Below are 57,671 nucleotides of genomic sequence, written 5' to 3'. Positions count from 1 at the left end.
TTCATCACAGACGGCATGCCAATCGCTGTGGCTGGTGCCGCAGCTGCCGCAGCGCCAGCGGGGATCGGCCGGGGCCGACATGGCCTGGTTCAGATAGGCCTGAACCTCCGGCCCCTCCCCCTTTTCCGCCCGCGCCACATCGGCCAGCCGGCGATAGGCGCGGGTGGTGGGGGCCAGTTCGCGGACCTTGTCCAGATGCGACCGGGCGACACCCCACAGCTTGGCATTGATCGCCGCCTCGGCCAGAGCGAAATGCGCGTCGGCCTGACCGGGTTTCAGCGCCACCAGCGCCTCATAGCGCTTGACCAGGGTCAGCGGGTTCTGGTCCGCCGACGCCTCGCCCCAAACCTTGGCCAGATCGGGGTGCGGCGATTGCCGCCATGCCTGTTCCAGAACCTTCACGGCCTTGGAATGTTTGCCCGCCTTGGCCAGCAGCCGGGCCAGCAGCGTTGCCGCCGGCACGCGGGCCGGGTCCAGGTCGAACGCCGCCTGGGCCGATTGCAGGGCCTGATCGGGGCGGCCTGTCGCCATGGCCTTGCGCGCCTCTTCAATCAGAAGGGCGGCGCGGCGGTGGCCGGCATCCTCCTTGGGCAGGGCCTTGACCTTCTGCGCCTTGACCAGGGCGGCATCCGCCTCCAGCCAATTGCCACCGCCAGCCTCCAACTCCGCCAGCGCCTTGGCCGGCCAGTCGGCCTTGGGCCGCAGTTCCAGGGCGCGGCGGGCATGGTCAAGGGCCGCCGGACGGTCGCCCAACTCCATGGCTTGGGTCAGCAAGGCACGCCGCGCCGCCAGCTCCGTCGCCGGCTTGCCCAGCATGGCCTTATAGGCGGTGGAGGCCGCCACGGCATCCCCGCGCAGCTCCGCCGCCCGCGCGGACAGCGGCAGGGTCAGCGACGGTTCACGCAGCAGTTTTTCCGCCGCCTTGGCGGATTTGGTGGCGATGTCGGCATCGCCCGCCGATGCCGCGACCCAGCCCTGGGCCAGGGCGCGGAACCCGCCTTCGCGCCGCTTTGTATTGCGGCTGCGGCCAAAGGCGCCGGGACCATTGCGCAGGATGCGCCACAGACGCCCGATGGTGGCGGCGATCCAGGCGGCCAGCAGCACCAGGATGGCGCCGATGCCCACCGGCATCTCGATCACATGCTCCAGCCATTCGATGGTGACCCGGCCCGGACGCTGCGCCAGCCAGACGGCAGCGGCCACCAGAATGCCGATCTTCAGGAAGAATATCAGGGATTTACGCATCAGCGGGCCTCCCCGTCCCTGGCCCCGTTAATGGCCCCGGTCCCGGCATCCGCCTTGCCCGGACCCGCCATGCGGGCCAGCGACATGTCGGCCAGGGTGGCCGCGGCGGCTTCCGCCGCCATCCGCGCCTCGGCCAGTTTCAGCCAGTCGGCGGCGGGGCCGGCGGCATGGGCCGGCAGCTTCTCCATCTCCTCCACCGCGCGCGGCAGGTCATTGGCCAGCATCGCCGCCTCGGCCCGCGCCAGCACGGCATCGGCATTATCGCCCGCCACCTCGCCCGAGGCGCGGCGGAAGGTGATGATGCTGGTCAGGCGGCCTAGGACACGGTCGGTCCAATCCGCCCCCTCCCGGTCGCGGTCGGCGCGCAGGACGGCGGGCGCCAGCAGGCGGAACTTCTCCCGCAGCTCGATATCCCCCGCCAGTCCGTTTTCCGCCGATGCCGACAGGGGCGCCAGCAGATCCAGAAGCGCGGTATCATTGGCGGCCAGCGCCTGCGCCGACCGCAATTCCCGCGCATAGGGGCGGCCACCACTCAACGCTGCCTGCAACTGCCCCACGGCAATAATCAGCGCCTCACCCACGGCGCCCATCTGCCGGCGGGTTTCCAGCATGGTCAGGCGCGGGATCACCTCCGCCGACACTTCCTCCAGCGTCTGTACGCGGTGGGTCAGGGGGCCGATGTCGACAGTCTCTGTCTTGCGGTCTTCCAGGGCGGCGATCCGGTCGGCCAGCGCCTCGGTGGCGGAGATATCAACCCCACCCTGCGGCCCCTGTTCGGCTGGCACCTGCACCGTTTCGCGGGCAACAATGGTCGTGTCACCCGACAGGCGGCGTTCCAGCGCATCCTGACGCTTCGACAGGGTATCCAGCGACGCGCGCAGGGCCTGCTGCTCCGTCTCCACCGCATTCAGACGCTGGGCCAGCGGCGACAGGTCGGCAATGGCCGGCGGCGGTGCGGTCCAATCGCGCCAGAAGCCATAGCCCGACAGACCCGCCGCACCCAGCGCCAGCAGCAAGGCCGTCCCGCCCAGCAGGCCACCGCCGCCGCTGCGCTTGGCCGCCACCGGCGCCGGGTTCAGTTTCGGCGTGGCGGGCTTTGCCTCCGGCTTCTGGGCATTGGACGCGATCTCGCGTTCCAGATCGGCCAGGCTGGGGCCTTTGCCCGTCTTGTCACTGTCGCTCATTCCTCAACTCCCCTTCACCGCCGGCAGCAGGGCCAGCAGGCTGGCCGCATCGGGCTGCACCGCCACACGGGTCTGGCTGAAACCGAACCCCTGGGCGGCGCGCGCAACCGCAGCCGAAATGCACAGGGCCGTCAGACCGCCCGTGGGCACCGACAACCCGGCCTTTTGTGCCAACCTAACAAACACGCTGGCCGTACGCGGCGAAAAAAGCGCCACATAGGCCACCTGTCCCTCACGCAGGGCCGACACCGCCGCATCGGGCAGATCATCCACCGGCACAGCGCGATAGGCGGTAATCCTTGTGACAACAACGTCAGCGGGCAAAAGTTCCCCGGCCACATCCTCACCCGACAGGTGCAGGACCCGTGGCCCCCGGCCCGACAGCAGCCGCGACAGGGAGATGACATCCCCGCCGGCGGCATAAACCTCCCGAAAGCCCAGTTCCCTTGCCAGCGCCGCCGTGCGTTCCCCGACGGCATAGAGCGGCAAGGCACGCTCCACGCTACGCGCGGCCAGTTCGCGCAGGCCATTGGCAGAGGTGACAGCAACGGCGTCAAAGCCCGTCAGGTCAAGGGGTGGTCCCGGCACAGGCTGGATGGTCAGAAGCGGGGCCAGCACAGGCCGGTAACCCAGCGCCTTCAACGCCGCTTCCGTCTCCGCCGCTCCCGGTTCCGGCCTTGTGACCAGGACGCCCGTCACACCACCAGCCCGTCAGGGTTGATCCCGGCAAAGAAGGCGGCGGGCAGCTTGGATTTCAGCTCCTGCCCCGCATCGATACCCATGGCCAGGGCATCGGCCTTGTTCCCGGCGCGGCCCGTCATGAACCATTGCTGCCCATCTGGCCGGATGACCAGGGCCTTCAGCGACATGGCATCGCCATTGATCAAGGCCAGGGCCGCGATGGGCGTACGGCAGGACCCATCCAGGGTCGCCAGCACGCCGCGTTCCGCCGTGACCCGCAATTCGGTTTCCGCACAGTTCAGCGCGCGGACATAGGCGTTGGTGCGATCATCACCTATGCGCGTCTCGATCCCGATGGCGCCCTGCGCCACCGCCGGCAGCATCTGTTCTTCCGAAAGCACACCCGTCGCCTTGTCCACCAGACCCAGACGGTTCAACCCCGCCATGGCCAGAAGGGTGGCATCGACCAGCCCTTCCTCCAGCTTGCGCAGACGCGTCTGCACATTGCCGCGCAGCGCCGCGATGCGCAGGTCGGGCCGGCGCATCAGAACGATGGCCTGCCGGCGCAGGCTGGCGGTACCGACCAACGCGCCCTCCGGTAACTCATCCAGGCTGGCAGCCTTGGGGCTGAACCAGGCGTCGCGATGATCCTCGCGCGGCAGATAGCAGATGATGTCCAGCCCGTCCGGCAGGGCCGTCGGCACATCCTTCATCGAATGCACCGCCAGATCGACAGCGCCATCCAGCAGGGCCTGCTCGATCTCCTTGGTGAACAGCCCCTTGCCCCCCGCCGCACTCAAGGTGCGGTCCAGGATGCGGTCGCCTTCGGTCTTGAAGGTGACGATCTCGACCGCCCCCGCCTCCGCCAGTTCCGGGAAGGCAGCGGCCAGACGGTCGCGGGTCTCAATGGCCTGCGCCAACGCCAAGGGGCTGCCGCGCGTGCCGATGCGGAGAAGGGCTTTCATACCTTCCTCAATACCGCTTTCGGGGCTTCGGGGGAAGTGGCCCGATGCAAAGTCCGTTAACCTTTATCCGCCGCCTGCACCACCGCCCGCTGATACGCGGGGCGGGCCTGCAGGGCCGACAGGATGCGGGTGATATTGGGGTGGGTGGCCGCCGTTACCCCGGCGCGCATCACAGCCACTTCCAGGGGGAAGCTCATCATGATGTCGGCGGCGCTGAATTCATTGCCGGCCAACCAGACCGAACGCCCCGCCTCCTTCTCCACATAATCCAGGTGAAGCTTCACCTGCTCCTTGACCATGCCGCGGATGGGCAGGGCCAGCAGGCCCATCTTGTCAGAGATCAGCTTCAACAGAAGCTGCGGCATCAGCGAGCCCTCGGCGTAATGCATCCAGTAGCGGTAGCGCCAATGGGCATTGGCGTTGTCGGCAGCGGGCGCCAGATGCGGGCCATGATGGGCCAGCAGATATTCGATGATCAGACCGGTTTCCACCAGCACCTTGCCATCCACCTCCACCATGGGCAGCTTGCCCAGCGGATGCAGGTCGCGCAGGGCCACAGGCGCGCGCATGGTCTTCTTGTTGCGGCGATGACGCACGATCTCATACGGCACCCCCAGTTCCTCCAGCAGCCAGATAACGCGCAGCGACCGGGAGATGTTCAGGTGGTGGACGCGGATCATGGCGGTGCCCTTCCGTGGAAACTGTTCAGCGGGAATAGCACGGGCGTGCGGTTTGTCAATCAGGACGGGGGTGCGCGCGGCCATATTCGCCGCCGCCATGGCTGCAATGTCCCGCCGCCCTTGCCGCCGGGCCGACGGACGCTTAGGTTCTGCCCCCATGAAAGTCCTTGGCATCGAAACCAGCTGTGATGAAACCGCCGCCGCCATCGTCGAAGATGATGGTGAGGGGCCGGGCCGTGTCCTGTCCAATGTGGTGTTGAGCCAGCTGGACGATCACCGCCCCTATGGCGGTGTGGTGCCGGAAATTGCGGCACGCGCCCATCTACAGCATCTGGACCGGCTGGTGCGCGAGGCGCTGGAGCGTGCCGGGGTCGGCCTGTCCGGTCTGGACGGCATTGCCGCCACCGCCGGGCCGGGCCTGATCGGCGGGGTGATGGTGGGGGTGATGACGGCCAAGGCCATGGCCGCCGTGACAGGCCTGCCCTTCATGGCCGTCAACCATCTGGAAGGCCACGCCCTGACGGCGCGCCTGACGCATGGGGTGACGTTTCCCTTCCTGCTGCTGCTGGTCTCGGGCGGGCATTGCCAGTTGCTGGCGGTGGAGGGCGTGGGGCGTTACCGCCGCCTGGGCACCACCATCGATGACGCGGTGGGGGAGGCGTTCGACAAATCGGCCAAGATCATGGGCCTGGGCTATCCCGGCGGCCCCCTGATGGAAAAGGCGGCGGGAGGCGCGACCGATCCTGGCCGCTTCGACCTGCCGGTGCCCATGAAGGGCCGGCCTGATTGCGATTTCAGCTTTTCCGGGCTGAAGACCGCCGTGCGCCGGCATGTGGAAAATCTGGGCGGCACCCTGTCGGATGCCGACCGCGCCGATCTGGCCGCGTCCTTCCATCAGGCCGTGGGCGACAGCCTGATCGACCGCTGCACCAAGGCGCTGAAACTTTTCAAGGCAGAGTTCCCAGAGGGCAAGACCCTGGTGGTGGCCGGCGGTGTCGCCGCCAATCAGGTGCTGCGCGCCCGCCTGACCGATCTGTGCCGCCGGCACCGGTTCGATTTCGTGGCCCCGCCACTGGGCCTGTGTACCGACAATGGCGCCATGATCGCCTGGGCCGGGCTGGAACGGCTGCGCCTGGGCCTGACCGATGGCCTGGACTTCGCCCCCCGCCCCCGCTGGCCGCTGGACCCGAATGCCAAGGCGGCACCGTTTGCGGGGGTGAAGGCTTAAAACGGCCCTCACCCTCCCACATGCTGGCGCATGCGGGCCCCTCCCTCTCCCACGTTCGTGGGCGAGGGGTGAAATTTCAGCCCCTCGCCCGCTTGCGGGAGAGGGAGGGGCCCGGCGGCGTTAGCCGACGGGAGGGTGAGGGTAGCCCCCCATCCTCAATCCAGGAAATACCGGTCCAGCGCCTTCAGATCAGCGTCCAGCTCATAGACGATGGGCTTGCCGGTCGGGATTTCGAACTGGACGATTTCATCATCGCCCATACCGGACAGATACTTGACCAGACCGCGCAGGCTGTTGCCATGGGCGGCGACCAGCACGCGCTTGCCCGCCTTCACCTGCGGGGCGATCACATCGGTCCAGTAGGGCACCACGCGGGCCACGCAATCCTTCAGGCTTTCGGTGCGCGGCAGCTGTTCCTTGGACAGGTCGGCATAGCGCGGGTCGGCATCGGGCAGACGCTCATCATCCTCGGCCAGGACGGGCGGGGCGATGTCATAGGAGCGGCGCCAGATCTTGACCTGATCGGCGCCATGCTTGGCCGCTGTCTCGGTCTTGTTCAGGCCCTGCAGGCCGCCATAATGGCGCTCGTTCAACTGCCAGCTCTTGAACTGCGGCACCCAGATGCGGTCCATGGCTTCCAGGGCCAGGTTGCTGGTCTTGATGGCGCGCTTCAGGACCGACGTGTGGCAGATATCGAAATCCAGGCCCGCCGCCTTCAACTTGACGCCGGCCTCTTTGGCCTCCTCCACGCCCTGCGGCGACAGGTCCACATCGGTCCAGCCCGTGAACAGATCCAGCTGGTTCCACAGGCTCTGACCATGGCGGATCAGGACAAGCTTCGTCATCTCCCAAGTTCCCTTATGCATGGCCCCGGCGGCGGGGGCGTTATCGATGCCGGCCAGCGTCCTACCATATGGCACCACCCGGACCAAGGTCTGTTCCAGGGGGAACGGGTTGACCAGAAGGCGTTGCGCTCTTTCCCCGTCATCCCGGCGCAAGCCGAGACCCAGGGGCCAAGCGCCCGGCCTGTCCGTTGCGTTGATCAAGGCAGCTGCGAGGTTTGATCCTGTTGCCCCTGGGTCCCGGCTTTCGCCGGGATGACGAATAGGGAAGGTGCTCGATCAGATGATCAATCCGCCGGGCCGATATGCCCGTCGCGGATCATCACTTCGGCGATCTGCACCGCGTTCAGGGCCGCACCCTTGCGCAGATTGTCGGCCACGATCCACAGGTTCAGACCGTTTTCGACGGTGCTGTCCTCGCGGATACGGCTGATGAAGACATTGTCCTCGCCGGCGATTTCAACCGGGGTGACATAGCCCTCGTCCTGGCGGTGATCGACGACGGAGATGCCGGGGAAGGCGCGCAGGGCCTTGCGGGCCTCGTCCGCACTGATCGGGTTCTCGAACTCGATATTCACCGATTCCGAATGGCCGATGAATACCGGCACACGCACGGCGGTGGCCGTCACCTTGATGGCGGGGTCCAGGATCTTCTTGGTCTCCACCACCATCTTCCACTCTTCCTTCGTCATGCCATCGTCCATGAAGGTATCGATATGCGGGATGACGTTGAAGGCGATCTGCTTGGTGAACTTCTTCTTCTCCACCGGATCGTTGACATAGATGGCGCGGGTCTGCGTGAACAGTTCGTCCATCGCGTCCTTGCCGCCCCCCGACACCGACTGATAGGTGGAGACGACAACGCGGCGGATCTTGGCCAGATCATGCAGCGGCTTCAGCGCCACCACCATCTGGATGGTGGAGCAGTTGGGATTGGCGATGATGCCCTTCTTGCGCCAGCCGGCCAGATGGTGCGGGTTCACTTCCGGCACGACCAGCGGCACATCCGGGTCCATGCGGAAATGGCTGGTATTGTCGATGACGCAGGCGCCGGCGGCGGCGGCCTTGGGCGCGAACTGGGCCGATATCTTGGCACCGGGGGAGGACAGCACGAAATCGGTGCCGGAGAAGTCGAACTTGGCCAGATCCTGGACCTTCAGGACCTGATCCTCACCGAACGACACCTGCTGACCGACGGACCGTTCCGACGCCAGGGCTACAACCTCGCCCACCGGGAAATTCCGGTCTGCCAGCGTCTGCAGCATCTCCCGGCCGACATTGCCCGTGGCGCCAACGACAGCGACCTTGTAACCCATTTTCCCGGCCCTCAAATCAGTAGGATGAAACAGCGGGGCGACGGCGCAATATCCTTACGCCTTGACAAGCCCCGGCGAACGCTTTGACTTATGCGTTGGGCAGCAAGATGGCAAGAAAATGACCTAAGCGCCCATGTGGCGGGAGGATTGCAGCCATGGCACAGCGTGAATACCAGACGTTCGAGGCTTTCTGGCCCTTCTATCTGCGCGAACATTCCAAGAAGGTGACGCGCGGCTTCCACTATGTGGGCAGCGCCATCGCGCTCAGTTTCCTGGCAATATTCGCCGCCACTCTGGACCCGCTCTGGCTGCTCGGCATGCCCCTGTCGGGCTATTTCTTTGCCTGGTTGTCCCATGCTCTGGTGGAGCATAACAAGCCCGCCACCTTCACCTATCCGCTCTGGTCGCTGATTGCCGATTACCGGATGTTCTTCCTGTTCGTGGCGGGCCGGTTGGGGCCGGAATTGCGCCGCGCCGGGATTGATGGTTAATTCCCCCTGACCTTTTCCGACCCCAGCCCCAAGGAACGCGCGCGTGCCGTCCATTCAGGAGATCATCGCCCAGTCCATCAAGGACGCCGACAAGTCCTTCTTCAATGAGGATTACATGAAGCAGGCGAAATCGGTGGTCGATGCGCTGCGCAAGTCGGGGCTGGAGGTGGTGCCGGTGAAGCCGCCGGACGAACTGGTCACCTACGCGTCGGAGAACATACCGTTCGGCCGGTTGCGACCCACGGATTTCATCCGCACCATGTATTCGGTCATGGTGGCCAACGCCCGCAAATTCGTCAGTTGAAGCCAAGGGTCATCATTTATGACCCTTGGTCCGGCGGCGATTGAGGACGCAAATTGACAACGCTGTTTTGCGACTGCGAAGCAAAACGAAAAGCTGTGGATATGAACCTTTTACGCTCATACTTTGGTGTGCAAGCCAGAAAAGCTCTGGCATAGTGGCGACAGGGTTCGAAGGCCCAGCCCCATACAGGCGACAGGGAAGGCAGCGCAGGCTTGACGGCGGAAGCGGCACAACCGGCGGAACCGACATGGCGACGCCCCTCGACAGAGGAGCTGCTGGAAGCCCTGCGCCGTCATGTCAAGCTGATGGAGGGCCGCATCGGCGGCCAGCGCGCCATTTTCGTGCTGTGTGACCTGCGCGGCGTCAACCTCTCCAACATGGATTTGCGCAGCGCTGAACTGACCGGGTCGCGCTTTGATCAGGCGCAGATGGTGAAGACGCGGCTGATCGGGGCCAACCTGTTCGCCGCCGACCTGCGTCTGGCCAATCTACAGCAGGCGGACCTGTCCAAGGCCGACATGCGCGGCATCACCATGCGCGGCGCCGACCTGACCAAGGCCAAGCTGCGCGACACCGATGTGCGCGAGGCGGTTTTGGCCGTCTATCGCGGCGGCAAGCCCCTGCCCCAGGCCTTTGACGGGCGCATCCCCAACCTGGCCGCCGTCATCGCCAACAATGCCGATTTCTCCGGCTCCAAGATGAACGGGGCCATCACGCTGAAGGCGGATTTCACCGACGCCAACCTGCGCCATGTCGATCTGCGCGGCGCCGATCTGCGCGGGGCCAATTTCAAGGGCGCCATGCTGGACGGCGCCAACCTGCAGGGCGCGCAATTGCAGGAGGCGGATTTCGCCGGTGCGGTCCTGACCGACGCCATCCTGCGCGATGCCCTGGCTGAAGGGGCGAATTTCCGGGGCGCCATCCTGGACCCCCACGCCATGAACGACCTGAAACGCACCGGCGCCCTGCTGCCCGGCACCCTGGACGGGGCCGAACCGGTGGAGGCGCTGCTGGCCGCCCATGCCGATTGGGTGGTGACGGCGGGGCGCAGCGGCAAGCGTGCCGATTTCAGTGGCCGCGACCTGATGGGCCTGGACATGCGCGGCCGCAATGTCACGGCGGCAAAGATGCCCTACGCACTGGCCCGCCGTTCTTTGTGGACCAATGCCTGCATGGTCATGGCCGATCTGGAATGCACCGATATGCGGGACACCCAGATGGGTAATGCCGACCTGCGCGGGGCCAATCTGGAACGCGCCCATCTGGGCGGGGCCTTTCTGCAAGGGGCCAACCTGACACCGCTGGTCAGTGCCGACATGCCTGACCGCCGCTGGCCCGCCCGCCTGTCCGGCGCGCGCTTCCAGGGGGCGGACCTGCGGAATGCCGACCTGCGCGGGGCCATCGCGCGGGGCACGGATTTTACCAGCGCCGACCTGCGCGGGGCCAAGCTGGACGGGGCGGACCTGGAAGGTGCGACCTTCGCCCAGGCACGGCATGACTGACCGTCAGATATCGACCTGCATCCTGGCGGGATGGCAGGTCGATATCCGGGGATTTTCGTTCAGTTGCCGGCCCATTGCGTCGGGTCGGTCGGATTGACCAGCGGCACCCAGCACAGGGCGACCGATGGCTGCGCGAATGTGTAATTGAACGTCACATTGTACGACCATCCCTTCGGCACCGGCAGAAAGGCACTGTTGCAGCCCAGCCAGGTATCGGCGCCGGGATAGAAATTGATCGATGTCGATGCCATGGTCGCATCCGTATCCAGCGTCGTCCCCGCCGGACCCATCTCGATCGTGGCATATGCGATGGTCTGGTCGCATGACCTGCCATCAATCAGCAGGATCAGGAACCCGTCGGTTGGCACATTGGGCACTGTCAGGGGCAGGTTGTCGGGCTGTGGCGGGCCATAGGCCAGAAGCTGCTGCGCCGGCTGGAAGGAAAGGGCCCCGGCCAGCGGCGCCCATTGCGCCGCATAGATGACGTCGCCGAAGGTGGTGTCACAGGTCAGCGTATAGGTTTCACCATTGCAGATGGGAACCAGCGCGCTTTCCTGCGGATAATGCACGTCGTCGCCGGGATAATAATGGATGGAGGCCGCCCCCCGCAGCACACCGCCGACCGTGACGGAGGCAGAACCGCGCGCCCCGCTGCCGCCACGGATCAACGACACCAGCAGAAAGCCGTCGCTGGCCGCCGTCTGGGTCAATGGTGCCGCCGTAGAGACAGACAGGCTGCTGGACGCCCCCAGGACCGATGCACTGCCATCGGCCCGGCCCAGGGCAAAGCTTTGGAACATGGTCAGCGGCGGGGGGCCGAACGTCGTGGTCTGCGCCAGTTCCGCGCGCAATCCCTGCTGCACCGGCACCGCCAGACTGGCCATCCAGGCATAGCGTTTGTCCTGTCCATAGAGATGGCCGGAGGCATAGGCGCAGGGCACCGCCGCGGCATCTGCCGGGCCGACAGAGCCGGTGGTGTAGCCGCGCGCGCCATCCACCGCATAGTTGGTCGACGCAACGAGGATCGTATCCACATTGTACTGGATCAATGCCGATGCCTGCACGGGGTCCGGCGTGCTGATATGCGGGGTGTTCAGATAGACCCTTGCGGCGGCATCCATGGTCGCAACCCGCGTGGCCGCATCCGTCCCGGTGATCAGCGCCGACAAGGGCAGGATCTCCGGTGCCAGTCCCGCCGTGCCCAGGCCCAGCAGCAGCACGGGATTGGCATAACAGGATGGGAAGAACGACGCCGGCTTGTCCGGCGCATAGGTGCCGCCAACCGCGCTGGTGGTTGATGACATGTCGTTCTGATACTGATCCAGCCATTGGCTTTCGCTGTAGCTGGTGCTGGCACTGCCCGTGACCTTGCCGATCTCCGTCTGGAACGAGCCGGAGATTGCCGCCTGAAGCTGCGCATGATCGGCGGTCTTGACCACGCTTTTCGAGATGGTGGTGGCCTTGGTCATGAACCCGCCAAAGACACCGGAAACCAGGAAATAGGTCCCATATTTAAGGAAGAACCCGGCATAGGCCTGATAATCGCCCGTGGACCCAATCGTGGCCGGCAACGCCGCCAGGTCGGTGCTGAAGCCCGTTGTCAGCGATGCCTGCGCGGCGCTGCAATCACGCCGGATGCTGTAACATTGCTGCGTGGCGAAGGTCAGGAAATATTCCTTCGTCACGTCACTGAAAAAGCTGGCGCCATAGGTCAGGCTGCTGGAAACACTGCCTGAATATTTCTGGCCATGCAGGCCTGCCGACACGGCGACAGAGAAAGAATATTTGAAATCGGAAACGGTCCGCATGAAATGTTCGGAATTGCTGTAGCCGAATTCCGTGCGCTCCAGAAAAACCACCCCGTCGGGAATGGAACATGTGACGCTGTTGAACTGGCTCTGGGCGCCATTCGCATAGGCCAGTTGAAAGATCGGCTGCGTCAGGAACGATGATTGCCGTGGATCAAAGCCGTTTGTCAGATACGGCGTGCAGTTCGGCGGGGGCAAAGGATTGGGCAAGGCGGTAGCGACCGCGGAAGCGGCTGGGGTCGCAATGGACATGGTTGTTCCTTTCCAACGGCAAAGACCAGAGGCGGCTTTGCTGCTTGAGTGCCGTGCGGATAAAGAAAAGCGGTTCACATTCACATTCTGTGGATGTGCTGAACGACCGCTTTGTCATGAGACGGCAGGAAAGTAACATTAACTTTGCGTTTACGCAATCGGATTTACATTAAATGCATATGACTTTTATTGAGCTAGACCGGGTTTACGTTGACTGGAATCATTCCCTATCGTCATCCCGGCGAAAGCCGGGACCCAGCGTAGAGCGGCGTCCGCCGCGACATGAGCCATATCGGCGCTAACCGCGCCTCACGCTGTGCCCCGGCTTTCGCCGGGCAGGCAATCTATGTGTTTCAATGGGTTAGAAAAAACCACACCCTGAATCTCAACACATCCTGGTCAAAACAAGACCTGCCTCACCCCAGCTTCGCATAGGCATAGTCATAGAGGTGCTGAAACCCCAGCCGCGCATAGAGCGCCAGGGCCGGCGCGTTGGCGACACCGACCTGGAGATAGGCGCCCACAGCCCCCTCCCCCACGGCGCGGGCCAGCATATCGGTCATCAGACGACGCGGCAAACCCTGCCCCCGCCGGTCGGGCCGGCAGGCAACCTTGTAAAATCCGGCCCAACCCCGATCCAGCACCGACAGGCAGGCCGCCACCGGCTCCCCATCCTGCCACAGCATCGCGAAACGCGGGCGGGCGGCAATGCCGTTCAGGATGGACAGTAGGGCCGGCATCTCCGGCTCGGGCACCGGCACCATGCGGCGATAGGCATCCATCCAGGCCTGATCCAGCCTTTCCTGCACCCGCACCGCCGCATCCGGTGCCGCCACCGTGATCGCGTCCAGCGGACGGAACAGCACCCGGCTCTGGCTGGCGATGCCGTAACCCCGATCCGCCAGCCGCACCCCCAGGTCGGGTGGTGACAGGGGCGTCAGGCGGAATTGCGGCGGCAGCCCCTGGCGGCGATACTCCGCCTCCACCATGTCGATGGTGGCATCCTCAATGGCACCCATCGCCACCATGGCATTGGCGGAATTGGCGCGCCCCGTATGGCCCGCCGCAAAATACAGCGCCCAGCCCTTGTGAATGATGCGGCGCGGTGCCGGCCACGCCGTCATCGACAGGTCTTCCAACAGGGCAATATCGTCGATCTGATCGGGCGACAGCATGAAATGACGATCCATGGCAGGAAAACGGGCCGGCGAAGCGCCCGGCGCTTGAAGGCAGAATAATCTGCCATGCTGAAAAACAAGGACGCCATGCCAAGGTCGGGGGGCGGACACCACGAATACCGCAGTGCCGAAGCGTTGACGAGACGGGGGGTTAGGCGTAAGTCACTTCGGCGATTTCTTTGTCTCATAAACCGCCGGTGGTCCCGCCACCGGACGTCAGCTCCCTTGGCGGGGGGAGGGCGTGGGCAAACCCCGGCCAGCACCAAGGACGAAAGAGAAATGACCGACACGCCTGCGGCCAAGCGGCAACGGCCCTTGTCCCCTCACCTGCAGGTCTACCGGCTGCCCTTGCCGGCCCTGACCTCCATCGCCCACCGCATCACCGGCGTGGGGCTGACCGTTGGTACCTTGCTGCTGGTCTGGTGGCTTGTCGCCGCCGCTACAGGGCCGGAAGCCTATGCGACGGCCAGCAGCTTCATCGCCTCGCCCATCGGCCTTCTGCTGATGTTCGGCTGGACGGCGGCGCTCTGGTACCATCTGCTGAACGGCCTGCGCCACCTGATCTGGGACGGTGCCAGGATGATGTCTCTGGGACAATCCTATTACAGCGCCAAGCTGGTCATCGGTGCCGCCATTGTGGCGACCGTGGTGACCTGGGTCGTGGCTTTCGCGGTCTGACGGGGGACATGATGGCCAACGATACCAACAGCTTCCGCACGCCCATCGGTCGCGCCCGCGGCCTGGGTTCCGCCAAGACCGGCGCACAGGCCTGGCTGGGCTACCGCATCGCGTCCGCCGCCCTGGCGGTGCTGACGATCCTGTTCATCGTCCTGGTGATCAGCCTGATCGGTGCGCCGTATGAACAGGTGGTCGCCACCTTCAAGCATCCGTGCCCGGTCATCCTGACCGTGCTGTTCCTGGGCTTTCTGTTCCATCATGCCGCTTACGGTATGCAGGAAGTCTATGAGGACTATATCCACGGCAAACTGGCGAAGCTGTTCGCCATCGGCGCCACCAAGCTGGTGGCCCTGGCCCTGTTCCTCGCCGGCGCTTTTGCCGTCCTGAAGATCGCTTTCGGAGCCTGACATCATGGCGACCGCTTACAAGATCATCGACCACGAATATGACGTGGTTGTCGTTGGCGCCGGTGGCGCTGGCCTGCGCGCCACCTTCGGCATGGCCGAAAAGGGGCTGAAGACCGCCTGCATCACCAAGGTGTTCCCCACCCGCAGCCACACCGTGGCGGCACAGGGCGGCATCTCGGCGGCCCTGGGCAACATGGGCAATGATGACTGGCGCTTCCACATGTACGACACCGTCAAGGGGTCGGACTGGCTGGGCGACCAGGACGCCATCGAATATATGGTGCGCGAGGCCATCCCCGCCATCATCGAGCTGGAACACCAGGGCGTGCCGTTCAGCCGTACGGCGGAAGGCAAGATCTACCAGCGCGCGTTCGGCGGCATGACCACCGAATATGGCAAGGGCCAGGCCTACCGCACCTGTGCGGCGGCTGACCGTACCGGCCACGCCATGCTGCATACGCTGTATCAGCAGAGCCTGCGCCACCATGCCGAATTCTTTATCGAGTATTTCGCCCTCGACCTGCTGATGGACGAGGAAGGCGTGTGCCGGGGCGTGCTGGCCTGGAACCTGGATGATGGCACCATCCATCGCTTCCGTGGTCACCAGACGGTGCTGGCCACCGGCGGCTATGGCCGCGCCTACTTCTCCGCCACCTCGGCCCATACCTGCACCGGTGACGGTGGCGGCATGGTGCTGCGCGCCGGCCTGCCGTTGCAGGACATGGAGTTCGTGCAGTTCCACCCCACCGGCATCTACGGCTCCGGCTGTCTGATCACCGAGGGTGCGCGCGGCGAGGGCGGCTACCTGACCAACAGCGCCGGTGAGCGCTTCATGGAGCGTTACGCCCCGTCCGCCAAGGACCTGGCATCGCGCGACGTGGTCAGCCGTTCGATGACCATCGAGATCCGTGAAGGGCGCGGTGTCGGTCCTAATAAGGACCATATCCACCTGCACCTGGAACATCTGGCCCCCGACGTCATCCATGCCCGCCTGCCCGGCATTGCCGAAAGCGCGCGCGTATTCGCCGGCGTGGACGTGACGAAGGAGCCGATCCCGGTTCTGCCGACCGTTCACTACAACATGGGCGGCATCCCCACGAACTATCGTGGCGAGGTCATCCGTCCCACCGCCGACAATCCCGATCAGGTCGTCCCCGGCCTGATGGCCATCGGCGAGGCGGCCTGCGTGTCGGTGCATGGCGCCAACCGTCTGGGCTCCAACTCCCTGCTCGATCTGGTCGTGTTTGGCCGCTCTGCCGCCATCCGCGCGGCGGAGATCGTGCAGAAGGGCGCCCCGCACAAGACCATTTCCAACGACAGCACCGACAAGGCGCTGGCCCGTCTGGACAAGGCCCGCTTTGCCAAGGGCGGCACCCGCGTCGCCCATCTGCGCCTGGAAATGCAGAAGATCATGCAGAATAACTGCGCGGTCTTCCGCACCGGTGAGGTTCTGGACGAAGGCGTGGAGCTGATGAAGGACGTCTGGGCCAAGCGCCCCGACGTGGCGGTCAGCGACACCTCCATGATCTGGAACAGCGATCTGGTGGAAGCGCTGGAACTGGACAATCTGATGTACCAGGCCGTCGCCACCATCAATTCCGGTGCCAACCGCAAGGAATCCCGTGGCGCCCATGCGCGTGAGGATTATAGCGAGCGTGACGACGAGAATTGGATGAAGCACACCACCGTCTGGGTGGATGAGACGGGCAAGTCGACCATCGATTACCGCCCCGTCCATCTCTACACCCTGACGAACGAGGTGGAAGTGTTCCCGCCGAAGAAGCGCGTCTACTAAGTCACGATCTGAGAGGGCTTCATCCATGGCTGAATTCTCCCTGCCCGCCAACTCGAAGGTCGTGCCCGGCAAGACCATCAAGTCGGCTACTGCGGATGCCAAGCGCACCCGCACCTTCCGCATCTACCGTTACGATCCGGACTCGGGCGAAAACCCGCGTGAGGACAAGTACGAGATCGACCTGGACAAGTGCGGTCCGATGGTTCTGGACGCGCTGATCCACATCAAGAACGATGTGGACAGCACCCTGACCTTCCGCCGTTCCTGCCGTGAGGGCATCTGCGGCTCCTGCGCGATGAATATCGACGGGCGCAACACGCTGGCCTGCCTCAAGCCGATCGACGAGGTGAAGGGCGACGTCAAGATCTACCCGTTGCCGCATCAGCCGGTGGTGAAAGACCTTGTCCCCGACCTGAACCAGAACTACGCGCAGCTGGCCTCCATCAAGCCCTGGCTGCAGACGCAGAGCACCGCCCCCTCGCGCGAACGGCTGCAAAGCCCGGAAGAGCGGGAAAAGCTGGATGGTCTCTACGAATGCATCCTGTGCTTCTGCTGCACGACGTCGTGCCCCAGCTACTGGTGGAATGGCGACCGTTACCTGGGTCCGGCGGTTCTGCTGCAGGCCTATCGCTTCATCGCCGACAGCCGCGATGAAATGACGGGTGAGCGTCTGGACGCGCTGGAGGATCCGTTCCGCCTCTATCGCTGCCACACGATCATGAACTGCACCCAGACCTGCCCCAAGGGTCTGAACCCCGCCAAGGCCATCGCCGAAATCAAGAAGCTGATGGCCGCCCGCGCCGCATAACGCGTCACGGATGGTTGGACATGAAAAGGCCGCCGGGATCGCTCCCGGCGGCCTTTTTCTTCGCCCCTCGCCCACGAAGGTGGGAGAGGGAGGGGCCCCCGAACGCGCCAGCGTTTGGGAGGGTGAGGGCAACCCCACCCCCGCTCAGTTCGGCACGGCCTGCGTCAGCGCCCCATCCACCACGGTGCAACGCAGGGTCCGGCGCTGCGGCGCCTCGAACGCGTCCTTGCGGCTGGCCATGGTGAAGGGCTGCTGCACTGTCTGCACATTGCCGCTGGTCGACAGGTCAGGCAGGTCGAAAGCGATGCGGTAACGGTCACCGAACGACCGGTCCACCTCCCGCCGGCAGATATCGGTGGCGGTGCGGGGCCCACGGTAATTCCCGTTCTCATACTCCCCGTCATTGACATTGATGGAACAGGCGCCCAGCAGCCCGCCGGCGGACAGGGCCAGAAAGGCGAACGCGGATGCACGGACCAGACGCGACATGAAAAATCCCCCCGTTGGATCGAAACCGGGGGGATCATGGGAGCGTCGCCGGGACGGGCGCAAGCCACGTTACCCCGGCGTTACCAACTGAATTCATTGCGAAATGGAAAGCATGCTGCGCTGCTTGATTGTAACCGGATGGTGCCAATCACCCTGCCTTGGCCCGCACCTTGAACGTCATGCCCAGCACGGCCGACATCTGATGCAGGTATTTCACATCGGCTTCGGTCCAGTCCTTGATGGACCCGCAATGCTCACAGCACAGCACGGCGATGGGGCTGGCCCCTTCCAGGATCACGAAATCCAGTAGCGAGCGGATATCCAGCGGCGTGAAGTAGATTTCGTCAAAGCAGGAGGTGGCAGGATGATGTTCGGCATCCGGGGCCACGATCTTCAGGTCGCGCTTGATGGCGTCGAAATATTGCGGGAAATCGTCTTCCGACAGGGTGACGCCGCTGCTGAAAGTGCCGTCACGGCTGTCGAACAGGCACTGGCTGGTGATGGCATCCTTCACGCCATTGAACAGCCAGATGGAGGCGCGGCTGGACCCGACATGCTCCACAATATCCTGACAGATGGCGCGATAAAGATCGTCCAGCGTGTCGGGGTTGGCACGAAAGGCGGTCAGGGCGGCGCGGGCGCGGTCCATGGTGCGTATCCTTGATTGCTGCTTTGCATTAAGGTTAACGCAGGAAAGGGTAAAATTCAGCCTATGCAGGCGGATAGGAACATACCAGTATTACACTTTACAGACTCGAACGTGAAAACCATCTTCCATCAATGCAAAATAAGCGTTAAAATAAGTAAAATTTATTTTGAGACGAGACATGGCATACCCTCCCCCTCCCAAATGGGGCCAAGATGGCCTGAGTAAATTTATTCAAATTCTCAGAGATAATCAGTTTTCTACATTTTACAACATGCGTGAAGATGTAGATAAAGTCATAAGCATAGACGCCATAATAGATAAATCATTGTCAGGCCATATTGATCCCAATCCCATTCATCCTATGACATTCCTCATAAGATCACATTCTGTTTTCAGGTCAGCAGTAAGCACAACACTATCTGGTCAACTTTATGAAGCACAACCTGCAATGCGAAACTGCTTGGAGCTTGCTGCATACGGTTTTTATATATGGAAGAAGCCAGAATTTTGGACAACTTGGACTGAAAGGGATCAGTCAAACGATCATCGGAAGTTGGCAGTAAAAAGTTTCCACAATGATAAAATCAAAGACTGCCTGAAGACTAACAGCAAACCAATGTGGGATGCATACACAAAGCTATATGAAAAATTTTGACACTTGGCGCGCACACCAACCCAGCAGGTATTCTGTCAGGATCAACAATTAAAAAGACAGAATCCCAAATAATGGTGGAGACTATTTACATTCAAGATGATGTCGATTTCATTAGGAGCGCACTCAAGTCAAATTTACAAGTAGGCATATTTATTTACGAATGCTTTTCCAAAATATACCCCATCTGCGCCTCCACTGACGGACTGACTTATATTGTAGAGCATCTGAAGAAAGCATGTTGACCCATTCACTGTGCAGCCACCAGCCCCACAATATCAATCGACAGCACAACCTCGCCCGCCTGGTTCCACATCTCCCGGCGGAATTTCACGATGCCCCGCCCGCCCTTGCGCGACGGCGTCAGTTCCAGGATCGTGTCGGTCAGGGTCAATGCGTCCCCTGCCCTGACCGGCTTCTGGAATTTCAGCATCCAGTCGAACCCGCCCAGGAAGGCCCAGGGCTTGCCATCCTTGGCCATGGTTTCATGACCCAGGATATAGGAAAGCGAGATCGTATAGCCGCCGCTGGCGATCAGGCCGCCGAAATGCGTCTGTGCCGCCGCGTCCTCATCCACATGGAAATCCCAGGGATCATAGCGCCGGGCGTAATCCAGCATCGCCGCGCGATCCACGGTCAGGGTCCTTGAGCGCTGCACGTCGCCCACGGCCAGATCATCAAAGTAAGTCCGTGCGGTCATCGGCAACTCTGTCGCAAGATCGGGCAATTGTCGTTCATAGGGGAAGTAAGCTTTGGACGACCATCGACGCAAGCCCTACGATCCCAGACTTCCGCCATAGACGGCATGTTAGCCATTGATAAACCGGTTTCGGCTGATTAGCCTTCGGCAAAAGGCAGTCTATGGAGAGTATTATGTCAAATACACAGAATTATTTTCTGAATTATCTTTGGCGAACGGATGAGAAACCCCTATACAAGATGTCACATTATGTTGACGTCTACGATACCAAGCTAGGTCCGTGGATGGGCAAAAAAGTCAATTTTCTCGAAATTGGCGTCTATAAAGGTGGCTCTCTTCGCATGTGGCGGGATTTCTTTTCGCCCCATTCGAAATTGACTTTCATTGATATGAATCCCGACTGCAAGTCCTTGGAAATTCCGGGTACAGAGATACGCATCGGTGATCAGTCCGACGTCCCGTTCCTGGTCAGCACCGCCAATGAACGCGGCCCGTTCGACATGATTGTCGATGATGGCAGCCATATGTGCGACCACCAGATCATCACTTTTCAAGCCCTCCGGCCCCACCTCAAGGATGGCGGTCTCTACATTGTAGAGGATGTCCACAGCAGCTACTGGCCCAGCTTCGGTGGCGGGTTCCGGGCACCGGGCAGTTTCATCGAGTTCGCCAAGGACCTGATCGACCGCATGCACAGTTGGTACACAGAGGATGATGTCGGCTTCCCGCTACACCAGATGGCCAGGGAAATGGGTTCCATCAGCTTCCATGACAGCCTGATCTTCTTTCAAAAGCAGATGAAAGAGCCGCCGTTCAGCCTAGTTTCCCAGAATGGGGAACTCAGCGGATCAAGGGAAATTCTTGAGATCCGTGGTCGCAAGTCAATCTTCAAACGGTAGAGTCCCTTTTGCCGGCCCCCTGTCCGGGAGATCGGTGGCTGTCTCAGTCGGCCACCGGCTCGCCCTTCTGATGCTTCATGATCACCGGGATCTGGGCCATGGAGAAGACCAGCGACAGCGGCATGATGCCGAAGACCTTGAAATTCACCCACATTTCCGTGCCGAAATTGCGCCAGACCACTTCGTTCAGCACGGCCAGCAACAAGAAGAACCAGGCCCAGCGGACCGTGAGGATGCGCCAGCCTTCATCCGTCAGGTCCAACGCCGCGCCCAGCACAACCTTCAACAGGTTACGCTTCATGGCCATGCCGGCGAACAGGCTGGCGGACAGCAGCAGATTGACCACCGTCGGCTTGATCTTGATGAACAGCTCATCATTCAGCCACAGCGTCAGGCCGCCAAACACCAGTACGAAGAAACAGCCCACCAGCGGCATCACCGGCAGGCGGCGTTCCAGCAGCCAGTTGACGGTCAGCGCCACCACGGTGGCGACCATGAACACACCCGTGCCGACCATCAGGCCGTAACGGGTGTTGATGACGAAGAACAGGGCCAGCGGCCCCGCTTCGAGGGCGAGTTTCAGCAGCGGATTCATAGCCGAAAGCATGTACCTGGAACCGCGCCGCCACGCCAGCCCCGGTTTCTGTTGCCCTGCGGCGAAACAGCGCTTTCCCCACGCCGCCGGAAAGGGTAAAGGCGAGGTGTCAGCAGCACATGGCGCGGGGGAGAAGGCCGATGATACGCGCCTACCGCATGATCGAGGGTCGTAATGAACCGCTGGACGGCGTGCCATCGGTGGAAGCCTTGCGACAGGCCTGCTGGATCGACCTGAACGCACCCAGCACCGCCGACCGGCAACTGGTGGAACAGACCTTCGGGATCGAGCTTCCGACGCGCGAAGAGATGCGGGAGATCGAGCTGTCCAGCCGCGTCTATCGCGAGGCGGGCGGCGCCTTCATGACGGCCACGGTCCTGTGCCGCGCCGATGCGCCCGTGCCGGAAACCATGGACATCACCTTCGTCCTGACGGGCGATACCCTGATCACCCTGCGCTTTGACGATCCCAAGCCCTTCTACGGCTTCCACAATCAGGTGACGAAGCAGGGAGTGCGGCTGGACAATGGCATCGCGGCCTTCCTGGCGCTGCTGGATGCCATCCTGGACCGCATCGCCGACGTTCTGGAAGGCGCGGGCCGGGATGTCACGGCGGTGGCCCGCGAACTGCTGATCGAGGGGCATCAGGGCCATCTGAATTCCGATCAGCAGCATCTGCTGCTGAAACGCATCGCGCGCGCCCATGATCTGACGGCCAAGGCGCGGGAAAGCCTGGTCACCCTGACCCGCATCATCGCCTTCACGGGCACGGTGCGCGAACTCGCCAATGAAAAGACCCTGCGGGCGCGCCTGAAAACGCTGAGCCAGGATGCACAGTCGCTGGCCGATTATACTGCCTTCCTGTCCTCCAACATCGCGTTTCAGCTGGATGCGCTGCTGGGCGTCGTGGGGATTGAGCAGAATAATATCGTGAAGATTTTCTCGGTCGCGGCGGTGGTGTTCCTGCCCCCGACCCTGGTGGCCAGCATCTATGGCATGAATTTCCATTTCATGCCGGAACTGGACTGGCCCTATGGCTATCCGCTGGCCATCGCCCTGATGATCATCTCGGTGATCGTGCCGTTCCTGTATTTCAAGCGGCGGGGCTGGCTGTAAGGGGTTGAGCCTTAACTCCTTACTTACCGTCATCCCGGCGCAAGCCGGGACCCAGGCGTAGAGCGGCGTCAGCCGCGACATGGGCTATATCGGCGCTGACCGCGCCTCACGCTGGGCCCCGGCTTCCGCCGGGGTGACGGTAAGAGAAAGAGAAGCGGAAAGGGCAATCCCCACCCCTATCTTAGCGCCTATGGGCGGAAGCCGGGATGACGAAGGATGTACGGATCAATAAACGGGCGCCTACGCCGCCGCCTGCTTGCCCAGGAACGCCTCATGCGTCGGCATGCTGTCGGCTGCCTGGCGGATACGCGCCCGCATGGTCGCCATCCGGTCGCGCACCGTCGGCAACGGGTGCAGATCGACCAGCGGGTCATAGGTTTCGGGCATGATCCCCTGCCCGATCATCACCGCGATCCAGCTTGTGTCGGTAAACAGGGCGCGGGCCCGCGTCGATACCCGGCCCCGCCGGCGGAACAGGTCGATCCGGCTTTTCAGGCTGTCGGGAATATCCATGGTTCGGCAATGGTTCCAGAAACTGCTGTCCGACCGTTCCGTCACATGATAGTGCAGGATCAGAAAGTCGCGCACCGCCTCGAATTCAGCCTGCGCCAGGGCGTTATATTCACGCACCTCCGCCCCGTCGATCTGACGACCGGGGAAGAAATCCAGCAGTTTGGTGATGCCCGTCTGGATCAGATGGATCGACGTGCTTTCCAGCGGCTCCAGGAACCCTGACGCCAGACCCAGCGACAGGCAGTTCTTGACCCAGGCCTGTTTGCGCCGCCCCGTGGCAAAGCGCAGCAGCTTCGGTTCGGCCAGTGCTTGACCGTCTATATTGGCCAGCAGTACCTCGCGCGCCTTTTCCTCGCTGACATGGGCGCTGCTGAAGACATGGCCGTTGCCGACCCGGTGGCGCAGGGGGATGCGCCATTGCCACCCGGCTTCCCGCGCGGTGGAACGGGTGAAGGGCGTGATGCGGCCATCGCCCGATGACGGCACCGCCCAGGCCCGGTCGCAGGGCAGCCAGTGCGTCCAATCCTCATACCCGGTCTTCAGCGCCTTTTCGATCAGCAGGCCGGTAAAGCCGGTGCAGTCGATGAAGAAATCGGCGGCTAGCCGCTCCCCGCCATCGCAGATCACGGCCTCGACAAACCCGTCTTCCCCGCGCAGGGCCACATCCACCACCTTGCGGTCCAGGCGAATAACGCCCAGGCGTTCGGCATAGCGGCGCAGATAGTCGGCATAGAGGCTGGCATCGAAATGATAGGCGGAACCGACCACCGACATGATGTTGCGCGGGTCGGTGACGGGCGCCATATAGCGCCCCTGCTCCGCCATGATGGTGCAGAGCGAGTAATCCTCCAGCCGCCCGCCCTCGCCCATGGCGTTCAGACGCAGCCAGTATTGATGGGTGTAATTGGCATCCAGACTGGCGCCATGCACCCCGAACGGGTGGAAATAGGAATGGTTCAGCCGGGTCCAGTCGCGAAATTCGATGCCCAGCTTATAGGTGCCCTTTGTATGGCGCAGGAAATCCGCCTCATCCAGGCCCAGCATATGGTTGAAGCCCCGGATGGCGGGGATCGTCGCCTCCCCCACGCCCACAGTGCCGATGACGCTGCTTTCCACCAGTTGAATGCGCGTATGGCGCCCCACGGCACGGGCCAGTGCGGCGGCGGCCATCCACCCGGCCGTACCACCCCCGACAATCAGGATGCTGCCCGGAAGATTGCCCGCCATGGTCGTTTCCTCCCTATACCACCCGTTTACCGGGCCTTGATTGATCATAGCGCGGATTAGGCGAAGCCGTAATCCGCGGAACAACGCAACCGCCGCTCCGCGGATTACGCTTCGCTAATCCGCGCTACGTCACGACACGCTTACTCAGCCCCCAGCTTGAACCGGACGCCCGCCATGATGCGCTGCGAACCGGAGCTGTAGGTGAAGGGCAGGTTACCGAACTGCAAATACTGGCTCTGGTCTTCCTTGGTCAGGTTGACCGCTTCCAGGGTCAGGCCGATCTGCTCGGTGACCTGATAGCCGATCTGCGCATCCAGCTGACCGTAGGAACGGTTCCAGATACCCAGCGTACGGGTGACCGCACCGTCCGAGAAGCCGAAATTGCCCGCGAACGACTTGTTACGCCAGGTGTAGGAGACGCGCGCCTCCAGACCCTCATACTCGTAATAGACCTGACCATTGAAGGCGTGCTTGGCCACGCCGGGGATGGGCAGACCCTTGTCGAAATCGTTGAGGATCGGCGACTTGCTGTCGGAGAACGTATAGTTCACGTTGAAACCGGCGCCGAAATCAAAGGCATACTGGGCAGCCAGTTCAAAGCCCTTGATGCGGCCACCCTCGCCATTGACCGGGCGGGCGATGGGGGTGTTACGCCCACCGGCCTGATCCATGACGAATTCCGGCTTGGTTTCGCTGCCGATGAAGCTGTCCACTTCCTTCCAGAAGCCGACGGCGGACACCAGACCCTGGCTGCCGAAGTAATATTCGTAGCCCAGGTCAAACTGCGAGGCGCGGAACGGGTCCAGATCGGGGTTGCCGGCGGAACCGTTGGTGGCTTCGAACAGGTTGGTGGTCGGGTTGCGGGTGAAGTCGACGCGGAAACCACGGCCCAGATCGAACAGGTTCTGGCGGGCAACGACGCGCGAGGCGGCGAAGCGCACCTTCTGGCCTTCATCCAGGTCGAAGACCATGTTCAGGCTGGGCAGGATGTCCGTGTAGGACCGCTCATTGGCAATAGTCTCGCTGTCACGCAGAACGCCGTTCCAGCTGTCGGTACCCAGATAGACCGGGTCCGGATCGGTGGCGCGGTTCTGATAGACGGTGAGGTTGGTGTGGATCAGGCGGGCACCGACATTGATGTGATAGCCCTCGCCCGGATCGCCGATATCGGCCATCGCATAGCCGGAATGGGTACTTTCCTTGACGCGGAAGCTTTCCAGCGGCTCCGCGTAGAAGGCGAACGGGGTGGACGGATACAGCGACTGGATCCATTCCGCGCCGTTCTTCATCTGGCTGCGATCCTGGACCTGGATCTTGCCGCCGACCATGTTGCCGGAGGAGAAGAAGTTGTTGATCGTCTCCACGCGACCCGACGAACCCGTGAAGGTCTGGAACGGGGTCAGGACCGGGGCGGAATTGCCGAAGCGGTTGTTACAGCCGTTGGGAATGCCCGGCGTGCCGGCGGGCAGTTCGCACGACTTGAAGCCGATGGCGCCATCCATGAAGTAACCATAGGGCGTCCATTTCTGGCCGAACTTGGTCCCATCCAGTTCACCCTTGCCGCTCAGGTTGGCCAGGTAACGGCCACGGGTGTAATCGACATCGCGTGAGGCATAGCGATAGCCGCCCGTCAGGGTCACATTGCCGGCGGGGATGAATTCCGGATCATATTCGCCGTCGGCGCGGACCGAATAATTCTCCAGATCGGCACGATCACCGAACACCCAGTGCGACTTGAAATAGCCATAGGCCGGGTTGGTGTAGAGATCCGGCGTGGTGGCCAGCGTCATCGACGGCAGCGTGCCGTTGCCATTGCTGTAGTTGAAGCGATAATTGGCCGGGGCCGCCGGATTGGCCGGCTTGTGGCTGAAACCAGTCGGGCTGGTCGGATCGGCCGTCGGCACGCTGTACTGCGTGTAGCGCACGTCATTGCTAGCGCTGTCAGAGAACAGATCAGCCTTGGCATAGGCACCGCGCAGAGAGCCGCGGAAATTGCCGCCGCCATCATATTTCAGCTTCAGGCCGAAATTGTCGCTGTCGATCTGGGAGTTCTGGACATAGGAGATGGCTTCCGCCGAATTGGCGATCAGGGTGCCGTTGATCAGCACGCCGTTCTCGTCAATCGTGTACGGCTTGGTGGTGTCCAGGCCGGGGCTTTCGATAGCGAACGGGAACTTCACCGACGCTTCCGACGTCAGGATGTCCAGTTCCGAATGGAACCACTCGCCCGACACTTCCACGCTGTCGGACAGCTGCACGGCACCGGCCAGCGAACCGCCGATACGCTTGCGGCTCTGCTCGCGGTCGGTGGCGTAGCGATATTCCGGCGCGTAATAATTCTTGGTGACGGTGGCCCTGTCACCACGGTCGGCGAAGCGCCAGTTGCCGCGGTTCTGACCGCCCAGAACGTCCGTCTGGCTGTTCTGCTTGTCATAGGACAGGGTAGCGATGAAGGCCGCCTTGTCGTCCCAGTTATACCCCAGCGCCAGCGCACCCAGCGGCTTCCAGCCGCCATCGGCACCCGTCGACTTGGCCCCACGCACGTTACCGGCGATGGTGTAGCCTGGGTCCAGGGCCAGCGGGTTGCGGGTCTTCAGGTTCACCGTACCGCCCAGGCCGCCTTCCAGCAGGCGGGCGTTCGGCGACTTGTAGACATCCACGCCACCCAGCAGCTCGGACGGCACACCTTCCAGGCTGTCATTGTTGCGGGTCTGGCCTTCACCCAGGGTGAAGATTTCCAGACCGGTCAGGAAAATCTCGTCGTTCAGCAGCGTGACATTCTGGTCCAGACCACGGATGCGGACCTTGGTGCCCTGGCCATTGTCACGGTCGATCTGCACGCCCGACAGGCGCTGCAGGCTTTCCGCGATGTTCTGGTCGGGGAACTTGCCCATGTCCTCGGCGGTGATGGACTCGATGATCTCGTTGGAATTGCGCTTGGTCTGCAGCGCATTGGCCAGCGAGGCACGGAAACCGGTAACGATGATCTCGTCCAGCGTGCCTTCGGCGGCGGGCGCCGACGGGGCCGGCGCCTGCTGCGCCATGGCCGGCATGGCGGTCGCCAGCGCGATGGCAGCAACAGAACCCAGATAGAATCCGGGCTTCGACTTGACTGACATTTTTTTACCTCCCGTAAGGATTTAGCCCAAATAAGGCATTTTGCTTTATTTAATGAGAACCCATGACCTGCGCCGCGACCGGGCCCATGTCAGTTTCCTCCCCCTCGGCATCGGGCGGACAAGCCTTCTTGGTGTGGTTCATCGCCCGGACCACACCTTGGACAATATTGACAGCGCAGTCAATAGGGTTTGATAACGCTGTCATGAAATTGGCAAGGATACCGACACCCCTGGAATCTACATATAATTGGCGGAATATATGGGTTTCCTTCGCAGGCGCAGCGAAACAAGACCCCAAAAAATCCGCCAAGAGGTTAATTGACATCGCTGCCAATTGCCGATACAAAAATTTCCCTGCCAGCCACTCCCGCGCCGCGTAAAGCTTTGCGGGGGATGGCAGAATCATGGTAGCGGTAACCATGCGGCCCACCGGAACGGAAGGCCGGATGACTTACAGACATCAAATCTGACAGCGTTGACAGAGACACCGGCAAGCCGCCCCCATCCCTCACAAGGTTTTTGGCCCGAGGGTTCGGGGGAATTGTGAGACTTGGGCGTTGACAGCCCGCCATGTTGGTGTCATTCCATCTGACAACGATGTCAGGACAAGGCTCGTCGGTGGGATCAAAAACCCCTGACGACAATGAACGAAAGCAGATTGGGAGGATGCAAGTGACGTCGAAGCGAACCACGCGGCTGGCCCGCGCCCTTGGTCTTGTCAGCGCGCTGGCCCTGGTGGCCGGCCTGGGCGGGGTATTGTCGGCCAATGTGGCCTTTTCCGCCGATGGCACGGCGTCCCCGGCACAGACCCTGCATCCCGAAAAATGGCCCGCTGCGAAGACCCAGCGCCTGATCGACCCCGCGATCGAAAAGAAGATCGATGCGCTGATGGCGCAGATGAGCGTGGAAGAGAAGGTTGGCCAGACCATCCAGGGCGACATTTCCACGATCAAGCCCGCCGACCTGCGCAAATATCCGCTGGGTTCGATCCTGGCGGGTGGCAATTCCGGTCCCGGCGGCGATGACCGCGCCCCGGCGCAGGCCTGGTTGGATCTGGCGGATGAATTCTACCGGGTTTCCATGGAAAAGAAGCCCGGTCGCGTGCAAATCCCCGTGATTTTCGGCGTTGATGCGGTTCACGGCCACGGCAATATCGGTGCGGCCACCATCTTCCCGCACAACATCGCCCTGGGCGCTACCCGCGACCGCGATCTGCTGCGCCGCACGGGTGAGGTGACGGCCCGTGAAATGGCTGCCACGGGCATCGACTGGACCTTTGCCCCTGCCCTCTCCGTGGTCCGCGATGACCGCTGGGGCCGCTCCTATGAGGGCTTCTCCGAAGATCCGGAGATTGTGGCTGCCTATGCCGGCGCCGTGGTGGAAGGCATCCAGGGCGTCATCGGCTCCAAGGATTTCATGAAGCCGGGCCGCACGGTGGCCACGGCCAAGCATTTCCTGGCCGATGGCGGCACCGATGGTGGCCGTGACCAGGGCGATGCCAAGATCACCGAGGAGGATCTGGTCCGCCTGCACAATGCCGGCTACCCGCCCGCCATTGATGCCGGCGTGCTGACCATCATGACCTCGTTCAGCTCCTGGCAGAACATCAAGCATCACGGCAACAAGCAGCTGATGACCGATGTCCTGAAGGGCCGGATGGGCTTCAACGGCTTCATCGTGGGCGACTGGAACGCCCATGATCAGGTGCCGGGCTGCACCAAGTATAATTGCCCGACCTCGCTGATCGCCGGTCTGGACATGTACATGGCGTCCGACAGCTGGGAACAGCTCTACAAGAACACGCTGGCGCAGGTGAAGGACGGGACCATCCCCATGGCCCGCCTGGATGATGCCGTGCGCCGCATCCTGCGCGTCAAGTTCCATGCCGGCCTGTTTGACAAGCCGGCGCCCAAGGACCGCAAGGACGTTCCCACCATTTCCAGCCTGGGCAGCCCGGAAAACCGCGCCGTCGGGCGGGAGGCGGTGCGCAAATCCCTGGTGCTGCTGAAGAATCAGGGCGGCGTCCTGCCCCTGTCGCCCAAGGCCAAGGTGCTGGTCGCCGGCGACGGTGCCGACAATATCGGCAAGCAGGCGGGCGGCTGGACCATTTCCTGGCAGGGCACGGGCAACCGCAACGACGAATTCCCCGGCGCCACCAGCATCCTGGACGGCATCAAGCAGACCGTGGGTGCCGCCGGCGGGGCCGTCACCTATGACAAGGCGGGCGCCTTCAAGGACAAGCCCGACGTCGCCATCGTGGTGTTCGGCGAGGAACCCTATGCCGAATTCCAGGGCGATGTGGAGACGCTGGAATTCCAGCCGGGCGACAAGGCCGATCTGGCCCTGCTGAAGAAGCTGAAGGCCCAGGGCATCCCCACCGTCGCAATCTTCCTGTCGGGCCGCCCCATGTGGGTAAACCCGGAGATCAACGCGTCCGACGCGTTCGTGGCCGCTTGGCTGCCGGGGACCGAGGGTAATGGCGTTGCCGACGTGCTGTTCAGGGGTGCGGACGGCAAGGTGAAGCATGACTTCAACGGCAAGCTGTCCTTCTCCTGGCCCAAGAATGCGGTGCAGACGCCGCTGAACCGGGGCGATGCCAATTACGACCCGCAATTCGCCTATGGCTATGGCCTGACCTACAAGGACAAGGGCGATCTGGCGGCTTTGTCGGAAGATAGCGGCGTGCCCGCCGGGTCGGGTTCTTCCACCGGCGTGTTCTTCCGCCGGGGCGGCGCGCCGGCCCCCTGGTCGCTGGCCATTGCCGACAAGGTGGGGGACCTGCGCGTCACCACCACCATGGGCACCAGCCCGGGCAAGGTTGTGGACCTGAAATCGGTGGACGTGGCCGCCCAGGAAGATGCCAAGCAGCTGACCTGGAACGGCACGGGCCTTGGCGGCTTCATCATCTCCGGTCGTGCCGTCGACCTGTCGCGGCAGTCGAACGGCGATGTCACCCTGTCGCTGCGCTATCGCGTCGATCAGGCACCGACGGGCAAGGCCCTGGTCTCCATGATGTGCGGCCCCGACTGCCGCGCCGATCTGGACCTGACCAAGATCCTGACCGATGCCAAGCCGGGCACGTTCCAGACCACCAAGATTTCCCTGAAATGTTTTGCCGCCGCCGGGGCACGGATGGCGGCCATCGAAGCACCCGTGGTGATCAGCACCGAGGGTCGGCTGGGCCTGACGGTCACCGACGCGAAGCTGGACGCCGATCCGGGCAACGCTGTCTGCCCGGCCAAGTAATATCACCGGCCATTCTGTATGGCCGGTGATATCCGCGCCGACTGGCGCGGCGGCGGCCCATGCCGCCGAAGCCTGAAATGCCGACCTGTCGGTATTTCAGGCCGCTGGTGTAACAGCCGGCGGACCCGTTTCGTCCCCGCCGGCACGGGTGGGGACGGCGACGGTTCTCTCTCTTCTTGTCACCCCACTTCGGGCCGCCCCTCAACCGGGCGGCCCATTTTTCTGTCAGATGCCTCCGCAACCGCATCGACGTAGGTCAGGTCGAGCGGAACGCGAGCCCTGACAGAGATGGATTGAAAGCCTTTGCTGTCAGGGCGAGGCTCCGCCGCGATCTGACCTACGTCAACCGTTTGCCAACCGCCTCAATCACCCGCACCGCAGCACCCAGCCCATCCTCGGTCCGGACCTCCACGCCAAGCGCCGCCGCCCGCGCCCGCATGCCCTGATCCTCCAGGCACCGGCGGATGGCATTGGCCAGTTGATCGGCATCCAGGTCACGATGGCGCAGCATGCCACCCCCCACACCCAGTTCCTCCAACCGCCAGGCCCAGAAGAACTGATCCCCCAGGAACGGCACGATCACCGCCGGCACACCGGCGCGCACCCCTGCCGCACTCGTGCCTGCTCCGCCATGATGAACCACGGCGGCCATATGCGGCAGCAGCCGGTCATGCGGTGCGGCCTCCAACGGGAAAATGTCGGGCGTCGGCCCCTCCGGCTTCAACCCGCCCCAGCCACCGGCCAGGACCGCGCGGCACCCAACCTTGCGCACCGCCTCCACAATGATGCGCGTGGTCCGCACCGGGTCGCCCGGCATCATGCTGCCGAATCCGATATAGACAGGCGCGGGACCGGCGGCCAGAAAGGCCGACAGATCATCCGGCATCACCCATTCCGGGTGGTCCAGGAACCAGGAGCCGGTAATGTGAACGGCTGGCGGCCAATCGTCAGGCCGGGGCACCAGCGCCGGGCTGTATCCCATCAACATCGGAAAGCCTTCCCGCTGCCACCGCCAATAGGGGCCGTAGAACGGGTAGGGCTTCAGACCCAGCAGTTCGGACCGGGCCCTGTTCACCATTGTGCGGAAAACCTGCCAGAAGACGATGGCAAGGGCCCAACCTTGCAGCCAGTTGCCAAGCCCCGGACGCTTACCCTGTGGCGGCACCATGGCGCTGGGAAAGGCGCGGGTCGGCAATGTCGGTTGCGGATAGGCATGGACATAGGGAATGCCCAGCGCCTCTGCCACCGACGCGCCGACAAACAAGGTGACCCCCGTGGGGATCAGCAGGTCCGCCGTCCGCGCCTCGGCCAGTAAGGTCCGTGTCCAGCTTTCCCCATGTCGCTGCGCAGCGGCGCGCATTGCCGCCATCACGAGGCGCGGCTTGGCCCCTTCTGCGAACATGGCCGTGGCTTCCGGCCCCTTCAGGTCGGCATGGATATCGCCCTCCAGCGGCACCAGCGTCACACCCCTGCCCGCCACCAGATCGGCAAAGCTGCCATAGGTCAGCAGCCGCACCGCGTGCCCCTGCGCCGCCAGCGCCACGCCCAGGGCCGCGAACGGCTGCACATCGCCGCGCGAGCCCAACGCCATCATCACGATCCGCACGTCAAAACCCCCGATGTTCCCCCTGCCCCAACCCCTGCCCTAACAATGTCACAGCCTCGCCGCCGGTCGGGCACCGGCCCGTTAAGAAGCCGGCAAAGATTGACTGGCATAGTTGATGCAAAGCCTGGGAGTACCAGGAGGTCACGGAGGCAAAAATGTCCAGCGTCACAGCCAGCAGCCCAAAAACTGGCGCCAATGGCAAGAAAATGGCGGATCGAGTCATGGTCGTGGCCCTATGGACGGGCCTTCTGGCCGCCGCCTGGTCCCTGCCCGTCATCGACCGCATCGCCGCCCAGGCCGAGCGGGAGAAGATGCAATCCGGCTATTACTACACACCCCAACGCCCCGCCGAGGCCTATGCCAGCGTCGATGCAGAACAGTAAGCGCTACGCCGCTGCTTCGACCCCGCCCGCAAACCCTTCGGGCGGCAGCCGCAGGGTGCGGCAGAACAGGGCGATGGTCCGGTAATATCCGGCCAGCGCGATCAGTTCCAATATCTGCGCCGCCGAAAACCCCGCCGACAGGGCCGCCCATTGCCCATCCGTCAGATCGCCCTGGGCATAAAGCGCGTCCGCCGTATCCATGATCAGCAGATCCTCATCTGACCAGTCCGGCCCCAGCGGATTATCCCGCCGCGTCGCCGCCACCTGATCGGCACTCAGCCCTGCCACGCCCGCAAACAGCGCCGCATGCACCCCCCATTCATAATCGGCCCCCGCCTGCCCACAGGTGCGCAGGATCATCAGCTCCCGCTGCCGCACCGTCATCGACCCCGCATCCAGAAGCCCGCCCGCAAACAGCCGCGACAGCACGCGCGGATTATGCGCCAAGGTCCTAAACAGGCTCAGCGGCGGGGCGCCCGGCGGCCGCAGCCGCTCAATCTGCGCGGCGACCAGCGGATCATAGGGGGCGGCAACAGGTGAAAGACGCGCCGGCATGATCATTCCTCCACGGCCATCGTTCGTGCTACAGAATTCGTAGCGCAATCGCATGCCGTTCGCTACGAAAATCGTAGCACACCAAGGACCCAGCCCACCATGTCCCTCAAGGCCCCCCGCTCCACCCGCCCCATCATGCGCCTGCTGGACCTGATGGGCCGCCGCTGGACCTTGCGCATCCTCTGGGAGCTGCATCAGCAGCCGGGCCAGACCTTCCGCAGCTTGCGCGAACGCTGCGCCGACATCTCCCCGTCTGTCCTCAACACCCGCCTCACCGAACTGCGCGAAGCCCGCCTGATCGCAGCGGAAGACGGCTACACCCTGACACCCGAAGGCCGCGAACTGGGCTGCCTGATGATGCCGCTCTACCATTGGGCGGAAGAGCATTTCGCAGGGGAGACTAAGCCGGATTAACAGAGCAGTTCAGTCAACCAACGACGCATACACTTGTTAATATTTAAGTAAAAATTCATTTTTAACAATTTGGCATTTGCAGACATATAATGATGGACGTACGTTAGAAGCATAATATTTGCTTTAATAGAGTATTCTCGGGAGCCCAAGGTGCAGTATGATGATTTAACACGGGAGCAGTTGCTTAATCTGCTCATTAAGCGCGACGCAGAGCGCAAGGTCGGGTTGGTTTGGGAAAGGAAGGAGCATTTACAGGACAATGCGCTTAACGACGACTTCGTCGTCATGGACCTTCAACATGAGGATGTTTGTGCGGGTGCTGGCCCGTACCGGAATCTCATCATTGAGGGGGATAATTATGACGCACTGCGTTGGCTACGCATGTCTCAGTCAGGAAAAATAAAAGCAATATTTATCGACCCGCCCTATAATACTGGAAAAAAGGACTGGGTATACAATGATCATTTTGGATGCCCCGATGACCGGTACCCACAATCCACATGGCTGGAATGGATTTATCAGCGCCTCCTGTTGGCCCGTGATTTGCTATCGGACGATGGTGTGATACTGGTTGCAATAAGCGATGAGAATCGATCAAAACTTGACCTCCTGATGGAGGATGTTTTTCCCGGCAAACGAAAGGGTAGCTTTGTCTGGCGATCCCGAATTGGCGGTAATGATGACGGTGATTGTTTCCTTTCCGTGAATCACGAACATATTCTGGTCTATGCCAATCACTCTTTCCGCTTTGGCGGAAATCGAAAGGTAACCGACCACTACATCAATCCCGACAATGATCTGCGGGGCGACTGGTTCGCCGACAACCTGACAGTCTCCGTGAAATACACGGATAAGCGGGCGGGCAATGCCTATTACCCGATCTATGATCCACTGGCGCGCATCTGGTATCCATGCAACCCCAATGGGGTTTGGCGGTTCGCAAGTCGCCAATATTTAAAGCCTGGCCAAAGGCTGAAAAAGGCTTGCATGGAGGACCTTGTCGCAAATAACAAGATAATATTCCCGCAAGACGAACGCGTTCATACCTGGAAAACACTTGATGAGTTGCTGGACGCCATCGACCAGCTCGATGTCCCTTTCAGAGGCGGCGTTCCAATCTTACGGCGGGGTTTACCAGATTTGGAATTCTGGGTGGGTAAACCCGTTGGCTGGGGAAGCCCCAAATATCGGCGCCATAAGAGCGAATTAAAATCTGAATTCAGCCCCGTATCAAGTTGGATAAAATCCAGCAAAGATGCGCACGACCTAGAGCAAAATCTTGTCGAACTATCTTCCCTAATGGGCGAGGAAGGCACCACATTACTGAACAAAATGTTTGGCGAAAAAGTATTTGATTATCCAAAGCCAATGTCACTAATGACAGACCTACTGCGACAGGTCAGTTCTGACGACGACATAGTCTTGGATTTCTTCGCTGGGTCCGGCACCACGGGCCACGCCGTTTTGACCTTGAACAACGAAGATGATGGCAACCGGCGTTTCATCCTGGTCTCGTCCAGGGAAAACACGGTGGATGCCCCTGACCGCAATGTTTGTCGTGATGTCTGCGCACAAAGACTACGTAAAGCCATCCAGGGCTACGGAACTGTCGAAGGCTTGGGGGGTGATTTTGCCTACCTGAGGGCGCGTAAGTTGGAGTACGACGCGATCAGCTATGAGTTGAGCCGCAACCGTGTGTGGGTGGGAGTGCAGGCGCTGCACGACATCCCAATTACCCGCTATGAACCCGAACGCCTCGTCCAGGCGTCCATTACGGATGAGGGGGTAGTCGTCGCTTATTGTGACCGCTTTACTTTGGAAGCGGAGGACATTCTCGGACAACTGACCAGCGGACGCCCGGCCTTCATTTACACATGGACTCCCGGAACGATCCGCGAGGCTTTCCGGGATCGGGACGGTATCGAGGTAAGGGCGGTTCCGGACGTATTCTTGAAGGGGTTTCGCTTATGAACGCTCCCGCGACCGATATCGTTACAGCGCGCCCGCTTCTGCCGCTGCGCCGTTTCCAGGAACGGGCATGCGATACGATCGTTAATGTTCTCCGTGATACGTCGGTCAAAATTGCAGCCGACCCAGATCGGCGATCCGCCATCGCACTTGCCCAGGGCGTTACGCTCTTTCGTTCGCCGACCGGCAGCGGAAAGACATTGACCGTTGGGCGCGCCCTGGAGAGGGCTACAGGCTCACTTACCCGCAGAACATGCTGGTTCTGGTTTACGCCCTACTCCGGCTTGGTATCGCAGACGCAAGATGCTTTGACGGTTCAATGCCCAGGTCTGCGCCTGCGGGACCTGCGCTCGGATCGCCATGTTGGCTTGGCCCGGGACGGCGATGTCTTCATCTCCACCTGGGCCAGTGTGGCATCAGCCAAGAAGGAAGCAAAAATTGCCAGACGAAATCAGGAGATGCTTCCTGGGCTTGACCTCTTCATCGCAGCCTTGCGGGCTGACGGTTGGCATATCGGAACGGTCATCGATGAGGCACATCTGAATTTCGGCAGCGCGGCACAACGGGCCGCGGAATTCTATTTGCAGGCCCTTCAACCTGACTTCACCATTCTCGTGACCGCGACCCCAAGAGATGGTGACCTGGCGTATTTTGAGCGGGCGGCTGGAATAGGAAGGGTGAACCGCATTGAAATTAGTCGACGCGACGTCGTTACGGCATGCCTGAACAAATCCGGGATCAAGGCTGTCCACTTCCGGCCCGATGATAAGGATGCAAAGCTTCTGGACATGTCTGAGGTGGCGCTGGTTGCCGGTTGGCAACGCCACATTATGGTGCGTGAGGCACTGGCGGCCCGAGCAATCGACCTTAAGCCCCTGCTCATGGTGCAGGTGGAGAATGAAGGAAAAGGCGGCCCGGACCCCATCGCACGCGCCGTGGACTTCTTGAAAAGTCAGGGGGTCCCGGAAGACATGATCGCCACGCATTCATCGGGTGACCCTGATCCCTACTTTCACACTCTTGCGTATGATGAGCGCAAGGAAGTCCTGGTGTTCAAGGTATCTGCCGCCACGGGCTTCGACGCCCCACGCGCCTGGACGCTTGTTTCTTTGCGACGCACGATTGATGCCGACTTTGGAATGCAGGTGCTGGGCCGCATCATGCGTGTCCACCCACGGACACAGCACCTCCACCCTTACGCCACGCACCCCGAGCGGCTTGAACCCGATATTCTGGACTTTGGTTACGTGTTTCTTGCAGACCCGGATGCATCAAGTGGATTGGTACGGGCAGCCTGTGATCTGCAGGCCATACAGGATAGTATCAAGACAGTAACTGATAATGTGAGGTTGGTTAACTTTGGTGGCCGCAGCGCCGCACTCCTGAACCCAGATACAGGCTTTGCAGAATTTCTTGTGCCAGAGCCGTCAACAACGGCCACACAGAGCATATCGCCTGTTCGAGCTGCTGCCCTTCGTGTTCAGGAAAGCCTTGGCTTCGTACTCTCCACGCCTCTTCCCCAGAATGTGCAGCCAGCCGGGGCCATGACAAAAGGGAGAAACACGGCAGCCAATCCGGGCGCCACTGCATATAAATTGCGTCAAGACATCGAATTCCCGCGCATACTCGCCAGAGAAGTAATGCCGCGCACCATGGAAGGGTTGGTAGATTGTATTGCCAAACGAATACGCATTGATGACAGCGTCTTGACCCTTGTTCACCGAACAATTGGTAAAGTCTATGTAACTGAGCAGGACATATTCGGCGAGCAAGGGCCTTCACATGAGACCCGGACGGTTCCTATTTCCAACGCACGAATCGCACAGGAAGCGCAGACTGCATTCCGCTTTAATGAAGGTATCGATGAACGTGACCTGAAACCGGCGCTGCTTGAGCAGTTACGACGTAAACTGACTGATCGGGGCATGACTATCCCCAACGACACCGAATTGAGACGGGCGGTCAACCTGCTGGCCATGGTTCGTCCCGAAATATTGCATGACGCATGCCGCGAATGCCTATCTTCGGTTGCAGAGATTCGGCAAGATGAAGAAATCCCTGGTCAGTATTATGGCCCTGTCGGCTTGGAGCGTGCCGAGAAATCGCTTTATGGTGTGTTCCCTGTTGAACTCAACTTGGAGGAACAGGCATTTGCACGAATGTTAGACAAAGACGATACCGGCACTGTGCTCTGGTGGCTACGCAACACGGAGAATGCCCGTTGGGCCGTTTCAATCGTCCTGCCCAACGGTCGGCGTCATTTCCCGGACTTCGTCATTGGGGTTAATCAACGCCGCAAGACTGAGAACCATATCGCATTGGCCGAAGTGAAGGATGATGGGGTCACCGGACGCCTTTTTAGCTCCTCAAACACCGATAAGGTTCGCTCCCAGCACACCCGATATGGTTCAGCGCTTATGGTCTGCCGAAATGACCAAGGGGATTGGTTGAAAATCGTCTATCGACCAGACATCCGCTCCCATCGGATCGGTGACATATTTGGAATTCAAGAGCTGGAGTTTGTCCAGTAAGGACCAACTGCTGACTTCCCACCCCCATTCCTGCTATCCTCTCCCCATCAACACCACCCCTGCGCCCACCCCGATCCGCCCCCCCCAAGGGCCGGAAGCGCCCGCTTTCTACCGCCTTTGTTGGAGCCGTCCGAATGAAACACGCACCCTTTCCATGTTTCACAGGGTTGCACAGCCCCCCACCGCACCGTCGCCCCCATCGCCCCACGGCCAGCGAAACATCACCGCTCCCCCTGTCTCACAATGTTTCACATCGCCGGGAGCCGCCCCACACCCAAGCCCATTTGATGCGTCGGGAAAGTTTTTTCCCCGTTGACAGAATCCTAACCATACCGCATCACTTCCGATATCGGATGTATTGTGCGGTGCGGGGATGGCCCTGGACCGGAGATGGGGTGGAAGATGTTTGCCGGCATGTTGCGCGCCGGGATGCGCGCGGTGCGTATTGATAGTCTGGAGCGTCAGGACCAGGATTTCGCCTGGGAGGATCAGGAGCAGCCAAAGCCCCTGTCGCCGAAGCCGTTCGCCTTCATGTGGGGCCTGATCCGGGAGAAATTCGCGGGCCGGCTGACCCTGATGATCCTGGCCGTCTCCATCGGTCAGGGGATTGAGGCGTTTGAGCCCTATGCCCTGAAGGCCGTGGTCGATGCCCTGACGCAGGTGACCGGGGGGGCCACCGGCGGCGCGCCCGCCGACGACGTGCTGGGCCTGGGCGTGATGGGCTGGTTCGTCATGCTGCTGGCCATCTGGCTGGGCAGCATGGGCATGTACCGCGTCTATCAGATTATCGATATCTACACCTCGCCCTCCATCCGGGCGCTGGCGCAGAAGCGGATGTTCGCTTGGTTGCTGGGGCACAGCCCCCGCTATTTCCAGGATAATTTCGCCGGCAAGCTGGGGCAGAAGATCAAGCAGGGGGCCAATGCCGTCCTGGGCCTGATCGAAATCCTGATGTGGGATGTGATCCGCGTCCTGGTGCTGCTGACCGTGGCGCTGGCCCTGCTCTGGACGGCATCGCCGGTCTTTTCCGCCGTGCTGGCAGTCTGGATGGTGGTCTATGTGGCCGTGTCCGGCTGGCTGGCCCGCCATTGCTTCTCCCTGTCGGAGAAGATGAGCGAGGCGATATCCAGCTCGTCCGGGCGGATCATCGACGCCATCACCAATGCCGACCTGATCCGCGGCTTTGCCCGCACCCTGTTCGAACGGTCCTTCCTGGGCCATTATGTGAATGAGGAACGGTTCCGCTCGCGCCGGCTGCGCTGGTTCCTGGTGGTCATGCGGCTGTTTCAGATGCTGTCCATCGTGGCGCTGCTGGGGGCCCTGGTCTGGGTCGCCATCCACCGCACCCTGTCGGGTGGCATGACGGTTGGCGAGTTCACGCTGGTCTTCACGTTGGCCTTCCAGATTTCCAATACCGTCTGGCACCTGTCCGACCGCATGCTGACCTTCTTTGAGGAACTGGGCACGCTGTCAGAGGCGCTGGATCTGGTGTCGGCCCCGCATGAGATCACCGATACGGTCGGCGCACCGCCCCTGCGGGTGCGGGCCGGTGGGATTGAGCTGCGGGAGGTGCATTTCAGCTTCGGTGACGGCACCAAGGTTTTCAACGGCCTGAACCTGACCGTCAAGCCCGGCGAGAAGGTGGGGCTGGTGGGACGGTCTGGGGCGGGGAAAAGCACGCTGGTCCGCCTGATCCGGCGTCAATATGACCCGCAATATGGCCGCGTGCTGATCGATGGTCAGGACATCGCCCATGTCACGCTGCAAAGCCTGAATGAAGCGGTGGCCGAGGTGCCGCAGCAGCCAGGCGTGTTCCACCGGACGGTGGGGGAGAACATCGCCTATGGCAAGCCGGGCGCCAGCCTGGAGGAAATCCGCGCCGCCGCCATGAAGGCCCATGCCGACGAGTTCATCATGAAGCGTCCGACAGGGTACGACACGATTGTCGGCGAACAGGGGGTGAAGCTGTCAGGTGGAGAGCGTCAACGGGTGGCCATCGCCCGCGCCCTGCTGAAAGACAGCCCCATCCTGGTGCTGGACGAAGCGACGAGTGCGCTGGACAGCGAGTCGGAGCATCTGATCCAGGGCGCGCTCTGGACCCTGATGGAAGGCCGTACGGTCATCGCCATCGCCCACCGCCTGTCCACCATCACCGGGATGGACCGCATCCTCTATCTGGAGGGCGGCAAGGTGGTGGAGGAAGGCAGCCATCACGAACTGCTGGCCCTGGGCGGGCGCTATGCCCAGCTCTGGCACCGGCAGTCGGGCGGCTTCCTGGCCGCGGCGGAGTAAGGGCAGCGGCACCGGTCAGGCAAAGCTGCTACGGCGGCGACCGCCGCCGCGCGGCACGTGCCGCGTAAGCCAAGCCGCGAATGCGGCGCCGGCGATTGAGGAACTGCAATGCTTACCCCGTGCTGAGGCGGGGTCACTCGGAGGGGGCGGATCGACCGGGTCCGCCCCCCTTTTTTCGTGTGCGCGCGGACAAGAAAAAAGCGCCTCGACCAAGTCGGGCGCTCTCGAAAGGTTGGCTGGGGGACTAGGAGACTAAGCCACCACCCCTTAAGTCACTGATATATAAGGTATCAGCCCAATAAACGTGTGACAGTGCACAGTATGTCACACGCCTTTGTCAAGCCGGTTTACGGCCTCCGGCGAAAAAAAGGGAGAGCACAGTCCCGACCCGAACCTTCCGGTTCCGATCAGGGAGCGCTCTCCCGAGATGCCTCAGTGGGTCAGGCGGATTTCACCTGCGATGATCTTCGCGGCCCGTTCCTCGGGATCGAGCGGGAAGCTCTCCCAGGTGACCTCCCGAGGCATGTAACCATCGTCCCCGGCTACTCCGATTGCCATAAGGTGGGGCACCAGACCGTCGAGTGAGGCCCAGTCGAAGTCGTGCTTCCGGCACCAGTCGGCAGCGGTCATTGCCTTGAACCCGGACAGCTTTGAGTGCGGGCTTTGAAGGCACAGAACGATGTGATGCTGTGGATTAGCCATCCGGGCGAAGATCAGCTTTGACCGCTCCTCAGCGTTCAGCCAGCCCTTCGCCTCCACGATGGTCAGGTTGTCATCAAGGACGAAGTCAGGGAGATAAGTTGCATCACACTGATTGTGGTCGGTGTAGCGGAGCCGTCTGTGCTCATAGAGGAAGGGGATGCTCGCTTCGGTTATGCGCTGAGCAACCCTGGCTTCAAACTCCGAACGGTATTGTCGCCCATTGTAGTAGGTGGGCTTGGGCAGCACCGCTCCGTTCTTCTTCAGGTGAGACATTGCGTTCATTGTACCTCTTTCAGAAACGAGAAAGGCCGCCCAAGGTCGATCCCTAGACGGCCCGTGATGGTGTCCGGTCTATGCTTGGACAAGGGTCCCGCATCCGCGCCTTGTCCGCGTCAAACCGGCTGAATTGCTGGAGTTCGGGCGGGATGGACAAGGTGGACAAGGTCAAATCCCCATCACCCCGTTAAGCTCGGTCAGAAGTCGTCCTCCCCTCCCGGCTGAACATCTGCATTTTCCCATTGCGTAACAAAGGCTTGGGCAGCCTCTCGGGACGGCCAGAAGAACAACGCCGCTGAAGCCTTGACGCCATTCACCGTGGGTCGCCGCGCGATCAACCCGGCACGTTCCAACGCCTTCTTGACCTGTGCGCGGTGCTTGGGGCTGTCGGGACGGTAACCATCGCAAGAGAGGTCATCGGGTGAGAAAGGACGGCATTGAACATCAAGCCCCTGTCGCATCGCTGTGCGGGTCTCGGTTGACAGCCATTCCCACGTCCCGCGCTCTAGGGGGTTCTCCTCAGCGAAGTCCCCCAAGGCTTCCCGCATAGCTGCCTGAAGCTCCGGGGTATCCATGAAGAGGGGCTCCCGGTTTGACCGACGAAAGCGGTTGACGGCTTCCGCCAGTAGTTGCGCTCGATCCCGCTGAAGGCCTTCAAGGTCCAACGCGTCACCGACAGTGACCACCCAGAAGCGGCGTTCGCCGTCTGCGTCCTTGATCCACGCCTTCTCGTTGGTTGTCCCAGCGAGTACCCAGGTCCTCGGAACGTCCCTCCAAGTGGCGGCATAGGGGGGCAGAATGCGGTCACTGGTCATGGCGATCCACGCCTTGAACGCCGCCGCGTCCCTGTCGCTCTGAACCAGCCGGTCCATCTCTGGAAACTCGCCCAACCATTTTCCCTGCATAGGGTGGTTGTTGCGTGTCCCCTGGAGTGGCAGGTTCGTGACCTCGGTGAAATACTCGCCACCAAGGATTCGCAGCGCGGTGCTTTTACCGCCACCCTTCCGCCCGTGCAGGATCAGTACGCTGTCGAACTTCAGGCCTGGTTCAATGGCGCGCCCCACAGCGGCGATAAGGAACCTTGCCCCAGCCGCCCTAACAAAGGGTTCATCCTGCGCCGCGCAATAGGACACAAGCCAACGATCCAGCCGTGGCGTCCCATCCCATTCCAGACTCAGCAGATGATCCCTGACGGGGTTCTGCTTGTCGCGGCGGGCGATGGTTTCGATGGCCCCTTTGACAACCGACAGGCTGACCATGGTGAAGCCAAAGCAACGCAGGGCCATTAGGACGGCTTGAATGAACGCTTCGTCAACAACATGCCCGGCGGGGAAGTAAACGCCGTCGATGTCGATGGCTGTCTTGATCCGCGCGTTATCCTGCATCTCGTCCCAATACAGTTCCGTACACCCGAACCGGGGCATGGTCCGAAGGGCGATAATGTGATTGGTCTCAATATCCGTGCGGATCGTTCCCGGCTTCAGCCCCCTCGGCTTGGTACGCCTCATCGTGTATGTGATGTGTGAATACCGCTCCGGTTCGCGGGTCAGGTCACAGACGGTGGCCGGTTCTTCAGAGGGTCCGAGGGGACCGATCAACACTGGCGTTGCGCCCATCTTCAAACTCTTCGTGCTGGTTGCTGTCGGCGTCTTCGAGGATGCGACCGTTGCCAACGGCCCACTTCATCTGTCGAAATGCTCGGTTAAGGCTGCCCCGGAAGCTGTTGCGGGGAAGCAGTGGGTAAAGGGAGCGGTAAGCCTCCTCCACCCCGCGAAAGGCACCCTGGATTTGATCTAGGCGTGCGCCATCGCTCGCACCCGTTGTCCGGGCACGCGTCAAGACATTCATGTCGGGGGTATCCTCTGATACGACTTCGGATTTTACCGAAGCTCACCAAGGGGTTGCAGAAAGTGTAGGCTGAAGAACGGGCTTGCAACCCGCGACCTCAGCCTATTACCGGAGCCGCAAGCGTCCACCATGTCGGATGATCTTGGGCAATGGTGTCCCCTATGTGAAACCCCTGGTCGCTGCCTGTTTATTCTCCGGGTCATCTACAGGCCGCTCAAAGCCGCACAAGGCAGGGCGTGACGGGGCAGCATCGTTCCTGCTACCCCTCCAAGCGAACCATCACATTCTTCACCGCCTGTGCGGTCCAAGCGCCACCGCGCGCCGTCCTGACGTTCATCTCGGTCAGACGCTTGGCAACACCCCCGAGTGACAAGCCATGTTCATTCATGAGCCGTTTGATGGTCGCCCCAAGGCGTTTGGCAAAGTCGTCAGCGCGCTCCTTGGCGGCTTGTCCTCCCGCACGGTATACGCGTCCGTTGAATGCATTCGGGTTGCCCAGCCGTTGTCCCCGTGCCTTGGCAACCTGTAGAGCCGCTTTGGTGCGGGCGCTAATCATCTCCCGCTCTTCCTGAGCGATGACCGCCATGATGCCAACGGTCAGGCGGTTGGCGTCCCGCATGTCCACAGCGACGAAGTCAACACCCTCATCCCGGAGTTTCAGCAGGAAGGCCGCGTTGCGCGACAGCCGATCCAACTTGGCGATGACCAAGGTTGCCCCTGTCAGACGGCACATATCAAGCGCACGGTCGAGTTCTGGCCGGTCATTCCGTTTACCGGTCTCAACCTCGGTGAACTCCGCGAGGAGCGACCACTGGCCCCCGTTCAGATACGCGCGAACGGCGTCCCGCTGCGCCTCCAGCCCAAGACCACTGCGGCCCTGCTTCGCCGTGCTCACCCGGAAATAGGCGACGAACTTCCCCTGCGCCATTGCCTAAGCCCATCCATCTAAAACAGCCAAACGGACGTTACGGTGTTTTAGATGGCATGGTCGCGAGTCGCTGTCAACGTCATTCGGTCGCACCGTGCTGGGGAGGATGGGTGGGGTTCCCTGGTCCGAAGGCCCCCTGAGATGGGACCCAAATCGACCCCAGGGGGAGTGCCACCCCACCCACCTCGCAAAGAGGCTCCAGGGTTGTTGTTTATTGCTGATGATTGAGGAGAACTGAGCGGTCTCCCGGCCCCTCCCGTTCTGACTGGAATGGCTGCGCTTCACCTTGCCGGACAGTTAACCCAGCGCACTCAAGCCACGCGGCAACGGACAGGGCCGGGTAGTGTCTCAGTTTGAATTTTGTTCACGGGTGCGACGACGCTTTACTTCGCGGGCAACGCCAACGGCAACATCAACGCCATGGAACCAAAGTCCGTCTATATAGGCGAACACCTCTTCGAAACGTACAAACACGGAAATCTCTGAGATGTTGTGCATAGGTTCGTTCGGGCCAGAACGTTGGCGTGGCTCGTACTTTGCAACAGATTTTGTATTCTGATAGCCCTCAATAGCCCCATCGTAACATGCAACAATTGCCTTTAAAAATTCTTTAAGATACGGATAGTCGTCTTCAGCCTTCACCATCTGTTGGTGAAGTAAATCTGAGGCGCGAACGGCAAATCTACGTTTTAAGCCGTCGCCCATTCTGGGAACTCTTCTTTATCGTAAAAAGTTATATTCTTATTCTTCGGCTGAACCGAGTCCAGCCATTTGGCCTTGAACCAATTCGAAATAAGTTCGATATCTATGGGCTCCTCTGAAGGGTCGCCTTTTTCAGCGCCAATCCGTTGCCGCACCACTTGCCAAGGTGCCCCAGGAAGGTGCGTCAGCCGAACAAGCCCCGGCCCATCAAAATTGGCGAAAACCTCAAATACAAGATCAATCAGCGCCAACACCGATTCGGAAAGGCTTCCGCCGGCCTTGGTATCGATTACGGCAGGGCTCAATTTGCTGCCTTCGAACTTTTTAAGGCGGCGGTAAACGCTTGGTAATGCTGGACCAAACGTCCATGCTTGGAAATTCTCGTCAAATAGGGGGGTATCTACCAAAGCAAGATGGAGCCCTTCCAGAAAATACAGCATCTTCTGGATTTCAAGAGGTGTCAGGGGGTGCCCCGCTTCGGCGCCCAAGCTGATTAGCCGATCGGTTGCTTCGCGTGCCGTGTTTGCCATGGGGAGAAGAATCCCATTTTTGTTCCGCCGTGGCAACCAAAATGAGTATGCGGTATTCCTTAAACAGAGGTCCGCTTCTTGCGCAGCCTCCTGTTCGTTGGCGGTTCGAGGCGCGCGTCGATGGCAGCGAGGATGTCCTCCATGGACCACAGTCGATTGGCGACACCGGCAGCAATGGCAGGGTACATGCGCGGGCTCTTGCGAACTCGGCAGAAGTTGTAGTGCATGTAGTTTGGGACCACCGCGGCAATGTGGTTGTCCAGCTTTTTGGAGAAGCCCTTCGTAAGACGAGTGCACCGCCGCACGCTCATACGCATTGTTAGGTTATGCCGCTCCATATCGAATGCGGTATTTGCCTTCGGATCGGGGCTGCCTTCCACCTTAACCTTGTTGTTACCAGTGCACTGGGCGGGGCTGTAACGGTCCTTGTGGGCTTCTGTATCGTTACCATACCGCTTGTGATACGTGGGCATAGTAAACGCTACTTCTACGGCTTCAAGGTAAGCCTTGTGCCCGTCCGTGATGAACTGCACCCAGTTCGCCAGATGGGAGCGGAAATCGTCCATCAAGGCAATGGCAGGCTGTCTGGAGCGGTCCCCGACGAGGTAGAATACGATCATCTTCGGGTCCGTATGCAGGGCCGTCCTCGTCCACACGCCCCGGCACCGTCCGCGCCAACCTTGGCATTGGACGCGTTCTTTTCCTTTGCGCAGCAGAACGACCAAATCTCTCCGGACTGGGTGCGACTGGTACGGGCGCTTCACATATGTTCGTCATACAGGACCAAGCAGGCTTCAATAGCATCGTCCAAGATGCTTCGTCACCGTGTTTATGGATACGTCCACCACTTGGGAAATGGGCCGTATGGGGCTTCCTCACGCAGTATGCCGAGGATTTGGACGCGCTTCGTAAGGGGAAGCTTGTCATGGCAACGGCACACTGTTTTGAGCGCCGATCCGATACGCATCTAAAGCGACCTTTCATGCCCAGCTTCAAGCGGAAAGCAAGCACCTGGGAAAATATGCTTGCATAGTCGTCAGGGGCTGATAACATGCAAGCATAAGCTAAGAGGTGCTTGCATGACAAATGAAAGCGATCTGATCGGAAGGGCGAAAGGCGGCCGCGCAAGGGCGGAGAAGCTTACGCCTGAGCGGCGTTCAACCATCGCAAAGGAGGCGGCCGAAAAGCGGTGGGCGGTACAGAGGCCTGTTGAGCTAACTATGCCCCGCGTCCTCGAGGGATACTCCAACGTCCTTGATCTCGCAGGAACGAAATTGCCCTGCGCAGTGATTCAGGGACCTGATGGTGTGCAACGGGTGTTAAGCGAGAACGGGATCACTCAAGCAATCCTTGGAACCCGAAGCGGCGCCTCGAAACGCTTGAAGAAGGCCGCCTCTGAGGATGGGGCCCTTCTGCCGCTTTTCGTGGCCCCTAGCCAGCTAAAGCCCTTTATCACCAGAGAGATAGTGGATGGCCCCCTGAAGCCAATCGACTACTTAGATGGTGAACGTGTGGTTCGAGGTTATAATGCATCAGTGCTAGTTGCTGTCTGCAACGTGTGGCTCAAAGCGCGTGAGAAGGGTGTCCTTCAGATGCAGCAGCTTCCAAAGGCGCAGAAAGCCGAAATCCTAACGCTGGCCTTGGCCGAGACAGGTATCGTTGCGCTGATTGACGAAGCGACTGGATACCAGAAGGTTCGGCCACAGAATGCCCTACAGGCATATCTGGAAATGGTTGTTCGCCGTGAACTGGCGGCATGGGCCAAGCGCTTTCCTGACGAGTTCTATGAAAACATTTATAAACTCAAAGGGTGGCCCTGGCCCGGCATGGGAAAGAATAGATTCAGTGTGGTCGCACACTACACAAATGATCTAGTATATCAAAGGTTGGGCCCCGGTGTTTTAGACGAACTTCGCACCAAAGAGCCCAAGAATGATAAAGGATACCGTCCCAACCGTCTGCATCAATGGCTGACCGAAGATGTCGGCCATCCGATGTTAGCGCAGCATCTTCATTCAGTGATGATGTTCCAGCGACTAGCTATTGCCAACGGTTACGGATGGAAGCGCTTCTTACTTATGGTTGATCAGGTTCTTCCTAAGAAAGGCAACACCCTAGAACTGCCTTTTACTTTCAGCGACCCCACCGCTTAGCTGCTACTTTGCGGGCAATCTCCGCCCGCCTTTCCGGGTCCAGCTTAGCCGCGCGGGCTTTCCCGCCCCGTGCGCGAAGAGCCTTGGCTGCGGTGTCCTTGCCGTCGTCACCCTCGGATGCGGCCAACTCGGAGTTTCCCCGTGGCGATCCGAGCGACCATCACAGCCGCTCCGATCACATCACCGGAGCTCTTCTGGCCCTGCGGTCCATTAGGCATGGTTAATCCCTTCCATACATTTCGGTAAGCATATAGGAACCGGGCGGTGGGCGTGAAACCCGTCAAGGGGCATTAGATTTCAAACTTAGACACCATCAGGGCCGGGGGACTCCTGCTGCACAAGGCGTAATACGTCTGGCTCAATCACACTTGTCATCGCACTGAGCGCCTGTCTGTGCTCAGACAGACGAAGGCCACTGCTATACCCGTCAAGTGCCAAGGTCCCTTTCGCATGTCCCATCAACTCAGCGATGACACTGGCGTTCACAGCGCGGGAGACGGTACTCGCTCGTTCCAGGTAGGTCGCAAAGCAACGTCTGAAGCTGTGGAAGTCCAGTTCCGTCCCGGTGTCACCCAGGACCCGACGACGGAACGCGGTGAAACGCTTCGTCGTGGTCCATCCCCGCTTCTTATCCGGCCCACCGGGCGGTAGCTGCCAGAAGAGGAAGCCGTCCTTCGCTTCGCCTACCCGCCGCTCGATAATCGGCCAGATTGGGTCCAGTACGGGTATCGTCCGCTGTGCGTTCTCCGTCTTCCCATCGCGTATGCGGATCGTGCGTTCCTTCGTGTCAATGTCCTCCACTCGACGCGAACACAGTTCGTCCAGGCGCGCGCCTGTGAGAAGCCCAAGCCGCATGAGGTCCCACAGGGCGGGGGCGTAGGTGTCTGAGGCATAGACGTCCCGAGGGTCGGCACTCAGCAACTTGACAAGTTCGTCTGCCGTGTACGCTCGTTTCTCTGCCTTCCGTGCCTTCGTCCGCCGGGTGTAGTCGCCTTGCCCTTCCCAGGGGTTCTCCTTGTTGACAAGGCCGCGCTTCCTGAGCCACTTCCACAGTGCGCTCAGGCTACTCAGCTTCTTGTTGATGGTTTTGGGGCTGGCTTGGCCGCCCGCCTTCAGCACGTCTGTCGTGAAGCGGCCCGCGTCGATCCGCTCCACATCCTCAACGCACATATCCCCCGAAAACTCGACAAACAGGCTGACGGCGTGGCGGTGATCCGCGACGGTTCCGTTCTTGATGGTGCCAGCGATGTCCTTCAGCCAGCGCTCAAGGGCAACCGACGTGGGCAGCCCTTTGCCGGTGGCGATTTGGTAGACCTTGCGGGCAGTCGCCTCCCCATGCACCGCTTCGACCTCTTCGGCCATGGTCTCTGCGACAAACTCCAGGGTGTCCCGGTCGCTATGGCGGGTGGAATCCAGTTCCCGATGGTCGGCCCGCAGGATTGCTTCCCGCAGCTTCAGGGCCTCCTCCAGCACTGCCTCAGGCGGCTTGCCGGTGCGCTTGACGCGGAACTCCCGTTGAATCTCAGCGACGGCTTCGTGACGGAGGTATCGCGCCTCGGTCAGGTCGCGCGTCTTCAGCGACCGGATAAGGCATTCCTTGCCACCGTAAAGGGGCCGCAGAGTCGGGGGGATGGGGACGCGGACGTACCAAGTCTGTCGGCGTCTCTGAAGGTACTGATTACCCGCCATATCGAGCATCGTTGGTTTCATGGCGTGGTACACAGTGTCACACGCCCCAGATTGTCACCGGGGCTGAAAGTCCTTCAAAATCAATGACTTGGAGAGGTTGGCTGGGGGACTAGGATTCGAACCTAGACTGGCGGAGTCAGAGTCCGCTGTCCTACCGTTAGACGATCCCCCATCCGATTAGGCGTTTCGCGATGTTGTGCGCGTCTCGCCGTCGGGGTGGGCGGGCTTATAGCATCGGGTTTTGGGGTTGTGAACCCCTTTCTTCACATAAAAATGCATAAGGGGTAAACGCTGGGTGCCGACCCGCCTGTTCATCACCGGTCAAGGAAGGGCTGCTTGAACGGCGCTTGCGGGCGGGCAGGCATCGGTTACGATAGGGTGGCAGAGTTTTGAACATCACCCATATCCGTTGCAGGACGGAAAGCGGCAAGCAAAGGGATCAGGCAAAGTGGATAATGGTGCGGCAGGCAGAACCGGGATGGACCCGGTGCCAGGTGGGGCGGAAATCCCCACGGCCGACACTGCCTGCGCCAACCGCGCGCCGGTTCTGGCCGCGCTCGACCTGGGCACCAATAATTGCCGCCTGCTGATCGCCCGGCCCTGCCGCGAGGGGTTCCGCGTCATCGATGCCTTTTCCCGCATCGTGCGCCTGGGTGAGGGGCTGACCCGCAGCGACCGGCTGTGCGATGACGCCATGTCCCGCACGGTGCAGGCGCTGAAGGTCTGCCGGTCGAAGATGGAGCGGCGGGGCGTCAGCCATCTGCGCGCCGTCGGGACCGAGGCCTGCCGCCGCGCCGACAATTGCGATGAGTTCCTGACCCGCGTGCAGGACGAGACGGGGCTGGATATTGAGATCATCAGCCCCAAGGAGGAGGCGCGGCTGGCCCTGGCCGGTGTCGCCCCCCTGCTGGATCCCAACATCCAATATGCCATGGTCTTCGATATTGGCGGCGGATCGACGGAAATGATCTGGACGGAGTTGGTCCGGGGCCGTCCGCGCGTGATCGACCAGATTTCCGTGCCCCTGGGCGTCGTCAATCTGACGGAAACCTATGGCGGCGACCGGGTCTGTCCGCATGATTACCGCCGCATGATGGACCGGGTGGCCGAGGGGCTAGGCGATTTCGACGCCCGCAATGGCATCTCCAAGGCCGTGGCCGAGGGGCGGGTACAGATGCTGGGCGCATCGGGCACCGTCACCACGCTGGCCGGCATCCAGATGGGGCTGGCCCGGTACGACCGTTCCCGCGTCGATGGCGCCTTCCTGGATCGGGACAAGGCGCGGTCGATTTCGGAGACGCTGCTGGGCCTGGATTATATGGGTCGGGCCGGTCAGCCCTGTGTGGGCCGTGACCGCGCCGATCTGGTGGTGGCCGGCTGCGCCATCCTGGACGCGATCTGGCGGCAATGGCCGGTGCCGCAATTGCGCATCGCCGACCGGGGCGTGCGGGAGGGCATCCTGTGCGAACTGGCCGCCGCCGCCCGCCACCGGCGCCGGCGCGGCTAGGCAGGGTTGACCAGCCGCCGCTTGTCAGGGCGGACGGTTCCGGCAATGGTGCCTGCTTGATCTTCCTTATCGTTTGATGGCGCTTTCCCCATGACCAAGTCCTCCGGCAACGTCCCCACCGGTCGCAATCAGGCCGTGCGCGTGAAAACCGCCAAGCGGCGGTCGGTGTCGTCGGCCCGCTGGCTGGAACGGCAGCTGAACGACCCCTATGTGGCCGAGGCCAAGAAGCGCGGCTTCCGCAGCCGGGCCGCCTTCAAGCTGTTGCAGCTGGATGAGAAGTTCAGCTTCCTGAAGCGTGGGCAGCGCATCGTCGATCTGGGTGCGGCCCCCGGCGGCTGGACCCAGATCGCGGTTGAAAAGTCGAAGTCGGACAAGGGCGGCACCGGTCAGGTGATCGGCATCGATCTGTTGGAGATGGAGCCTGTGCCCGGCGCCACCACCTTCCAGATGGATTTCACCATTCCGGAGGCGCCGGCCCGCCTGAAGGCACTGCTGCAAGGCCCCGCCGATATCGTGATGTCGGACATGGCGGCCAACACCACGGGCCATACCCAGACCGACCATCTGCGCATCGCCGGCCTTGCGGAGATGGCCTATCAGTTCGCGGTCGAGGTGCTGGCCCCGGGCGGCACCTTCATCTGCAAGCTGTTCCAGGGCGGGGCGGAGCGGGAGCTTCTGGCCCAGATGAAGAAGGATTTCGCCACCGTCCGCCACGCCAAGCCCGCCGCTAGCCGGCAGGACAGCAGCGAGACCTATCTGGTGGCCATGGGCTTCCGCAACGTCGCAACCCCTTCCTCGCCGGACGAAGAATAACGCTCAGGCGCGCAGTACCGACACGCCCGCATTCTGGAAGGGGGCCAACACCCCCTCCCCCACCTCACCTGCCACCAGCAGCGTCTGCATCAGGCTGGCAGGACCGATAATGTGCGGGGATGCGGCACCGATCTTTTCGGGTGTGGCAAGGACCAGCGTTTCGGCAGCGGCATTGGCAAAGGCGCGTTTCACATCCGCCTCCTCCATATCGCCCGTGGTCAGGCCGATGCCGGCATGTACGCCGGTAACACCCATGACATAGAGATCGGCCTGAAAACGGCGGATGCCGTCCAGCACCTGCGCGCCGACGCAGACACCGGAATGTTTGAACAGCCGCCCGCCGATCAGCGCCACCTCCACCGCCGGATGGTCGATCAGGGCGGCGGCGATCACGGGGCTGTGCGTGACCACCATGGCCCGCAGGGCACGCGGCAAAGCCTGCGCCATGGCAAGGCAGGTGGTGCCGCCATCAACGAAGATCAGTTGACCGGGCCGGATCATCTGCGCCGCCGCCAGACCCAGCGCCCGCTTGGCATCGGGTGACTGCGCCGCCTTGACCGCCAGGTCGGCGACCGCGGGCGAGGCCGGCAATGCCCCGCCATGCACCCGCTGCAACAGACCGTCGGCCGCCATCTCCCGCAGGTCACGGCGGATCGTATCCTCCGACAGGCCGAGGCTGGCCGCGAAATCCTTGGCCACCACCTGCCCGTCCCGCTTCAAGGCCGACAGGATCATCGCCTTGCGCTGCTGCGTCAGCATCTCACGCCCCATCATGATTTTCCATGACTCTACACGAATTTTCACGATAATACGCGAAATCAGTTGAGGGAGCCTACCCCATGTCCATTGCCGACCGTATCCGCATCCAGGAAGTGACCCTGCTATCCGACGACTGGTACGTGCTGAAGAAAACCCGCTTTGATTACCGCCGCGCCGACGGCACCTGGCAGAGTTTGAGCCGGGAGACCTATGACCGGGGGAATGGGGCCACCATCCTGCTGTACGATCCCGACCGCCGCACCGTCGTGCTAACCCGGCAGTTCCGGTTTCCGGCCTTCGTCAATGGTCATAATGATCTGCTGACGGAGGCACCAGCCGGGCTGCTGGACGGCGCCGATCCCGCCGACCGTATCCGCCAGGAACTAATGGAGGAGACGGGTTATGTCATCGGTCAGCCACAGAAACTGTTCGAAGCCTTCATGAGCCCCGGATCAGTGACGGAAAAGCTGCATTTTTTTGCTGCTCCCTACCATCCGGCGGACAGGGTGGGGGCCGGTGGCGGCAATGTCGAGGAGGGCGAGGATATCAGCGTTCTGGAGATCAGCATTGACGATGCACTGGCCCGGATTCGCGATGGCGGCATTCAGGATGGGAAGACCATCTGCCTTCTGCTGTATGCAGCTCTATATATTCTGAGAAAATCAGACCAGGGGTAATATGAACTTTTGGTCATGACAACCTGTTTGAACCGATAATAGAAGCAAGATAAAGTCGTTAATGAATGACGCGATGCCCGCCCGGGTCGACGGTGAGTCTCCTTAAGTTGACTGGCATTATTGAATACCAGCAATAGGGCGTATGGACATTGACGCTCCATGTCTTTCTTCGAAGGCGGAGTCGATGGGATGGGGCATTATGGCGTTTTAACAGGAGAAAATGTCCTACAGTCGGCACGAATTCTTGTGATCGACGACATGCAAGTTAGCGTTGACTATCTTGTTTGCACCCTGCGTCGCGCGGGCCTTGCCCATATATCAGCAACTACTAACCCACATGAGGGGTTGGAACTTTGCCGCGTTGCACCACCCGACCTGATCCTGCTGGATTATTGCATGCCCGGCCTGGACGGGCCGGGCTTCATGGCAGAGCTTGTTGCCCTGCTGGGGGATGAGGTTCCGCCGATCCTGATCATTACTGCCCATGACATTGCCGCCAATCGTCGGCGGGCACTGGAACTGGGTGCCATCGACTATGTGCTGAAGCCGTTCACCGACTGGGAACTGCTGATCCGGGCCCGCAACCTGTTGCGCCTGCATATGATGCACCAGAGTCAACGGGCCTTGGCACGCCGCCTGGAACAACTGGTCAGTGAGCGGACGGCGGAACTGGAGCGGACGCGGGCGGAGATTATTCACCGTCTGTGCAATGCCGGGGAGTTCAGGGACGAGGATACGGGCCGGCACGTCGCCCGCATCGGTCGGCTGTCGTCACGGCTGGCGGAACTGGCAGGTGCCGACCGGGATTTTGTCAGTCAGTTGGCCGCCGCCGCCGCCCTGCATGATATCGGCAAGATCGGTATTCCCGACCGTGTTCTGTTGAAGCCTGGGAAGCTGGATGCCGACGAATGGGCCGTCATGAAGACCCATTGCACCCTCGGGGCACAGATCCTGGCGGATAGCGGTCTGCCCATGCTGAACCTGGCTTCGGAGATCGCCCTATCCCATCATGAGAAATGGGATGGTAGCGGCTATCCCAACGGATTGGCGGGGGAAAAAATCCCCCTGTCCGGGCGGTTGGTGGCCGTTTGCGACGTGTTCGACGCCCTGCTGTCGCACCGACCCTATAAGGAGCCATGGCCAATGGACAGGGCGCTGGACTACATCGCCAACATCAAGGGCAACCACCTTGACCCGGCCCTTGCCGCCCTGTTCCTGGATAACAAGGCGGAAATGGTGGCGATCAGGGTGGAGATGGCGGACTGACCAAAAGGCTGCATTACCGCCAGATCGGCTTGCCTGAACCGGGCAGGCCCAAGCGGTCCCACATGTCCGTGACCTTGTCCACCACACCTTTTTCCATGAACAGCTTTTCCCCCCATTCGCGGTGGGTCTCCGGCGGAAGCTTGTTGGTGGCATCCATCCCGACCTTGCCGCCCAGGCCCGATTCCGGGCTGGCGAAATCCAGATAGTCGATGGGCGTACCCTCGATCATGGTGATATCGCGGACGGGGTCCATGCGGGTGCTGATGGCCCACATCACATCCTTCCAGTCACGCGCATTGATGTCATCATCCACGACGATGACCCATTTCGTGTACATGAACTGGCGCAGGAAGGACCAGACGCCCATCATCACGCGCTTGGCGTGACCGGGATAGGCCTTCTTCATGGAGACAACCGCGATCCGGTAGGAACAGCCCTCCGGCGGCAGCCAGAAATCCACGATCTCGGGGAATTGCTGCTGCAATAGCGGGATGAACACTTCGTTCAGGCCTTCGCCCAGCACGCTGGGCTCATCCGGTGGGCGACCCGTGAAGGTGGAGAGGTAGATCGGGTCGCGACGCATGGTCATGGCAGTGACCGTGAAGACGGGAAACGGCTCGACCGAGTTATAATAGCCGGTATGGTCGCCATACGGCCCCTCATCGGCATACTCATCCAGGCTGACATAGCCCTCCAGCACGATTTCCGCCGTGGCCGGCACCTTCAACGGCACCGTCTTGCAATCGACAAGGTCCACCTTCTTGCCACGCAGCAGGCCCGCGAACTGATATTCGGACAATGTCTCCGGCACGGGCGTGACGGCGGCCAGGATGGTGCCGGGATCGGCACCCAGCACGGCGGCGGCGGGCAGCGGCTCGTGCTTGCCGGATTGCTTCCAGCGCTGATGATGCTGCGCGCCGCCGCGATGCTTCAGCCAGCGCATGATGGTCTTGTTCCGACCCAGCCGCTGCATGCGGTAAATGCCGAGATTGAAATTATCCTCCCGGCTGTCAGACGGGCCCTTGGTGACGATCAGGGGCCAGGTGATCAAGGGGGCCGGCTCCCCCGGCCAGCAGGATTGAATGGGCAGCAGCGACAAGTCCACCTCGTCCCCTGTCAGCACCACCTCCTGACAGGGCGCCTTGGAAACGGTGCCGGGCCGCATGGCCATGACCTGCTTGGCCAGCGGCAAAAGCTGAAACGCTTCTTTCAGGCCGCGCGGCGGTTCGGGCTGCTTCAGGAAGGCCAGCGTTTCCCCCACCTGACGCAGTTCATGCGGTTCGCGGTCCATGCCCCAGGCCACGCGCTCCACCGTGCCGAACAGGTTGATCAGGACGGGCATGGGGCTGCGCGTCCCATCCTCCCGGATCACATTTTCGAACAGGACAGCCGGCCCCTTCTCCGCCAGCAGGCGGGTATGGATCTCCGTCATTTCCAGAACGGTGGAGACGGGTTCCGTCACGCGGACCAGGCGGCCTTCCTTTTCCAGGCGGGCCATGAAGTCGCGCAGTGAGGCATAGGGCATGATGGGCCTTCGGGGGTTCCGGGTAACGGGTCGCGGCGTAAGATCGGTGGCAGGAGCGGTCTGGTCAAGCGGGCAGCCCGTCGCGGGCCGAAAAGTACGTCGTCATCGCCCTGCCCTTTACCATTCGGGCCGGCGGTCCAGTTTATCTCATCATTTGCCGTCTCCTGAATGGATAGGCCTATGCCCACGCCCTTGCCCCCGTTCGACCTGGACCTGCTGCGCAGCTTTATCACCATTGTGGAATCGGGCGGCTTTACCCGCGCTGCCGAACGGCTGGGCCGCACACAATCCACCGTCAGCCTGCAGATCAAGCGGCTGGAGGAAGGTCTGGGCCGGCGCCTTTTCCAGCGGGAGGGACGGTCGTTCGAGGTGACGCCGGAAGGCGAGCAGCTGTTGATCTATGCGCGGCGTCTGCTGAGCCTGGCGGGCGAGGCCTGCGCGGCCCTGATGGAGCCGGCGGTGGAGGGCGATGTACGCCTGGGCACACCGGAAGATTTCGCCACGGCCCACCTGTCCGACATTCTTTTCCGCTTCGCACGCGCCCATCCGCAGGTGGCGCTGGAGGTGCGATGCGATTTCACGGCCAACCTTCTGGATGGCTTTGCCCAGGGGGATCTGGATCTGGTCCTGTGCAAGCGGGACGCGCAGGGGGGCGGTGACGGGCTGCGGGTCTGGCGGGAACCGCTGGTCTGGGTGGCATCGCCCCGGCTTCTGCATCTGGCGGGGCAACCGCTGCCCCTGGTCCTGGCACCCGCCCCTGATTTTTACCGCCATCGGGCGCTGGAGATGCTGGAGAAAGCCGGCCTGCCCTGGCGCATCGTCTATACCAGCGCCAGTCTGGCCGGCCTTCAGGCCGCCGTGAATGCCGGATTGGGGGTCACCATCTTGTCGCGCGACATGCTGGGGCCGGGCCTGCAGGTGGTGGATGCCGGCCTGGGGCTTCCCCCGCCCGGCGATGTCGAGATCGCGCTTCACCGGCCAACCGGAACCGTACCAAAGGCGACGGAACTGCTGGCGGACCATATCGCGCGGTCCCTGGAACAGCGTTAGCAGGTGGGCACCCGCCAGACATCGGTGACCCGCACGGCCCGATCCTCCAATTCCAGCGTTGTCGGCACATTGAAGGTGGCGACTTTGTCCAGCCCCTGCGACGGCAGATAGGCGCGGCCAGGGTCGCCGACCAGGACGGTGATGCCGGCGCGGGCCAAATCGCGGAACCAGGCCAGCGCGGCTTCGGCGAATGACCGCTCATAACAGACATCGCCGGCCAGCAGGATATCGATGCCGGACAGGGGCTGGCCGATAATGTCCTGGGTCAGGCCGGTGATCGCGACACCATTCAGGTCGGCATTCAGACCGGTGGCGGTGATGGCGAAGGGGTCAATCTCCACCGCCGTGACCGATGCCGCACCTGCCTTCATGGCGGCGATGGCGATCAGGCCCGATCCGGCGGCGAAATCCATCACCCGTTTTCCGGCCACCAGCGACGGATCATCGGTGATCAGCCGCGCCACCGCCTGCCCACCCGCCCAGGGGAAGGCCCAGAAGGGCGGCGGGACGCCATTTTTCTGCAACCAATCCTCGGTCGCGTGCCAGATGGGCGTGATTTCCGTCGCCTGCCAGAGACGGATGTCGGGGCAGAGCGGCACGGGGGCCGGGGCGGTATGCAGGCGGATGAAGGCGGCGGGATCAGCGGAGGCTGGGGACAGTGACAAGATCAGCCATCTGCAGCATCGGCTGCTGCATGTAGGGTTTGGGCAGGCCGCGATTGCCGCCCGGTGCGAAGCCGCCACCACCCTGCGGGGCGGGCGGCAGACTGGCAATGCCGACAATGATGGCCACCAGCAAAGCCATGCCGATGAAGCGCGCCGCCTTGAAGGTGGCCAGACTGTCGGCGGGGTCGTTCATGTCCCAGCCCCGCACCTGCATGACCATCAAGGCACCGGTGGCGGCCAGGGGCACGAAGATGCCCCAGAACA

The 57,671-nt window shown here is 61.7% G+C and carries 52 protein-coding genes and 1 tRNA gene (2 of these 53 only partly in view); 23 read left to right on the top strand and 30 right to left on the bottom strand.

All coding sequences use genetic code 11. The features are described from left to right. The 5 genes in view from ACODSP_RS04215 to ACODSP_RS04195 are tightly spaced (at most 56 nt apart) and all read right to left on the bottom strand, a layout consistent with a single transcriptional unit that may run on beyond the window. A protein-coding gene (locus ACODSP_RS04215) for a heme biosynthesis protein HemY (RefSeq protein ID WP_488964378.1) crosses the window boundary here: on the bottom strand, positions 1–1,245 show its 5' portion. The gene continues 48 nt to the left of window position 1, outside the view; the window shows 1,245 of its 1,293 coding nt (coding positions 1–1,245); its start codon is at positions 1,243–1,245; its stop codon lies off the left edge, out of view. Further along, positions 1,245–2,429 (bottom strand): COG4223 family protein, encoded by a 1,185-nt coding sequence (locus ACODSP_RS04210; protein WP_488964377.1) that lies wholly within the window; start codon positions 2,427–2,429, stop codon positions 1,245–1,247. Before ACODSP_RS04210 ends, ACODSP_RS04215 begins: the two co-directional genes overlap by 1 nt. 3 nt (positions 2,430–2,432) lie before the next feature. Further along, positions 2,433–3,128, bottom strand: coding sequence for a uroporphyrinogen-III synthase (locus ACODSP_RS04205; RefSeq protein ID WP_488964376.1), 696 nt, complete (start codon positions 3,126–3,128; stop codon positions 2,433–2,435). Then, positions 3,125–4,075, bottom strand: a complete 951-nt coding sequence (hemC, locus tag ACODSP_RS04200) for a hydroxymethylbilane synthase (RefSeq protein ID WP_488964375.1) — start codon at positions 4,073–4,075, stop codon at positions 3,125–3,127. The genes ACODSP_RS04205 and hemC overlap by 4 nt, the downstream gene beginning before the upstream one ends. Before the next feature lie 56 nt (positions 4,076–4,131). Next, complete coding sequence (locus ACODSP_RS04195) at positions 4,132–4,755, bottom strand: glutathione S-transferase family protein (protein WP_488964374.1); 624 nt, start codon at positions 4,753–4,755, stop codon at positions 4,132–4,134. A 157-nt stretch (positions 4,756–4,912) separates the two neighbouring features. Between ACODSP_RS04195 and tsaD the strand changes: the two genes are divergently transcribed. Then, entirely contained in the window at positions 4,913–5,983 is a 1,071-nt protein-coding gene (gene tsaD, locus ACODSP_RS04190; protein WP_488964373.1) for a tRNA (adenosine(37)-N6)-threonylcarbamoyltransferase complex transferase subunit TsaD, read from the top strand. Between the two features lie 155 nt (positions 5,984–6,138). Here the strand turns inward: tsaD and gpmA are convergent, their stop codons facing one another. Together gpmA and ACODSP_RS04180 are read right to left on the bottom strand one after the other, a co-directional pair. Then, positions 6,139–6,828: a 2,3-diphosphoglycerate-dependent phosphoglycerate mutase gene (gpmA, locus tag ACODSP_RS04185; protein WP_488964372.1), complete on the bottom strand. Its 690-nt coding sequence runs from the start codon at positions 6,826–6,828 to the stop codon at positions 6,139–6,141. 284 nt (positions 6,829–7,112) lie between these two features. Beyond that, the gene (locus ACODSP_RS04180; protein WP_488964371.1) at positions 7,113–8,141 is read right to left on the bottom strand and encodes an aspartate-semialdehyde dehydrogenase; all 1,029 of its coding nucleotides are present in this window, start codon (positions 8,139–8,141) and stop codon (positions 7,113–7,115) included. A gap of 155 nt (positions 8,142–8,296) precedes the next feature. Here ACODSP_RS04180 and ACODSP_RS04175 point away from each other — a divergent pair, with 155 nt between their 5' ends. The 3 genes from ACODSP_RS04175 (at position 8,297) to ACODSP_RS04165 (ending at position 10,438) form a co-directional block, all read left to right on the top strand. Beyond that, positions 8,297–8,632, top strand: a complete 336-nt coding sequence (locus ACODSP_RS04175; RefSeq protein WP_488964370.1) for an Mpo1-like protein — start codon at positions 8,297–8,299, stop codon at positions 8,630–8,632. Positions 8,633–8,675: 43 nt separating this feature from the next. Then, entirely contained in the window at positions 8,676–8,936 is a 261-nt protein-coding gene (locus tag ACODSP_RS04170; protein ID WP_488964369.1) for a hypothetical protein, read from the top strand. A 212-nt stretch (positions 8,937–9,148) separates the two neighbouring features. Beyond that, the gene (locus tag ACODSP_RS04165; RefSeq protein ID WP_488964368.1) at positions 9,149–10,438 is read left to right on the top strand and encodes a pentapeptide repeat-containing protein; all 1,290 of its coding nucleotides are present in this window, start codon (positions 9,149–9,151) and stop codon (positions 10,436–10,438) included. A gap of 59 nt (positions 10,439–10,497) precedes the next feature. Here ACODSP_RS04165 and ACODSP_RS04160 read toward each other — a convergent pair whose 3' ends face one another. Then, complete coding sequence (locus ACODSP_RS04160; protein WP_488964367.1) at positions 10,498–12,498, bottom strand: MAC/perforin domain-containing protein; 2,001 nt, start codon at positions 12,496–12,498, stop codon at positions 10,498–10,500. A gap of 416 nt (positions 12,499–12,914) precedes the next feature. Next, positions 12,915–13,673 (bottom strand): GNAT family N-acetyltransferase, encoded by a 759-nt coding sequence (locus tag ACODSP_RS04155; RefSeq protein ID WP_488964366.1) that lies wholly within the window; start codon positions 13,671–13,673, stop codon positions 12,915–12,917. 282 nt (positions 13,674–13,955) lie between these two features. Between ACODSP_RS04155 and sdhC the strand changes: the two genes are divergently transcribed. The 4 genes from sdhC to ACODSP_RS04135 are packed head-to-tail and all read left to right on the top strand — an operon-like array spanning position 13,956 to position 17,364. Further along, entirely contained in the window at positions 13,956–14,354 is a 399-nt protein-coding gene (gene sdhC / locus ACODSP_RS04150; protein ID WP_488964365.1) for a succinate dehydrogenase, cytochrome b556 subunit, read from the top strand. Positions 14,355–14,362: 8 nt separating this feature from the next. Further along, on the top strand, positions 14,363–14,761 hold the full coding sequence (sdhD, locus tag ACODSP_RS04145) for a succinate dehydrogenase, hydrophobic membrane anchor protein (protein ID WP_488964364.1): 399 nt from the start codon (positions 14,363–14,365) through the stop codon (positions 14,759–14,761). Positions 14,762–14,765: 4 nt separating this feature from the next. Further along, on the top strand, positions 14,766–16,556 hold the full coding sequence (sdhA, locus tag ACODSP_RS04140) for a succinate dehydrogenase flavoprotein subunit (RefSeq protein WP_488964363.1): 1,791 nt from the start codon (positions 14,766–14,768) through the stop codon (positions 16,554–16,556). 25 nt (positions 16,557–16,581) lie between these two features. Beyond that, complete coding sequence (locus tag ACODSP_RS04135; RefSeq protein ID WP_488964362.1) at positions 16,582–17,364, top strand: succinate dehydrogenase iron-sulfur subunit; 783 nt, start codon at positions 16,582–16,584, stop codon at positions 17,362–17,364. 144 nt (positions 17,365–17,508) lie between these two features. Here the strand turns inward: ACODSP_RS04135 and ACODSP_RS04130 are convergent, their stop codons facing one another. After that, positions 17,509–17,853, bottom strand: coding sequence for a hypothetical protein (locus tag ACODSP_RS04130; RefSeq protein WP_488964361.1), 345 nt, complete (start codon positions 17,851–17,853; stop codon positions 17,509–17,511). A gap of 148 nt (positions 17,854–18,001) precedes the next feature. Then, positions 18,002–18,502 carry a GAF domain-containing protein gene (locus ACODSP_RS04125; protein WP_488964360.1) on the bottom strand — a complete coding sequence of 167 codons (501 nt, stop codon included), beginning with the start codon at positions 18,500–18,502 and terminating at the stop codon, positions 18,002–18,004. Between the two features lie 178 nt (positions 18,503–18,680). Here ACODSP_RS04125 and ACODSP_RS04120 point away from each other — a divergent pair, with 178 nt between their 5' ends. Next, positions 18,681–19,157, top strand: coding sequence for a hypothetical protein (locus ACODSP_RS04120; protein WP_488964359.1), 477 nt, complete (start codon positions 18,681–18,683; stop codon positions 19,155–19,157). A gap of 247 nt (positions 19,158–19,404) precedes the next feature. Here ACODSP_RS04120 and ACODSP_RS04115 read toward each other — a convergent pair whose 3' ends face one another. Next, complete coding sequence (locus ACODSP_RS04115; protein ID WP_488964358.1) at positions 19,405–19,854, bottom strand: MaoC/PaaZ C-terminal domain-containing protein; 450 nt, start codon at positions 19,852–19,854, stop codon at positions 19,405–19,407. Positions 19,855–20,027: 173 nt separating this feature from the next. Here ACODSP_RS04115 and ACODSP_RS04110 point away from each other — a divergent pair, with 173 nt between their 5' ends. Then, positions 20,028–20,753 (top strand): class I SAM-dependent methyltransferase, encoded by a 726-nt coding sequence (locus tag ACODSP_RS04110; protein ID WP_488964357.1) that lies wholly within the window; start codon positions 20,028–20,030, stop codon positions 20,751–20,753. A 43-nt stretch (positions 20,754–20,796) separates the two neighbouring features. Here ACODSP_RS04110 and ACODSP_RS04105 read toward each other — a convergent pair whose 3' ends face one another. Then, on the bottom strand, positions 20,797–21,360 hold the full coding sequence (locus tag ACODSP_RS04105) for a septation protein A (RefSeq protein WP_488964356.1): 564 nt from the start codon (positions 21,358–21,360) through the stop codon (positions 20,797–20,799). Between the two features lie 128 nt (positions 21,361–21,488). Between ACODSP_RS04105 and ACODSP_RS04100 the strand changes: the two genes are divergently transcribed. After that, positions 21,489–22,463 carry a magnesium transporter CorA family protein gene (locus tag ACODSP_RS04100; protein WP_488964355.1) on the top strand — a complete coding sequence of 325 codons (975 nt, stop codon included), beginning with the start codon at positions 21,489–21,491 and terminating at the stop codon, positions 22,461–22,463. A gap of 240 nt (positions 22,464–22,703) precedes the next feature. Here the strand turns inward: ACODSP_RS04100 and ACODSP_RS04095 are convergent, their stop codons facing one another. The 3 genes from ACODSP_RS04095 to ACODSP_RS04085 form a co-directional block, all read right to left on the bottom strand. Then, entirely contained in the window at positions 22,704–24,203 is a 1,500-nt protein-coding gene (locus ACODSP_RS04095; protein WP_488964354.1) for a tryptophan halogenase family protein, read from the bottom strand. 140 nt (positions 24,204–24,343) lie between these two features. Then, on the bottom strand, positions 24,344–27,322 hold the full coding sequence (locus tag ACODSP_RS04090) for a TonB-dependent receptor (protein ID WP_488964353.1): 2,979 nt from the start codon (positions 27,320–27,322) through the stop codon (positions 24,344–24,346). Between the two features lie 49 nt (positions 27,323–27,371). After that, positions 27,372–27,743 (bottom strand): hypothetical protein, encoded by a 372-nt coding sequence (locus ACODSP_RS04085; RefSeq protein ID WP_488964352.1) that lies wholly within the window; start codon positions 27,741–27,743, stop codon positions 27,372–27,374. 251 nt (positions 27,744–27,994) lie between these two features. Between ACODSP_RS04085 and ACODSP_RS04080 the strand changes: the two genes are divergently transcribed. Beyond that, complete coding sequence (locus ACODSP_RS04080; RefSeq protein WP_488964351.1) at positions 27,995–30,568, top strand: glycoside hydrolase family 3 protein; 2,574 nt, start codon at positions 27,995–27,997, stop codon at positions 30,566–30,568. Between the two features lie 337 nt (positions 30,569–30,905). Here the strand turns inward: ACODSP_RS04080 and ACODSP_RS04075 are convergent, their stop codons facing one another. Continuing rightward, positions 30,906–32,174 (bottom strand): glycosyltransferase, encoded by a 1,269-nt coding sequence (locus ACODSP_RS04075; protein ID WP_488964350.1) that lies wholly within the window; start codon positions 32,172–32,174, stop codon positions 30,906–30,908. Between the two features lie 155 nt (positions 32,175–32,329). Here ACODSP_RS04075 and ACODSP_RS04070 point away from each other — a divergent pair, with 155 nt between their 5' ends. Continuing rightward, on the top strand, positions 32,330–32,557 hold the full coding sequence (locus tag ACODSP_RS04070) for a hypothetical protein (protein WP_488964349.1): 228 nt from the start codon (positions 32,330–32,332) through the stop codon (positions 32,555–32,557). A gap of 3 nt (positions 32,558–32,560) precedes the next feature. Here the strand turns inward: ACODSP_RS04070 and ACODSP_RS04065 are convergent, their stop codons facing one another. Then, positions 32,561–33,112 (bottom strand): carboxymuconolactone decarboxylase family protein, encoded by a 552-nt coding sequence (locus ACODSP_RS04065; RefSeq protein ID WP_488964348.1) that lies wholly within the window; start codon positions 33,110–33,112, stop codon positions 32,561–32,563. Between the two features lie 99 nt (positions 33,113–33,211). On the opposite strand from ACODSP_RS04065, the gene ACODSP_RS04060 reads away from it, so the two are divergent. The 4 genes from ACODSP_RS04060 (at position 33,212) to ACODSP_RS04045 (ending at position 40,317) form a co-directional block, all read left to right on the top strand. Next, complete coding sequence (locus tag ACODSP_RS04060) at positions 33,212–33,526, top strand: winged helix-turn-helix transcriptional regulator (protein WP_488964347.1); 315 nt, start codon at positions 33,212–33,214, stop codon at positions 33,524–33,526. Between the two features lie 150 nt (positions 33,527–33,676). Beyond that, positions 33,677–35,497, top strand: coding sequence for a site-specific DNA-methyltransferase (locus ACODSP_RS04055; protein WP_488964346.1), 1,821 nt, complete (start codon positions 33,677–33,679; stop codon positions 35,495–35,497). Continuing rightward, positions 35,494–38,025, top strand: a complete 2,532-nt coding sequence (locus tag ACODSP_RS04050; RefSeq protein ID WP_488964345.1) for a DEAD/DEAH box helicase family protein — start codon at positions 35,494–35,496, stop codon at positions 38,023–38,025. Before ACODSP_RS04055 ends, ACODSP_RS04050 begins: the two co-directional genes overlap by 4 nt. A 438-nt stretch (positions 38,026–38,463) precedes the next feature. After that, positions 38,464–40,317 carry an ABC transporter ATP-binding protein gene (locus ACODSP_RS04045; protein ID WP_488964344.1) on the top strand — a complete coding sequence of 618 codons (1,854 nt, stop codon included), beginning with the start codon at positions 38,464–38,466 and terminating at the stop codon, positions 40,315–40,317. Between the two features lie 432 nt (positions 40,318–40,749). Here the strand turns inward: ACODSP_RS04045 and ACODSP_RS04040 are convergent, their stop codons facing one another. From ACODSP_RS04040 to ACODSP_RS04015, 6 genes are all read right to left on the bottom strand, one after another. Then, positions 40,750–41,301, bottom strand: a complete 552-nt coding sequence (locus ACODSP_RS04040; protein WP_488964343.1) for a hypothetical protein — start codon at positions 41,299–41,301, stop codon at positions 40,750–40,752. Positions 41,302–41,492: 191 nt separating this feature from the next. Beyond that, positions 41,493–42,968, bottom strand: a complete 1,476-nt coding sequence (locus ACODSP_RS04035; RefSeq protein WP_488964342.1) for a VapE domain-containing protein — start codon at positions 42,966–42,968, stop codon at positions 41,493–41,495. Between the two features lie 434 nt (positions 42,969–43,402). Then, a complete protein-coding gene (locus tag ACODSP_RS04030; RefSeq protein ID WP_488964341.1) occupies positions 43,403–44,071 on the bottom strand; it encodes a recombinase family protein in 669 nt (222 codons plus the stop codon). Between the two features lie 348 nt (positions 44,072–44,419). Continuing rightward, positions 44,420–44,776, bottom strand: coding sequence for a hypothetical protein (locus ACODSP_RS04025; RefSeq protein ID WP_488964340.1), 357 nt, complete (start codon positions 44,774–44,776; stop codon positions 44,420–44,422). Beyond that, a complete protein-coding gene (locus ACODSP_RS04020) occupies positions 44,761–45,303 on the bottom strand; it encodes a Panacea domain-containing protein (RefSeq protein ID WP_488964339.1) in 543 nt (180 codons plus the stop codon). Before ACODSP_RS04020 ends, ACODSP_RS04025 begins: the two co-directional genes overlap by 16 nt. A 59-nt stretch (positions 45,304–45,362) precedes the next feature. Then, entirely contained in the window at positions 45,363–45,923 is a 561-nt protein-coding gene (locus tag ACODSP_RS04015) for a hypothetical protein (protein ID WP_488964338.1), read from the bottom strand. A 459-nt stretch (positions 45,924–46,382) separates the two neighbouring features. Here ACODSP_RS04015 and ACODSP_RS04010 point away from each other — a divergent pair, with 459 nt between their 5' ends. Next, positions 46,383–47,456, top strand: a complete 1,074-nt coding sequence (locus tag ACODSP_RS04010) for a P63C domain-containing protein (protein WP_488964337.1) — start codon at positions 46,383–46,385, stop codon at positions 47,454–47,456. Positions 47,457–47,759: 303 nt separating this feature from the next. Here the strand turns inward: ACODSP_RS04010 and ACODSP_RS04005 are convergent, their stop codons facing one another. After that, positions 47,760–49,154: a tyrosine-type recombinase/integrase gene (locus ACODSP_RS04005; RefSeq protein WP_488964336.1), complete on the bottom strand. Its 1,395-nt coding sequence runs from the start codon at positions 49,152–49,154 to the stop codon at positions 47,760–47,762. Between the two features lie 89 nt (positions 49,155–49,243). After that, positions 49,244–49,317, bottom strand: a tRNA-Gln gene (locus ACODSP_RS04000). A 306-nt stretch (positions 49,318–49,623) separates the two neighbouring features. Here ACODSP_RS04000 and ACODSP_RS03995 point away from each other — a divergent pair. Beyond that, positions 49,624–50,652: a Ppx/GppA phosphatase family protein gene (locus tag ACODSP_RS03995; RefSeq protein ID WP_488964335.1), complete on the top strand. Its 1,029-nt coding sequence runs from the start codon at positions 49,624–49,626 to the stop codon at positions 50,650–50,652. Between the two features lie 90 nt (positions 50,653–50,742). Further along, complete coding sequence (locus ACODSP_RS03990; RefSeq protein WP_488964334.1) at positions 50,743–51,465, top strand: RlmE family RNA methyltransferase; 723 nt, start codon at positions 50,743–50,745, stop codon at positions 51,463–51,465. Between the two features lie 3 nt (positions 51,466–51,468). Here the strand turns inward: ACODSP_RS03990 and ACODSP_RS03985 are convergent, their stop codons facing one another. Further along, the gene (locus ACODSP_RS03985; RefSeq protein ID WP_488964333.1) at positions 51,469–52,239 is read right to left on the bottom strand and encodes a DeoR/GlpR family DNA-binding transcription regulator; all 771 of its coding nucleotides are present in this window, start codon (positions 52,237–52,239) and stop codon (positions 51,469–51,471) included. A gap of 65 nt (positions 52,240–52,304) precedes the next feature. Here ACODSP_RS03985 and ACODSP_RS03980 point away from each other — a divergent pair, with 65 nt between their 5' ends. Then, positions 52,305–52,901, top strand: a complete 597-nt coding sequence (locus ACODSP_RS03980) for an NUDIX domain-containing protein (protein WP_488964332.1) — start codon at positions 52,305–52,307, stop codon at positions 52,899–52,901. A gap of 159 nt (positions 52,902–53,060) precedes the next feature. Further along, entirely contained in the window at positions 53,061–54,167 is a 1,107-nt protein-coding gene (locus ACODSP_RS03975) for an HD domain-containing phosphohydrolase (protein ID WP_488964331.1), read from the top strand. A 13-nt stretch (positions 54,168–54,180) separates the two neighbouring features. Here the strand turns inward: ACODSP_RS03975 and ACODSP_RS03970 are convergent, their stop codons facing one another. Further along, positions 54,181–55,692, bottom strand: a complete 1,512-nt coding sequence (locus ACODSP_RS03970; RefSeq protein WP_488964330.1) for a UbiD family decarboxylase — start codon at positions 55,690–55,692, stop codon at positions 54,181–54,183. Positions 55,693–55,872: 180 nt separating this feature from the next. On the opposite strand from ACODSP_RS03970, the gene ACODSP_RS03965 reads away from it, so the two are divergent. Next, positions 55,873–56,742 carry a LysR substrate-binding domain-containing protein gene (locus tag ACODSP_RS03965; RefSeq protein ID WP_488964329.1) on the top strand — a complete coding sequence of 290 codons (870 nt, stop codon included), beginning with the start codon at positions 55,873–55,875 and terminating at the stop codon, positions 56,740–56,742. Here ACODSP_RS03965 and ACODSP_RS03960 read toward each other — a convergent pair. Both ACODSP_RS03960 and ubiA read right to left on the bottom strand, forming a co-directional pair. Beyond that, a complete protein-coding gene (locus ACODSP_RS03960; protein ID WP_488964328.1) occupies positions 56,739–57,407 on the bottom strand; it encodes a class I SAM-dependent methyltransferase in 669 nt (222 codons plus the stop codon). The two genes, ACODSP_RS03965 and ACODSP_RS03960, sit on opposite strands and share 4 nt — an antisense overlap. Then, positions 57,382–57,671, bottom strand: the final stretch of a protein-coding gene (gene ubiA / locus ACODSP_RS03955; protein WP_488964327.1) for a 4-hydroxybenzoate octaprenyltransferase. It continues 763 nt past the right edge of the window; the window shows 290 of its 1,053 coding nt (coding positions 764–1,053); its start codon lies beyond the right edge, outside the window; it ends in the stop codon at positions 57,382–57,384. Before ubiA ends, ACODSP_RS03960 begins: the two co-directional genes overlap by 26 nt.

The sequence above is a fragment of the Niveispirillum sp. FG156 genome (genome assembly GCF_057809555.1).
This window is presented reverse-complemented; position numbering and strand designations above follow the sequence as displayed.

Bases quoted from the DNA above. Each gene is read 5' to 3' on its own strand.
- ACODSP_RS04095 (WP_488964354.1), bottom strand. From the start codon at position 24,203: ATGGCGGGCAATCTTCCGGGCAGCATCCTGATTGTCGGGGGTGGTACG.
- ACODSP_RS04195 (WP_488964374.1), bottom strand. From the start codon at position 4,755: ATGATCCGCGTCCACCACCTGAACATCTCCCGGTCGCTGCGCGTTATC.
- ACODSP_RS03995 (WP_488964335.1), top strand. From the start codon at position 49,624: ATGGACCCGGTGCCAGGTGGGGCGGAAATCCCCACGGCCGACACTGCC.
- ACODSP_RS03975 (WP_488964331.1), top strand. From the start codon at position 53,061: ATGTCTTTCTTCGAAGGCGGAGTCGATGGGATGGGGCATTATGGCGTT.
- ACODSP_RS03990 (WP_488964334.1), top strand. From the start codon at position 50,743: ATGACCAAGTCCTCCGGCAACGTCCCCACCGGTCGCAATCAGGCCGTG.
- ACODSP_RS03980 (WP_488964332.1), top strand. From the start codon at position 52,305: ATGTCCATTGCCGACCGTATCCGCATCCAGGAAGTGACCCTGCTATCC.
- ACODSP_RS04130 (WP_488964361.1), bottom strand. From the start codon at position 17,853: ATGTCGCGTCTGGTCCGTGCATCCGCGTTCGCCTTTCTGGCCCTGTCC.
- ACODSP_RS04010 (WP_488964337.1), top strand. From the start codon at position 46,383: ATGACAAATGAAAGCGATCTGATCGGAAGGGCGAAAGGCGGCCGCGCA.
- ACODSP_RS04180 (WP_488964371.1), bottom strand. From the start codon at position 8,141: ATGGGTTACAAGGTCGCTGTCGTTGGCGCCACGGGCAATGTCGGCCGG.
- ACODSP_RS04110 (WP_488964357.1), top strand. From the start codon at position 20,028: ATGTCAAATACACAGAATTATTTTCTGAATTATCTTTGGCGAACGGAT.
- ACODSP_RS04040 (WP_488964343.1), bottom strand. From the start codon at position 41,301: ATGAACGCAATGTCTCACCTGAAGAAGAACGGAGCGGTGCTGCCCAAG.
- ACODSP_RS04105 (WP_488964356.1), bottom strand. From the start codon at position 21,360: ATGCTTTCGGCTATGAATCCGCTGCTGAAACTCGCCCTCGAAGCGGGG.
- ACODSP_RS04070 (WP_488964349.1), top strand. From the start codon at position 32,330: ATGTCCAGCGTCACAGCCAGCAGCCCAAAAACTGGCGCCAATGGCAAG.
- hemC (WP_488964375.1), bottom strand. From the start codon at position 4,075: ATGAAAGCCCTTCTCCGCATCGGCACGCGCGGCAGCCCCTTGGCGTTG.
- ACODSP_RS04030 (WP_488964341.1), bottom strand. From the start codon at position 44,071: ATGGCGCAGGGGAAGTTCGTCGCCTATTTCCGGGTGAGCACGGCGAAG.
- ACODSP_RS04210 (WP_488964377.1), bottom strand. From the start codon at position 2,429: ATGAGCGACAGTGACAAGACGGGCAAAGGCCCCAGCCTGGCCGATCTG.
- ACODSP_RS03985 (WP_488964333.1), bottom strand. From the start codon at position 52,239: ATGATGGGGCGTGAGATGCTGACGCAGCAGCGCAAGGCGATGATCCTG.
- ACODSP_RS04160 (WP_488964367.1), bottom strand. From the start codon at position 12,498: ATGTCCATTGCGACCCCAGCCGCTTCCGCGGTCGCTACCGCCTTGCCC.
- ACODSP_RS04125 (WP_488964360.1), bottom strand. From the start codon at position 18,502: ATGGACCGCGCCCGCGCCGCCCTGACCGCCTTTCGTGCCAACCCCGAC.
- ACODSP_RS04020 (WP_488964339.1), bottom strand. From the start codon at position 45,303: ATGGCAAACACGGCACGCGAAGCAACCGATCGGCTAATCAGCTTGGGC.
- ACODSP_RS04100 (WP_488964355.1), top strand. From the start codon at position 21,489: ATGATACGCGCCTACCGCATGATCGAGGGTCGTAATGAACCGCTGGAC.
- ACODSP_RS04050 (WP_488964345.1), top strand. From the start codon at position 35,494: ATGAACGCTCCCGCGACCGATATCGTTACAGCGCGCCCGCTTCTGCCG.
- gpmA (WP_488964372.1), bottom strand. From the start codon at position 6,828: ATGACGAAGCTTGTCCTGATCCGCCATGGTCAGAGCCTGTGGAACCAG.
- ACODSP_RS04115 (WP_488964358.1), bottom strand. From the start codon at position 19,854: ATGACCGCACGGACTTACTTTGATGATCTGGCCGTGGGCGACGTGCAG.
- ACODSP_RS04085 (WP_488964352.1), bottom strand. From the start codon at position 27,743: ATGGTTACCGCTACCATGATTCTGCCATCCCCCGCAAAGCTTTACGCG.
- ACODSP_RS04005 (WP_488964336.1), bottom strand. From the start codon at position 49,154: ATGCTCGATATGGCGGGTAATCAGTACCTTCAGAGACGCCGACAGACT.
- ACODSP_RS04135 (WP_488964362.1), top strand. From the start codon at position 16,582: ATGGCTGAATTCTCCCTGCCCGCCAACTCGAAGGTCGTGCCCGGCAAG.
- sdhC (WP_488964365.1), top strand. From the start codon at position 13,956: ATGACCGACACGCCTGCGGCCAAGCGGCAACGGCCCTTGTCCCCTCAC.
- sdhA (WP_488964363.1), top strand. From the start codon at position 14,766: ATGGCGACCGCTTACAAGATCATCGACCACGAATATGACGTGGTTGTC.
- ACODSP_RS04065 (WP_488964348.1), bottom strand. From the start codon at position 33,112: ATGCCGGCGCGTCTTTCACCTGTTGCCGCCCCCTATGATCCGCTGGTC.
- ACODSP_RS04120 (WP_488964359.1), top strand. From the start codon at position 18,681: ATGGCATACCCTCCCCCTCCCAAATGGGGCCAAGATGGCCTGAGTAAA.
- ACODSP_RS04155 (WP_488964366.1), bottom strand. From the start codon at position 13,673: ATGCTGTCGCCCGATCAGATCGACGATATTGCCCTGTTGGAAGACCTG.
- ACODSP_RS04090 (WP_488964353.1), bottom strand. From the start codon at position 27,322: ATGTCAGTCAAGTCGAAGCCCGGATTCTATCTGGGTTCTGTTGCTGCC.
- ACODSP_RS04175 (WP_488964370.1), top strand. From the start codon at position 8,297: ATGGCACAGCGTGAATACCAGACGTTCGAGGCTTTCTGGCCCTTCTAT.
- ACODSP_RS04060 (WP_488964347.1), top strand. From the start codon at position 33,212: ATGTCCCTCAAGGCCCCCCGCTCCACCCGCCCCATCATGCGCCTGCTG.
- ACODSP_RS04025 (WP_488964340.1), bottom strand. From the start codon at position 44,776: ATGGGCGACGGCTTAAAACGTAGATTTGCCGTTCGCGCCTCAGATTTA.
- sdhD (WP_488964364.1), top strand. From the start codon at position 14,363: ATGATGGCCAACGATACCAACAGCTTCCGCACGCCCATCGGTCGCGCC.
- tsaD (WP_488964373.1), top strand. From the start codon at position 4,913: ATGAAAGTCCTTGGCATCGAAACCAGCTGTGATGAAACCGCCGCCGCC.
- ACODSP_RS04015 (WP_488964338.1), bottom strand. From the start codon at position 45,923: ATGATCGTATTCTACCTCGTCGGGGACCGCTCCAGACAGCCTGCCATT.
- ACODSP_RS03965 (WP_488964329.1), top strand. From the start codon at position 55,873: ATGCCCACGCCCTTGCCCCCGTTCGACCTGGACCTGCTGCGCAGCTTT.
- ACODSP_RS03970 (WP_488964330.1), bottom strand. From the start codon at position 55,692: ATGCCCTATGCCTCACTGCGCGACTTCATGGCCCGCCTGGAAAAGGAA.